Source organism: Polaromonas sp. CG_9.11 (genome assembly GCF_015752225.1).
In the GTDB taxonomy this organism is placed as follows: Bacteria; Pseudomonadota; Gammaproteobacteria; order Burkholderiales; family Burkholderiaceae_C; genus Polaromonas.
Genome location: NZ_JADOVE010000001.1, coordinates 281,466 through 338,372, shown reverse-complemented (window position 1 = coordinate 338,372; position 56,907 = coordinate 281,466). Strand labels below are relative to the sequence as shown.

Below are 56,907 nucleotides of genomic sequence, written 5' to 3'. Positions count from 1 at the left end.
ATGATGCGCGCCAGTCGCCCTGCCACGGCGCCGATCATGCCGGACACCGCAGTCAACAGAAAAACCGGGGCGACTGCCAGTTGTATGCCATGGGTCACGGTCGCAAGGTCGGTTGCAAAATTCATCCGGGCTCCGCTGCATGAGATGATAAGGCCGCTATTTTGTCATGCGAAAGCGCCAGACCCAGGCGGCTGCAACGCAAGGAACATCCCGAAATCACCTGACTGAAACTTTCCGGAGCAGCGCCGAAGGCTGACAGCGGGCCGTTGGCCCGAATGTCAGGAATGCAGCGGCTGGCCTTCCGCGACATGTGCAGTCATGGGGAAAAAGCCGTTCGCCAGGGGCGGCAGGGCCGACTGAAAGATTTCCATCGGCGACTTCATTCCCAGGTCTTTTTCGCGCGCCAGAACGTGGGTCGCGCTTCTGATCATTTCCACTTGCGTCTGCATCGTGCAGGCGGCAATTTGCAGCCAGTATCTGCCGACGCCTTGCAGGGTGAACCGCCTGACTACGGACTGGAGGGCCGCGAGTTCGGCAGGCTGGGAGGAGGCAAAAATTTTTTGGGCTCTTTCTTCGTGAAAAACCGAAGCTTCATGCGCTGCATCCTGCTGGATTTTTCGCAGGGCTTCGCTGCCGCGGCACAGGGCCGTGGTGCCCTCCACAGCCCTGTGCCAACGGGCGGCTGCACAGTTCTGAAAGAAAATTCGGCGGCTCGCTTGGGGCACCACGCTTGGCGGTGCTGTCTTTGAATTTCGTATTCATTGCAGTTCCCTTTTTAAAGAATGATCTGAACGGCCGGTCATCAGGGGATTACCACGCGCTCAAGTTTTGAAGGCTTGTGCGCCTGGCCTGCATGGAAAGGTTTGTAAAAAAATTAACAAGGATTGACCAGAGAATTTGCATGGCACACTGGCTGGCTGAATTTTTTCCATGTCTTACCCCTCTTCCAAGGATCACCATGCTGCCGAACAAAGAAGGACATCACGTCCCCCAAGCCACCTTCAAGACCCGCAAGAACGACAAATGGGTTGACATCACCAGCGACGACTTGTTCGACGGCAAGACGGTCGTGGTGTTCTCGCTGCCCGGTGCCTACACGCCGACCTGCTCGTCCACCCATCTGCCGCGCTACAACGAACTGGCCAACACCTTCAAGGCGCATGGCGTCGATGACGTGGTGTGCATTTCGGTCAACGACGCCTTCGTGATGAACGAATGGGGCCAGGCGCAGGAAGCGGAAAACCTCACGTTGATTCCCGATGGCAATGGCGAATTCACCGAAGGCATGGGCCTGCTGGTGGACAAGAGCAGCTTGGGGTTCGGCAAGCGTTCATGGCGCTATTCGATGCTGGTCAAAAACGGCAGCGTCGAAAAAATGTTCATCGAGCCGGAAAAGGAAGGCGACCCGTTTGAAGTGTCCGATGCCGACACCATGCTCAATTACCTTGCCCCGGGTGCCAAGGCGCCCGAGCCGATCACCGTGTTCACCAAGCCCGGCTGCCCGTTTTGCGCCAAGGCCAAGTCGCTGTTGCGGGAAGCGGGCCTGCGCTTTGAAGAAATTTCGCTGGGCCATGGCATCACCTCGCGCAGCCTGTACGCCGTTTCCGGCGCAGGAACCGCGCCCCAGGTGTTTTGCGGCGGTCAGAAAATTGGCGGCTCTGAAGACCTGGAAGCCTGGCTGGCCAAGCGCGAACAGTAAACCGGACGCTCTGACAAACCCGACATTCAGGCAAACTTTCGCTGCGCATCAAGCGCCAGGCCGGCGCCGATGCTGCCGAACAGGTCGCCTTCGACGCACCGGGCCTGCGGCGTCAGCGCCAGCACCCGCTCGCGCAGCAGGGGAACGCCACTGGAACCGCCGGTGAAAAACACGGTGTCGATGCCAGCGGCGGTGATGCCCGCATCGACCAGCAGCCGGGCAACAGTTTGCTCGACAGCGTTCACCAGCCCGTCAATCGCCTCGTCCAGTTCTGGGCGGTGCAGGGTCACGGTGTCACCCGCTGAAATTCGTCCGATGTCGATCTGCGCTGCATCGGCATTTGACAGCGTAATCTTGGCGTCTTCAACCTGAAGCGCCAGCCAGTGGCCGGCGCGTTCCCTGACCAGGCTTTGCAGCCGTTCCATTTTGGGCCGGTCCGCCGCATCGCGGTGCAATTCGGTGATTTGCGCCCAGGATTTTTTGGTGTAGGCCAGGTTGATGGTGTGCCAGGTCGCCAGGTTGAAATAATGGCTTGACGGCATTTCGCGCCCGCTTTTCAGCAGGCTGCCCAGCCCCAGCATCGGCATCATGCTGGCCAGGCTCAGGGCCTTGTCAAAATCGGTGCCGCCAATGTGCACGCCGCTGGTTGCCAGAATGTCGCCCCGCCGCTCGACACACTTCGCACGCTCGGGCCCCACACGAATCAGGGTGAAGTCGGAGGTGCCGCCACCAATGTCCACCACCAGCACCAGTTCCTCGCGCGAGATCTGTGATTCATAGTCATACGCGGCCGCGATCGGCTCGTACTGAAAGGAAATGTCGCGCAGACCTGCCTGGCGGGCAATGTCTTCCAGCGTATCCTGCGCGCGTTGGTCGGCCGCCGCATCGTCATCGACAAAAAACACCGGTCGTCCCAGCACCGCGCGGGAGAAGGGCTGCCCCGCTGCCAGTTCGGCCCGGCGCTTGAGTTCGCCGATGAACTGCGCCAGCAGCGCCCGGAACGGCACGGCGCGGCCCGCCACCTCGGTGTGTTCGTCCATCATCGACGTGCCAAGCAGGCTTTTCAGCGACCGCATCATCCGGCCTTCATGGCCTTCCAGGTAATCGGCCAGCGCCGCGCGGCCGTAACTGACATGCGCGTCTTCGGCATGGAAAAAGATCACCGACGGCAGCGTCAGCTTGCCATCCTCCAGCGCCAGCAAGGCGCGCTGGCCCGGTCGGCTCCAGCCAGCGGTGGAGTTGGACGTGCCAAAGTCAATGCCGCAGGCGGCTGCGGGCGCCGTCGGCTCCGGCATGGCGCTCATCGCCCGGCCGGCTTGCTGAAGCCGCCTTCTGCCCAGGCTACTGCGCTGGCGCGGTTCAGCTTGAACGACGGCGCCACGCGCACTTCAGCCAGCAACGCACCGGTTTCATCGTGTGCGCTCAAGACCGCGTGCGGATGGTCTTCATCGGGAACGATGTCAAGCGACACCGTGAGGCGTCCGGCATTCGCCGTCACCGTGATGCGCTGGTGCAACGAGGCATGCAGTTGCTGCTCATGCCGGCGCACAAACTCCGAAGCAGTCTTGACCAGGGTGTTGAAGGCATTGATGTCCAGCGGCTTGGGGTTCTTCTTGTCACGCCCCATGGTCCAGGGGCCGATCAGCGCCGGCTCGGGCTCGCCGTCCTTGACCATGGCCACGGCCCAGCCGTCGTCGTCTTCGTTCTTGATGACCCTGGCGGTCCAGCCATCGCCGCTCCACAGGCGAGGCTCCTGGATCTTGGCTGGGTCGGTTGAAGAAGATTCGTCGTCGGAACCAGGCAGGGTTGGTTGGGAATCAATCAAGGCGCTTCACTCAGGTCAAAAATCATGCCACAAAAGGGCATCTACAAAAGGGATTCGGGAGGGGATAGGGATTTTACTGTCGGCCTGAAAGCCAATGCACATCACGACCGAACTCAAGGCGCCAAAATGATTTTAGCTACTGAATTTATAGCTACTTCGACATACCAGGCGTGCATGAAGGGCACATTTACGCTAAAACATTGTTTCATCGAAAAGAAACGCGCCAAGCGGATCAATTGCCAATCTCGAACTGCGCATCCCCCATGTAGCGGTTTGGTCCCAGAGCGGCGTTCAATGCAGCGGCTTCGGCGGCCTGCCACTGGGTAAATATTTCCAGCTCTTCGGGCGACAGGATGTCTTGCGACGGGTGCTCGCCGTAGGTCGCCACCATCCGGCGATACGCGGCATGCACCGGCGCCACCAGGCTGGCATCGCCCAACGACTCGTCCAGGGCCTTGCGAAAACGCAGCTCAGCCGCCTGCAGCTGCTGCGGGCTGGCGTCTTCGAAGGCATAGAGTTTGAGGGTGTAGCTCATTTTTCTTCCTTCCGAAAATGTTTCACGGCCGCATCCGGGCCTTGCACGATGGCCATGCGCCGGCGCAAACGGGCCGCCTCTGGCGCATCGCCGCTTTGTTCTGCTCGCTGGAGCTGGACCCCTAGCCAGGCCAGCAGCGGACGCCGCCAGCCCTGGGCGGAGGCCGTGTCAATCGCCAGAGCAATCACGGACGGACTGGCGCGGCCAGTCTGCAGCAACACGCTAGCTGCCAGAAGTTGCGACAGCGGATCTGCAATGCCCGCAAGCGCGCCGGCATCACCCGCCGCTGCGGCGCGCTGGGCTGGCGGCAGCAAGGCGATATTTCCGGCCTGTACTTGTCCCCGCAGATAGTCGGCATAGGCGCGCTGGGCAGGTGTGGCATCGTCCCGGAGCGGCTCAAACCCTGCGCAAGTCTCAAACACCAGGCTGGCCACCCGGCTGGCGCAACGCAGAAGTTCGGCAGTGGCCAGCAGGTCGGGCCGGCCTGTGCGCGACAACTGGCTGCGCGTACGCGCCAGTTCAGCGGCTTCCACGCGGCTGTTGCCTTCCATGTAAGCCGCGACCGAACGCTCCATGGAACCCTTGGCTTCGACTTGCCAGTCCGGCGGCCTGGGTCCGCTGCTGCAAGCTGCCAAGACCAAAACGGTGCTGAATGCAAATGCGAACTTCATCGACGCAGGGAAATTTTTCACGGCAGTTTCATTTCTGCATCCCGGGCAAACGGCCATTTGCGGTTGATCTCGCTGACCAGGCCTTCGACTTTGCGCAGGCTGGCTTCAACGTCGCCGCGCAAGGCGCCCAGGTCGTTCGTGGCGTCCCTGGCATTTGACGTGATGGCCTGGGCATTGACCAAAATGGCATCGACCTTTTGAAGGCTGGTGCGCGCCTCGCCCAGCATGGCATTGAGCTGGACGACGGTGGCGCGGGTTTCGGGCAGCACGCCCTTGTCGCCAAATACCTGGGTATCGGTCTTGATAGCGATGCCGTCAAGCCGGGCCAGCAAGGTGTTGGTGCGGTCCAGCGTGGCGGAAAACTTTTTGGCCTCGGCCTCGCTGCCGAGCAGTACCGTCAGCGCGCCACCCGGTCCGTTGAGCCGACGGGTCAGGACCTGCAGGCTGGCCAGGCTGGCGCCCACCGAGCCGCTGCTGCCCGTCAGGCTGTTGAGGTTGTCGATCAGTTCCTTGGCAGAAGCAATGACCCTGGGAATTTCCGCGCTGGCATCGCCCTGCAGAACGGTTCGCACCGCATTTTCGGGCAGGGGCGGATCGTTCAGCAGCCCGGTGTAGGCGCGGATGTTGGGACCGCCCACGATACCCTTGACGAGCGTGAAAACGCTGCTGCTGCGCAGCCAGTGGGCGTCCTTTTGGGCCACATCGACCAGGATGCGCGCCTTGCCGTCTTCAGCCAGTTCGATGCGGCGTACCCGGCCGATCGGAAAGCCTGCAAAGGTCATGTCCATGCCGACCACGACGCCTTCGGAATCATCGGCCATTAGCACCAGTCGCTGCGTGCTTTCAAACGCACCGCGTGCATAAAGCACAAACAACGCCGAGCCGCAGACCAGCAGCAGCATGAACAGCAGCAGCATCCTGGCCTTGAATTCCAGGCTGGCCGTGTTTTCAGGCGCGCTGCTGTCCGGCAGGCGCCCGGAGTGCGCCGGTCCATGGCCAACGGAAGGGAGCAGCGGCGGGGATGAATCGGGAGGTGAACTCATAAAAAGTGTGTCTCAGGCTCAGTAATAATTGCCAACCAGCGAAGCCACTTCAACCAGCAGCAAAACGGCAAACATACGAACCAGGCCGCGCATTTCGACACTCGATCGGATGCTGGCGCCGCGCATACCGTACAGGGCCGAAGCCATCGGAATCAGCGAAACGGCCAGGCAAAAAAATACCGTCTTCAGCACAAAGATCAGCGTGACGGCCGGCGTGAACACCTGGCCGAACAGCCGGGTATAGCCAGCCAGTCCTGACACGGTGAATCCGTACACCGCGACATAGGCCACGACCAGCGCCACCACACAACTCAGCGCGGCCAGTGTGATACCAGCAAACATGCCCGCCACGACGCGCGGCAGCACTTCGCGGCGTATCGGCTCCACGCCCTGCCTGCGCATGTTGTCGAGTTCGCCACTGGCCTGCAGGGCGGTGAGTTCGGCGCCATCGGGAATCGTGCAGCGCAGCGCAACGAACAGCGCGGCTGTCAGGGGAATCAACTCCAGCACCAGCACACGAATCACCAGTTGCAGCGCATATTGCGACAGGCCATAACTCAGCGCCGTCACCATCACGATGCGCGTCAGCACCACCGTCACCAGCGCGCACAGCAGCGAAAATCCCAGCAGCACAGGCGCCGTGCTGGTATAGACATGGCGCCCCAGGACCCGCCGGTTTTCACGGCTGTAGCTGGAGGGCGAAAGGGCCAGTACCAGGATCACGGCGCCCAGATGCACCAGCTGCCACCATTCAGTGAACCACTGCCGTGCAGACCAACCCGTCTGGGTCAGGCGGCTGTGCCAGGGGGTGCTTGAAGTCATGCCTGCATGATAACGGGGCGTTTGCTCGGCAAAAACGCGAAACGTTTCCTGGAGGCGTCACCGGCGTGCTGCGGGCCAAAGGCCTTCGCGCCGCCGCCTTATTTGCCTGGCGGTTCAGGCAAAAGCCGGATGAGCTTGCCATTGCTGCTGTCGGTCAGCACATACAGCAGACCATCGGGGCCTTGCCGCACATCGCGGATGCGCTCGCCAACATCGGTCAGCAGCTTGTGCTCGCGAACCACCTTGCCGCCGAAGGGCACCGAGAGTTCAATCCGGTCCAGGTAGGAATACTTCAGCGACCCGACAAACAGGTTGCCCTGCCAGGCCTTGCCATAGCGCTCGCTGGCCAGAAAAGCCATGCCGGACGGTGCAATCGACGGAACCCAGTAATGCAACGGCTGCTCCATTCCGGTCTTGCGGCTCAAGCCTTCACCGATCGGGCCGCCCCCGTAGTTTTCGCCGTAGGTGATGTCCGGCCAGCCGTAGTTGGCGCCCGGCCGGGGCAGGTTGATTTCGTCGCCGCCCTGCGGTCCGTGCTCATGCATCCAGAACGTGCCATCGGGCGCGAGCGTGGCGCCTTGGGCATTGCGATGCCCGTAGCTCCAGATTTCGGGCAATGCGCCCGCCTTGCCAGCAAAGGGATTGTCGGCCGGCACCGAACCATCCTTGTTGATGCGAACGATCTTGCCGTGGTGGTTGTCGAGTTTTTGCGCATCCTCCTTGCGTGAAAACCTCTCGCCCAGCGTCAGGAACAGCTTGCCGTCGGGCCGGCCATGCATGCCAGGCGTTCGGCTTTCGACAATCCGGCAGCCGAAGTGGGCCGAACTGGCAACTTTAGGTTTCTGGCTGAAAAGCACCTTGAGATTTTCCAGCCGCGCGCCGTCAGTGGTCAAGCTGGCGCTGGCCAGGGCCGTGCTGTTGGCTCGGCCGGTGACGGCAGGCTCCGCATAGCAGAAATACAGGGTGCGGTTGCGGGCAAAGTCACTGTCCGTTACCACGTCGAGCAGGCCGCCCTGCCCGGCCGCCGCCATGTCAGGCAGGCCGGCCACGGTTGCCAATGGCTTGCCATCGGCAGCCAGCAAGCGCAGGCGGCCGGCACGTTCGGTGACCAAAAAACGCCCGTCAGGCAGGAATGCGAGAGCCCATGGGTTTTGCAATCCCGATGCAACGATGTCGGTGCGGACTTGCTGCGCCTGCGCCCCAGGCGCCAGCAGGTTTGAGGCTATTGCAATGGCAGCAGGTATCCCCCGCAAGCCCAGGGCTGTAAGCATCTTCTGCTTCCTTGAATTGTTGTGATGACTTTCCGATATTGACGGATGGGAATAGTTCAAGTCATGAAAGCCCTGAAACATGGACCACTTCAGGTATCTTGTCGATCCGGCAGCGCACATTGCCAGACAGCTGTTTTCAAAAATCCAACACTTAAAAAAATCAGAAACGACTTTTTCAATCAAATACAAGAAACTTTAACTGCAAGAAATGAAAATAGGATAGTGATTTTTTATTGACGTAGGATCAATCCGTCAAGTATGCTCGGCGCCATGCGAATATTTCCCCCTGTACTCGTCCTGGCCCTTGCTGCACTTTGCACCCTGAGCGCCCATGCCACCCCTGCCATTTCCAGCGACGAAATCGACAGGCTGCTCGCCGACCGGGGACTTCTGAATAAAATTGACCATGTCCGCCAAAACGTCAGCCAAAAAGCGTCCGAGCTGGTCGTCAACGCCATGGGCTTTCTGGGGGTTCCCTATAAATGGGGAGGAACCGATGCCGACACCGGTTTTGACTGCAGCGGTTTTGTGGTCTCCGTGTACCAGCAAAGCATCGGTTTGCTGCTGCCCCGCAAGGCCGAACAACAGGCGGCAGCCACCCAAAAAATAGACCGGACCGACCTGCAACCCGGCGATCTGGTGTTTTTCAACACCATGCGGCGCGCCTTCAGCCACGTCGGCATCTACGTCGGCAACGGCAAGTTCATTCACGCACCCAGAGCGGGCGCCGAAGTCAGAGTCGAAAGCATGGGCGGCAGTTACTGGCAGAACCGTTTCAATGGCGCACGGCGCGTGATCAGCACGGGGACCGAACCGGTCAACCCGATGCCCGTCGCCGCTTCAGTTGGCGACGCAGCCTCGATTCGCTGAATCGCATGCCAGCGCTCACTGATAGAGCAAGGAAAATTCATTTTTGATAGCCGCCTTGCGCATACACCGTATGCGCAAGGCGGCTTTTTTGTTTGCCTGCGACTGAACTCCGGCGATGGACAAGATCAAGCATCCCGCATCGCTGAACGCTCAGGCGCAGCGGGCGCCTTCGACAAAGATGGCCACCTCATGCGGACCCCGCCACAGGGCACTGGCGCCGGGCAATCAGGCGGATGACTTCGTTCAGGCCAGGCATCTTCTTGGGGATGGGCTTTTTATTGATGATGCAGGCTGTGCGCCACGCGTTGGGCTCAAACACCTGGCAAAGAGTCTGAAACTCTGAAAAGCAGCCTGATTCACCAGCTTTATGCGACCACTAGCTTGACAGCCGCCACACCTGGGCCGTGTCGGCAAGGCTCAGACCATGGTCCAGCGGCAAGACGACCGCCTGCGCCTGGCGCAGCTGCCGGGCCGTCTGCACCGAAGCGATCACTTGAGCGCCTCAGCATCTCTACGGGCAGGATGAGACAGAACTTTCTCTATCAACACAGATGAGAAGAAATTATTTCACCAATGAGCTGTGAATGGCATTACCGGGGCGAGGCGGTCGCTTACAACCACCTGATTGCGGGTCCATGCAGATGGTGACGAGCAATTTTGCAGCGGCCTATGCCTTGCTGGGTCCGGGACGGCTTCGCGCGCTGCCCGTCACCGACAAACAGCGCTCAGCGCAGTTTCCCGACGTTCCCACCGTGGCCGAAAGCGGCCTGCCGGGCTTCGAAAACAACGGCTGGTTTGATGCGCTGGCCCCCGCGGGCGTCGCTGTGGCAGCGGGGTAGCAGAAGCAGTACCAGCTTCACGGCCAGGACGACCTCGACCTTGGCAGCCCTCTGCGCCGTCTTGCCCGGCGTGACAAGGAAAGCGACACTCACGAGAAACCTGTCCAGCGCCAATGTGATGCTGATGGCGATGGGCAGCGGGCACAGCGAGGAGCGGCTCATCTCAAGCCGAGCCGGTCTCAACGTCGCGGTGGGCAGCACTCAATCGACCAACTTTGCCAGCAGCAGCTCGATCATTTTGAGTGCCAGCAACGGCCGCGGCTCCATCTGGTCAGGCGCGTGTGCCGGCAGCGGCAACAAGCCCAAGATTTGTAAAGTCACCATCACCGGCAACACCTTGGTCACTTGAGCCGTGCAGCAGGCAACATGGCCATCACCGGTTTACGGTTGGTAGCCAACGATAACAAATCCACTCTCGACCCGCAGTGGCATTGGGCGTACACCGCAAAGGAGAACCGCCAGGAGCCGGTGCGCGAGCTTTCTTTTCAACAGGAAACACATCATGAAATCGACAGATCTCAGAGGCCACATGGGCAGTCGCGGCCTGGCGCTCATCGCATGCACCCTGGCGCTGCTCATGCCTGCCGCCCATGCGCAGGGCGTGACATCACTGACTTGCAGCCTCACACCATCGGCCGAGGCAGCGGCGGCGCCACCTGCACAACGACCCTCAGCGCGGTAGCCCCTGCGGGCGGCACGGCAGTGGCGCTTACAAGCTCGCTGACCAAGCTTGCCACCCCGGTGCCGAGCGTCACAGTGCCTGCCGGACAAACGGCCGCAAACTTCACGGTCGCCACCAATGCCAGGTACCGGCGCTACAGCGGCCTGGCTTTCGCCGCCACCATCACCGCTTCGGCCAATGGCACGAGCCGAAGCGCCCCGCTCTCGGTTACCGCACAAGCCCGGCCGAACGACGTTGTGCTTAACCCGGAGCCCAGTTTCAGCGGCCTCAAATGTGCTGGCGATCCGGGCGTCCTGTTCGATTGCCAGAAAGGGCCGAATTCCGCCTGTTCATTCAAACAGGAATGCACACTGGGTTGCCTCGGTCGGCCTCAAGAGGGCACCAGCTGGAAGGACGTGTGCGCCGCCGCTGGGCCGTTTCCGATTTCACTCAACCCGAAATCGGTGGTGGGCGGCAAACCGAGCGCAGGGACCTTGCTGCTGAGCGCACCAGCCCCTGCGGGAAGCTTCGCCTTGGCAGCCTCCAGCAGCCTGATCGCAGCGACTGACAACAGGTTGAACATGCCGATCCCCGCGGGCGCAACCAGCCTGGGCTTCAGCGTCCTGACAGCTCCCGTGAATGCGATCCAGTTCGCGAACATGGACGCTCACCTCACGACACCCGAGGCACGCCCAGAAGGCGGGACCTTCTTCGCAAGCCGCCATCAGCGGACCTGGCTCGCCGTGACACCCGGAACGCGTCCGCCCGTGAACCTGACCTCGCTGGCTCTCGACATCCCCAGCTTGCGAGGGGGGCTCTTCACCGGCGCAACAGCCTGCATCGATCAACTCAAACCAGCGCCCGAGGTCGGCGATGTCTCCGTGGCCATTACCAGCAGCCAACCAACGGTGGCAACAATCCTCACACCGTCGTTTTCCCAAGGCAGCAACTGCGCGCTGTTTGGTGTGCAGACCGCCGCCGTGGCGGTAGACACCCTGGTGACCATCACGGCCACGCTGGGCGCGCAAAGCCTGACCGCGCTTTTGACCGTGAAGGCCACGCCGTCGGCGACCTTCATCAACTCATTTTTCCTGGATCCGCTGTCAGTGGTCGGCGCCAACACATCGACCGGAACGGTCGTGCTGAACGGACTTGCTCCAGCGGGCGGCGCGGTGGTTCCCCTGGCGAGCGCCAACACAGCCGTGGTGGACCTGCCCGCAAGCGTGACGGATCCCGCGGGATCCGACCGGTTGAGCTTCGCTGTCGCGACGAATGGGGTCGCCGTCAGCACGTCCATCACCCTCACTGCGGCCTATGGCGTTTCCACCTTCACGTCGCTGAGCGTATTGCCCGGCGGGGGGCCGACGGTGACCTTGTCCTCGCACACCCTGAGCCCGGCCAGTGTGGCCAACGGCGGCGCCTCGACTGGGACGGTCACTTTGAGGGGCGTGGTGCCGGCCAACTCGGCGGGAGTGGTCGTGACGCTGTCAAGCCCGCTGTCCTCCCTCGCGAGCGTGCCTTGGAGTGTGAGCGTGCCAGCGGGTGCGAGCAGCGCCTCCTACACCGCGATCGCTGGAACTGTCAGCGCGACGTCGTCGTCGGCAATCATCGCCAATTTCACGGTATCCACCAGCACGGTCGCGGCAGCGACTGTGGCCAGTGTTAGCGCAACGTATGCCGGGGTGTCGCGCACCACCACCCTGACCGTGAACTCCCCCGCCTCGGGCGCGGAGCCAGCACCCACGCTTCTGAGTTCTTTTGATGACGCGCGCTTCTCGCCGGGAGCGAGCATCACGTTCGACTGGAGTGATGCGGCCGGCGCAGCGTCCTACACCATCGCGTTCGACGATTCCAGCACCATTGCCGCGCCGCTGATCGCGACACAGACCCCGATCGTGTCGCAAACCACTATCAGTTCACTGCCGGCGCGGCGCATGTGGTGGCGGGTGCGGGCGAACAGCGCGAACGGCAGTGCAGGTGCCTGGTCGGTGGTGCGCAGGTTCGAGTCAAGTAGCGGGGTATCTGCATTGCCGCCCAGCGCAATGGCCCCGTTATCGCCAATGTGCAATGAAAGCGCATTCGAGTTCGTGATGAAAACACCGGCTCCGACCTGACGGAGTCAGGCGAGTCAGGCGAGTCAGGGATTCTTGTGCGAAGGAGCTTGTTCACCATGATGCTCAAAACTGCATCCGCTGGGTGCGCTTTCTTGCAGCCTTTTTTCGCCCTCGCCGTGTCGCTGTCCGCCGTCAGCGTCTTGGCCCGATGGCTGACCTTTGCCAGCATCAAGCCGGGTTGTTAGCACATTGCCACCAGTCGGCACACTTCCCGGTCATGGTCTGATTCGTCATGCACCTTGGGTTCACCACGCCTACGCATATCCCCCACCCACACAGAAAAAGCCCGAACCGATCAGGGCTCGGGCGTTGCAGGGTAGTCAGGATGTTTGCTCTACTTCCGCGCAGGCGGCAAGTCCGTGCAGCTGCCGTGCGCCACTTCCGCCGCCATGCCGATACTTTCGCCCAGCGTGGGGTGCGGGTGAATGGTCTTGCCGATATCGACCGCGTCGGCGCCCATCTCGATGGCCAGCGCAATCTCGCCGATCATGTCGCCGGCATGCGTGCCGACCATGCCGCCGCCCAGGATCTTGCCGTGGCCGTGGGCTTCCGGGCTGTCGTCGAACAGCAGCTTGGTGATGCCCTCGTCGCGGCCATTCGCAATCGCTCGACCCGAGGCCGTCCACGGGAACAGGCCCTTCTTCACCTTGATGCCCTGCGCCCTGGCTTGGTCTTCGGTCAGGCCGACCCATGCCACTTCGGGGTCGGTGTAGGCGACGCTTGGAATCACCCGGGCGTTGAAGGCGGCGCTGGCCAGTTCCTTGTTGCCCTGCAGTTCGCCAGCAATCACTTCTGCCGCCACATGTGCTTCATGCACCGCCTTGTGCGCCAGCATCGGTTGGCCGATGATGTCGCCGATGGCGAAGATGTGCTTTACGTTGGTGCGCATCTGGATGTCCACCGGCACAAAGCCCCGGTCGGTGATGCTGACGCCAGCCTTCTCGGCGCCGATCTTCTTGCCGTTGGGCGTGCGGCCGACAGCCTGAAGCACCAGGTCGTAGGTTTGCGGTGCAGGCGCAGTGCCGCCCGGCTCGGCGCTCTCGAATGTCACCTCGATGCCTTCGGGCGTGGCCTTGGCGCCCACCGTCTTGGTCTTGAGCATGATGTTGTCAAAGCGAGGTGCGTTCATCTTCTGCCAGACCTTGACCAGGTCGCGGTCGGCGCCCTGCATCAGGCCGTCGAGCATTTCCACCACGTCCAGGCGCGCGCCCAGCGTGCTGTACACGGTGCCCATTTCCAGGCCGATGATGCCGCCGCCCAGGACCAGCATGCGCTTGGGCACTTCCTTGAGTTCCAGCGCACCTGTTGAATCCACCACGCGCGGGTCTTCAGGCATGAAGGGCAGGCGCACGGCTTGTGAGCCGGCGGCAATGATGCAGTTCTTGAAGCCAATGGTCTGCTTCTTGCCGGTTTTTTCCTGCGCGGTGCCGCCGGTTTCCTCGACTTCCACGTGGTTGGCACCGACAAAAGCGCCATAGCCGCGCACCACGGTGACCTTGCGCATCTTGGCCATCGCAGCCAGCCCGCCGGTCAGCTTGTTGACGACCTTTTCCTTGTGGCCGCGCAGCTTTTCGATGTTGATACTGGGCGCGCCGAAGTCAACGCCCAGCGCCGCCATGTGGCTGACCTCGTCCATCACCGCAGCCACATGCAGCAGTGCCTTGGACGGAATACAGCCAACGTTCAGGCAGACGCCGCCCAGGGCGGCGTAGCGCTCGACCAGCACGACCTTGAGGCCGAGGTCGGCGGCGCGGAAGGCCGCCGAATAGCCGCCGGGGCCGGCGCCCAGCACCAGCAGGTCGCAGTCCAGGTCAGCCGTGCCGCCGAAGCTGGCAGCGGCTGGCGCTGGCGCTGGGGTTGGTGCTGCTGCTGTTGCAGAAAGCGCTACTTTTTCAGGAGCAGCTGGCCCAGGTGCGGCCTGCGCAGGAGTGTGTTTTGGTGCTTCAACCGGAGCAGCAGCCGCGCCTGTGGCGCCAGCGACTTCCAGCTTCAGCACGACCGAGCCCTGCTTGACCATGTCGCCGAGCTTGACCAGTATTTCCTTGACCACGCCGCCCTGCGACGACGGGATTTCCATGGAGGCCTTGTCGCTTTCCACGGTGATCAGGCTTTGCTCGGGCTTGATGGTGTCGCCGGGTTTGACCAGCACTTCGATGACCGAGACTTCGTCAAAGTCGCCAATGTCGGGCACCTTGATGTCGATGAGGTTTGCAGAGGCACTCATGAGGAGGCTTTCAGTTTGAGGGTGAATACGTCAATCGGTCCGCCGGAATTTTTGTCGAATTCGCAACCGGCGTTCATTCCAGCCAGGGCCACCTCGCGGGCGGTCCTGGCCTTGGCCCAGCTGGCGTGCATCGCGCCGAGCGCAAAGCTGCGGCCAGAGCCCACGCCCCAGAATTCCTTGAACTCGAAGACTTCGCGGTAGCTGTAGAGGCCATAAATGCCGGTGGCGTTGGCAATGAGCACGGTGAACTGGCTGGACTCGTATGGGTCGTTGTCGTCTTCCTTGCTTTGCAGGAAAAAAGATTCCTTGAGCAGGGAATGCAGCTTGAGGAAGGTGTCAAACACCTCCTCGCGGCTGTTCAGCCGGAGTTCCTCGGGCGCCAGTGTGGACATGGCCTTGCGCAGCACGGGAAAGTGCGCCACCGTGCCGGCCATGCCGATGTAGCTGACGCCCTGCGGCGTCTCGACCTTGAAAATCTTGCTGTTGGCTTCAAAGCGGTGGCTCAGGCGGGTGTCGCCAAAGGTCACGAGCGTGTCGGCGGCCATCACCACCTGACCCGCTTTCTTGACCACCACCAGCGTCGTCACAGGAAGACGCGACGGAAATCCGCCAGAACCTGGCCGAAATACGCATTGAAACGCGCCGCCGCCGCGCCGTCGATCACGCGGTGGTCCCAGCTCAGTGACAGCGGCTGCATCAGGCGCGGCTGGAAGGCCTTGCCGTCCCAGACCGGTTCGATGCGACTCTTGCACACGCCCATGATCGCCACTTCGGGCGCGTTGATGATGGGCGTGAAATAGCGCCCGCCAATACCGCCCAGCGACGAGATCGTGAAGCAGGCGCCCTGCATGTCGGCCGGACCGAGCTTGCCGTCGCGCGCTTTCTTCGCCAGCTCGCCCATTTCTTGCGAAATCTGGATGATGCCTTTTTTGTCGGCGTCTTTGATGACCGGCACGACCAGGCCGTTCGGCGTGTCGGCGGCAAAGGCAATATTGAAATACTGCTTGAGCACCAGCTGGTCGCCGTCGAGCGAGGAGTTGAACTGCGGAAACTTCTTGAGCGCGGCCACCGCGGCCTTGATCAGAAAAGCCAGCATGGTGATCTTGACCCCTAGCTTCTCGTTTTCCTTGTTCATCTGCACGCGAAAGGCTTCGAGTTCGGTGATGTCGGCGTCGTCGTGGTTGCAGACGTGCGGAATCATCACCCAGTTGCGGTGCAGGTTGGCGCCGCTGATCTTCTTGATGCGCGACAGGGGCTGGCGCTCGACCGGGCCGAACTTGGTGAAGTCGACCTTCGGCCATGGCAACAGGTCCAGGCCGGCACCGGTGCCGCTACCGCCTGCAACAGCTGACGCGGGCGCCTTGCCTGCCTGCGCCTGGGTGCGGGTGTCGCCCGTCATCACTGACTTGGTGAACGCCTGGACATCGTCCTGCGTGATGCGGCCCTTGGGGCCGGAGCCCTTGAGTTCGGCCAGCGGCACGCCCAGTTCACGGGCAAACTTGCGCACCGAAGGCGAAGCATGCGGCAGGCTGGTGGATGTTGCGGCCATGGGTTCATGCGCGGGCTGGGCCTGGGCGGCGGCTGGTGCTGGCGTTGCAGCGGTCGGCGTTGGTGCAGGATCGCCATAGCCTTTGGCGCTGCCAGCTGCATTGGCCGCGGCCGGGTCGATGCTGCCGCCAGCGGTGGCGGGTGCTGGCTGCGCAGGTGCGGCGGTGGGCGTGGGAGCAGCAGCAGTGGCAGCGCCTTCCAGAATCGCCAGCAGGTCGCCAATGTTGATGGTGTCGCCCAGCTTGACCTTAAGGTCCTTGATCACACCGGCATGACTCGACGGGATTTCCATCGAGGCTTTGTCGGATTCCACGGTGATAAGCGATTGCTCGACCTTGACGGTGTCACCCGTCTTGACCAGCACCTCGATCACGACCACATCCTTGAAGTCGCCAATGTCGGGAACCATGACTTCGACCAGGCCAGCCGCAGCGGCTGGGGGAGCGGCGGCTGGCGCGGCAGGTGCCGGCGCAGCGGGTGCTTCGGTTTTAGGAGCTGCAGCAGCAGGCGCAGCCTGCGCGGGAGCCTGTTTTGGCTCCGATTCCGCAGCGCCTTCGACTTCCAGTGTCAGCACGACCGAGCCTTGCTTCACCTTGTCGTCGAGCTTGATCTTGATCTCCTTCACCACGCCGGCATGACTGGACGGGATTTCCATCGAGGCCTTGTCGGACTCGACCGTGATGAGCGATTGCTCGGCCGTCACGGTGTCGCCGGGCTTGACCAGCAGTTCAATGACGGTGACTTCGTCAAAGTCGCCGATGTCAGGGACTTGTATATCTACCAATGCCATGTTGTTGTCTCCGTTTGCTTGCGTCTTGGGCTGAATTTTTTACGTCAAGCGTAAAGCGGATTGATCTTGTCGGCATTGATACCGTACTTCTGGATCGCTTCGGCCACCTTGGCCACCGGCACCGTGCCCTCTTCGCTGAGCGCCTTCAACGCCGCCACGACGATGTAATGACGGTTGATCTCGAAGTGCTCGCGCAGCTTGCTGCGGAAATCGCTGCGGCCAAAACCGTCGGTGCCCAGCACCTTGTAAGTGCGGCCCTTGGGAATATAGGAGCGAATCTGCTCGGCATAGGCCTTCATGTAGTCGGTGGAAGCGATGACCGGGCCAGCATGGGCTTGTAGCTGGTCCTCGACAAACGAGGTGCGCGGTGTTTCGAGCGGATGCAGCAGGTTCCAGCGCTCGGTGTTCTGGCCATCGCGCGCCATTTCGTTGAAGCTCGGGCAACTCCACACATTGGCCGAAACGCCCCACTCCTTCTCAAGCAGTTCCTGCGCCGCAATCGATTCCCGCAGAATGGTGCCCGAGCCGAGCAGCTGCACACTCGGCGCCAGCTTGGGGCCTTCCTTGCACAAATACATGCCCTTGATGATCTGCTCTTCGGTGCCGGGCTGAAGGCCAGGCATGGCGTAGTTTTCATTGAGCAGCGTGATATAAAAATAGACGTTTTCCTGCCGTTCGACCATACGCTTGAGGCCATGGTGCAGGATGACGCCGACTTCATGCGCATAAGTCGGGTCGTAGCTGATGCAGTTCGGAATCGTGCCGGCCAGGATGTGGCTGTGGCCGTCTTCGTGCTGCAGGCCTTCGCCGTTCAGCGTCGTGCGGCCCGACGTGCCGCCGAGCAAGAATCCGCGTGCCTGCATGTCGCCGGCCGCCCAGGCCAGGTCACCGACGCGCTGGAAGCCGAACATCGAGTAGTACACGTAGAACGGCACCATGATGCGGTTGTTGGTGCTGTACGAGGTGGCGGCAGCAATCCAGCTGCTCATGCCGCCGGCTTCGTTGATGCCTTCCTGCAGGATCTGACCCTTCTTGTCTTCCTTGTAATACATCACCTGCTCTTTGTCGACCGGGGTGTACTGCTGGCCAGCAGGGTTGTAGATACCGATCTGGCGGAACAGGCCCTCCATGCCGAAGGTGCGCGCTTCATCGACCAAAATGGGCACGACACGCGGGCCGAGGGCCTGGTCGCGCAGCAACTGGGTTAGGAAACGCACATAAGCCTGGGTGGTCGAGATTTCGCGGCCTTCGGCGGTGGGTTCCATGACCGACTTGAAGGTTTCGATCGCCGGAACGGTGAAGTTTTCATCGGCTTTGGTGCGGCGATGCGGAAGGTAGCCGCCCAGCGCCTTTCGACGTTCATGCAAATACTGCATTTCAGGCGTGTCATCGGCCGGTTTGAAGAACGGCAGCTCGGCCAGCTGGCTGTCGGGAATCGGAATGTTGAAACGGTCGCGGAAGGCCTTGATGTCCTCGTCGCCCAACTTCTTGGTCTGGTGGACATTGTTCTTGCCCTCGCCAATCTTGCCCATGCCAAAACCCTTGACGGTCTTGATCAGCAGAACGCTTGGCTGACCGGTATGGTTCACGGCTGAATGGAAGGCAGCATAGACCTTTTGAGAATCGTGACCGCCACGGGTGAGCTTCCAGATGTCGTCGTCACTCATCTTGGAGACCATCTCCAGCGTGCGTGGATCGCGGCCGAAGAAATGCTTGCGCACGTAGGCGCCATCGTTGGCCTTGAACGACTGGTAGTCGCCATCGTTGCATTCCATCATGATCTTGCGCAACGCGCCGTCCTTGTCGCGTGCCAGCAACGGGTCCCATCCAGAGCCCCAAATCAGCTTGATGACGTTCCAGCCGGCACCTCGGAATTCGCCTTCGAGTTCCTGGATGATCTTGCCGTTGCCGCGCACCGGGCCGTCGAGCCGCTGCAGGTTGCAGTTGATGACAAACACCAGGTTGTCAAGGTTTTCACGCGCGGCTAAACCGATGGCGCCCAGCGATTCCACTTCGTCCATTTCACCGTCGCCGCAGAACACCCAGACCTTGCGGTTTTCGGTGTTGGCAATGCCGCGCGCATGCAGATACTTGAGGAAACGGGCCTGGTAAATTGCCATCAGCGGACCGAGGCCCATCGACACCGTGGGGAATTGCCAGAAATTGGGCATCAGCTTGGGATGCGGGTAGCTGGACAGGCCCTTGCCATCGACTTCCTGGCGGAAATTGAGCAACTGCTCTTCGCTCAGGCGGCCTTCAAGATAGGCGCGGGCATACACGCCGGGCGACACATGGCCCTGAATGTAGAGACAGTCGCCGCCGTGGTTTTCGCTCTCGGCATGCCAGAAATGGTTGAAACCGGCCCCGAACAGGCTGGCCAGCGAAGCGAACGAACCAATGTGGCCACCCAGGTCGCCGCCATCGGCCGGATGCAGGCGGTTGGCCTTGACGACCATGACCATGGCGTTCCAGCGCATGTAGGCGCGCAGCCGCTGCTCGATGATCAGGTTGCCGGGCGAGCGTTCTTCCTGGTCAGGCTCTATGGTGTTGACATAGCCCGTATTGGCCGAAAAAGGCATGTCGATACTTTTCTGGCGGGCATGTTCAAGCAGTTGCTCAAGCAGGAAGTGGGCACGCTCGGGGCCCTCGCTTTCAATGACGGCGGACAGCGCATCCATCCATTCGCGTGTCTCCTGCGTGTCTTTGTCTTGCAGCGTGTCAAGGGACATGCTTGTTGGGGGAATTCCTGTTTGCTGGTTTTCGTCTGGGGTGGCTGCCATTTTGTCTCCTGAATAAATCTTTTCGCTGGTAACTTTGAACCCATGCGAGGCATTGTTCAGCCTGCCGTGGGCGCGTCTAGGAAATGCTTTTAAACCGAAATTAAGTTTAATTCCTTAGTTTCTCACAATTATTTAAAAATTTCAAATTATGCTTATTAATTTTGCATTATGAAATAATACGAAATAAAAAACCCGGTATGCCTGCCTTACACTGAACTTGTGAATTCGAGCCTGACTCTGCCATGTAGGTTCACTTCCTCTAAGATCATCAGTTTTTCTTATGCCGCAGTTTCCGATTTCCCCCACCGCTGACACAACAACCAGTCCTGCGTCTGTGGCGTTGTGGCGACGCTGGTGGCGCAAACAGTCCCCGTCTCGCCAGGACCGGTTCATTGCGCTGGGACCGCTGTTTTCCGTGGTTCTTTTTCTGGCGGCCGTGATCGCAGCCTTCGGCTACCTGCGCATCGAAGAGATAGACCGCGAACAGCAGGCCGTCACCCGCGATGTCGAATATGCCCAGCAACGTCTTCGGCTGCGGCTGCTGGAACGGCAGGAGCAACTGATGCGAATCGGCCGGGACGTGTCCAACCACGAGATTGATGCCGAGGAATTCCTGATTCAGGCGGAAGCGCTGGTCAACCAGAATCCGGAATTGATGGCGATAAGCTGGATCGACAATCGGCGGAGCATCAAGGCATCGTATGTTTCGCCCAGTGCGAACGCCATCGGGTCGCGCAATGTCGGTGAGCAACTTAAACTGGGTGAAACCGACGGAACCTACGAACTGGCGCGCGACCTGCGCCAGCCGGTTTATTCCAGGCCGCTGATCGTGCAGGACACGCGGCGCTCTAACGCAGCTAGCCTGCAGCTGCAGGTTCCGCTGGACGAACAGGGCAGGTTTGCCGGCGTGATCATGGGGGAGTATTCAGTGGACGGGCTGTTGCGCTTTGGCATTCCGACCGAAATCACGGCCAAGTATGCCGTTGCCTTGGTGGACGACAAGGAGACGGTGCTGGCCGGTAACCTGCCACCGGTCCGCGACGGCGCGGCGCGGCTCCTGCCCTGGACCGAAGGCGCGGCCAAGTACGAGATTCCGGTATCGCCAGTGGGCAATGGCCTCCTGATCCGCGCTGAAGGCTACCGCGCCTCGCAGGGCGTGGTGGGCAGTGGCTTTTTCTGGCTGGTCAGTGCGCTGAGCGCATTGACCGTATGGATGCTGCTGGGCAACTGGCGCCACACCCGACGCCGGGTCCAGGCGCAGGAAGCGCTGCAGACCGAAACCCATTTTCGGCGTGCGATGGAGAACTCGATGCTGACAGGCATGCGCGCGCTTGACCTGCAGGGCCGCATCACTTATGTCAACCCGGCTTTTTGCCAGATGACCGGACTCAACGAAGATGAACTCGTCGGCTGCACCGCACCATTCCCGCACTGGCCCGAATCGGAAATCGGCATCTTGATGGGCCGGCTAGAGGACGAACTGCACGGCAGGACGCCGGCTGGCGGATTTGAAGTCCGCGTCAAGCGCAAGAACGGCAACATCTTTGATGCCCGCATGTATGTGTCGCCGCTGATCGATCCGCGTGGCCAGCAAACCGGCTGGATGACGTCGATGACCGACATCACCGAACCCAAGCGAATCCGCGAGGAACTCACCGCGTCCTACGAACGTTTCACCACGGTCCTTGAGGGTCTGGATGCTGCCGTTTCCGTGGCGCCCATGGGCGGCAGCGAGTTGCTGTTTGCCAACCGGCTGTACCGCTCCTGGTTTAGCGGCCAGGCGTCAAGCCATGTGAACCTGGTGGCGCAGGTCGGAGTACCTACCTTCAAACCGTCGGGCGATGCCCTCGACGCAGTGGATGACATGGCTGGTTTTCCGACCGATGCGCTGACCGATGCCCAAACCGCCAACGCCGAGATCTTCGTTCCCGAACTGGCCAAATGGCTGGAAGTGCGTTCGCGTTATTTGACCTGGGTAGATGGCCGTCTGGCGCAGATGGTGATTGCCACCGACATCACGCCGCGACGCCATGCCGAGGAACAGGCTGCGCAGCAGAACGAACGTGCGCAGAACGCCAGCCGCCTGATCACCATGGGCGAAATGGCGTCGAGCGTGGCCCACGAACTGAATCAGCCGCTGACCGCCATCAACAACTACTGCAACGGCATGGTGTCGCGCATCAAGGCCAACCAGATCAGCAACGACGACCTGCTGGTGGCGCTGGAAAAAACTGCCAAACAGGCCTGGCGCGCCGGGCAGATCATCCAGCGCATCCGCGCCTTCGTCAAACGCAGCGAACCCAACCGCACGTCGGCGGAGGTGGCGACGCTGGTGAGCAATGCCATGGAACTGGCGGAAATCGAACTCCGGCGTCACCATGTTCGGCTCACCCATCACATTGCCGCACGCCTGCCCGACGTAATGGTAGACCGGATTTTGATTGAGCAGGTGCTGATCAACCTGATGAAAAATGCGGCCGAGTCGATTGCCCAGTCGCACCGACCCACAGCCCAGCGTAATGTCGAGTTACAGGTGTTGCCGAAGCAGATCAACGGCCAGGGCGTGGTGGAGTTCTCGGTTCTGGATTCCGGCCAGGGCATCTCGCCGGAGGTCATGGAACGTTTGTTTGAGGCCTTCTATTCGACCAAGGCCGAGGGTATGGGCATTGGCTTGAAACTGTGCCGCAGCATTGTCGAGTCCCACCAGGGCAGGCTGGAAGCGGTCAACCTCTACAATGGAGAAGACGTCGTCGGCTGCCGGTTTACCTTCTGGATTCCGGTAATATCCCTGACATCACCGGCAGCTTCAACCACCGACACCATAACCCCCGAAGTTGCGGGCAGCTCCTAGAAAAACTCCACCATTTCCATTCAAGTTTACGAAGAAAGCAAGGCATGAGTTTGATACCCAAAAAAGGCACGGTCTATGTCGTCGATGACGACGAAGGTGTTCGTGACTCGCTGCAATGGCTGCTTGAAGGCAAGGATTACCGGGTGCGCTGTTTCGACTCGGCCGAAACATTCCTAAGCCGCTACGATGCGCGCGAAGTGGCTTGCCTGATTGTCGACATCCGCATGGGCGGCATGACTGGGCTAGAGTTGCAGGACCGTCTGATGGAACGCAAGTCACCGCTGCCCATCGTCTTCATCACAGGACACGGCGACGTGCCGATGGCGGTGGACACCATGAAAAAGGGCGCGATGGATTTCATCCAGAAACCCTTTCAGGAAGACGCGCTGGTGGACTTGGTCGAACGCATGCTGGCGCAGGCCAAGGATGCCTTCAACGACCATCAACAGTCGGCCAGCCGCGACGCGCTGCTGGCCAAGCTGACGTCACGAGAAGCGCAGGTCCTGGACCGAATTGTCGCCGGCCGCCTGAACAAGCAAATTGCAGACGACCTGGGCATCAGCATCAAGACGGTCGAGGCGCACCGCGCCAACATCATGGAAAAGCTCAATGCCAATACCGTTGCAGACCTGCTGAAAATCGCACTGGGTTCCATCGCGCCCAAGGCTTGAGCCCCACCAGAAACTCCTCTTTTAATAGCACTTTACGCCCGTGGCACTTGCGCTGACGGGCGTTTTTACTTGAAGCTCAATAACATGACCGCCCAACTCATCGATGGCAACGCCCTTTCACGCCAACTCCGAGGCGAAGTCGCCCAGCGCGCCACGCTTCTCCGCGCCCGCGGCATCACGCCGGGACTGGCCGTGGTGCTGGTCGGCGACAGCCCGGCCAGCCAGGTGTATGTGCGCAACAAGGTCAAGGCTTGTGAAGACAACGGCCTGCATTCGGTGCTGGAGCGCTACCCGGCCGATTTGAGTGAAGCCGAACTGCTGGCACGCGTCGAGGCGCTGAACAACGATGCGGCGATTCACGGCATCCTGGTGCAGTTGCCGCTGCCGGCACATATTGACGCGCAAAAGGTCATCGAGGCGATTTCACCGGCCAAAGACGTGGACGGCTTTCATGTCGGCAGCGCCGGTGCGTTGATGGTGGGCCAACCCGGCTTCTGGCCGTGCACACCCTACGGCTGCATGAAGATGCTGGAGAGCATCGGCTACGACCTGCGCGGCAAGCATGCGGTGGTGATTGGCCGCAGCAACATCGTCGGCAAGCCGATGGCGCTGATGCTGCTGCAGAAAAACGCCACCGTCACGGTTTGCCACAGTGCCACGGCCGACCTGAAGGCCATCACGTTGCAGGCCGACGTGATTGTGGCGGCAGTTGGGAAGCGCAACGTGCTGACGGCCGACATGGTCAAACCCGGCGCGGTGGTGATTGACGTGGGCATGAACCGCGTTCCTGAAGGCGAGCCTGGCGAAGGCAAGCTCTGCGGCGATGTGGATTTTGACAGCGTTCGGCAGGTGGCGGGCTACATCACGCCGGTGCCCGGCGGCGTCGGTCCGATGACCATCACCATGCTGCTGGTCAACACCTTGGAAGCGGCAGAACGCTGCTGAAGCTGGCAGCGACCCGCTCACTCAAGCGGTGCCATTCGACGCCGCGCCGAGTGGCTAGCGCTCAGGTCGGCCGCTCAGGCGCCAAAGCGTGGATCCGGCGCACAGCCACTGGCCCAGCAGCATCGCGCTGCCCAGTCCGTGCCAGAGCCGCAGGTTGCCGCCGTCAGCGCGGGCACTGACAATGCGCGGTGCCACGGCAAACTCGACCAGCAAGGCCAGCAACATGCCGGCCACTATGAATTTCATAGCTGCTTGTGCTTTCCCAGCTTGCGCAATACCATCTTTTTGCTTAAAAACCATGAGCATCAACAGGGCGCAGCCGCTGCTGATCCATGTTTGCGCGCCAAACAGTTTGGCGGCCATGGCGCCGGCAGCCGCCGGACTTCCCAGGTGCATGAACAGCATCGGCACGACGACAAAACCCAGCGCCGTCAAGCTGCCCCACCACAGGGCCGCCGCCAGCAGCCCGATTCGCTGACGCGCCGGCGGCTGCATCAAAGGTAGCTGACCGACACGATCTCGTAGCGGCGGATGCCGCCAGGTGCCTGCACTTCGGCGCTGTCGCCCTCATCCTTGCCGATCAAGGCGCGGGCAATCGGCGAGCCGATGTTGACCAGCCCCAGCTTGATATCGGCCTCGTCTTCACCCACGATCTGGTAGGTCACGCTGTCGCCGGTGGCTTCGTCTTCGAGCTTGACGGTCGAGCCAAACACCACGCGGGTTCCCGGCTCGAAGGTGGACGGGTCGATGATCTGGGCAGCCGACAGCTTGCCTTCGACTTCCTGGATGCGGCCTTCGATGAAACCCTGGCGGTCCTTGGCGACTTCGTATTCGGCGTTTTCGCTCAGGTCACCCTGTGCCCTGGCTTCGGAAATCGCGTTGATGACCCACGGGCGCTGAACCGTTTTGAGGTTGTGCAATTCGGCTTTCAGCTTTTCCGCGCCGCGCTTGGTGATGGGTAAAGTGGTCATGTTTGGGTCCTGCAAAATGCGAAACCGCCACCAGTCACCTGGCGGCGGTATGTTGAATCGTCTTGACGTTTTAGTTTAATGCATGTTCGGCTAGGTCAAGCGGGTGTTTCACCTGATCGTCAAGCCGCCTGCGCGCCCAGCTGGGCGTGCAGTTCCTGGATCGAATAAATGCTCAGGTTGTCCAGGTACTTCATGCCCTCCACTGCCGCTTCTGCGCCGGCAATGGTGGTGAAGGTCGTCACGCGGGCCAGCAACGCCGAGGTGCGGATCTGCCGCGAATCGGCGATCGCATTGCGCCGCTCTTCCACGGTGTTGATGACCAGCGCAATCTCGTTGCTCTTGATCATGTCCACAACGTGTGGCCGGCCTTCCGTCACCTTGTTGACCACGCCGCAGGCAATGCCGGCTGCGTTGATGGCTGCGGCCGTGCCCTTGGTGGCGACCAGTTCGAACTTGAGATCAACCAGTGCGCGCGCCACGTCAACAGCACGCAACTTGTCATTGTTCTTGACAGTCAGGAAAACCTTGCCGGACGTTGGCAGCTTGGTACCGGCGCCGATCTGCGACTTCACAAACGCCTCGCCAAAGGTCTTGCCCACCCCCATGACCTCGCCAGTGGACTTCATTTCAGGGCCAAGAATCGTGTCCACGCCGGGGAACTTGACGAAGGGAAATACCGCTTCTTTCACGCTGAAGTAAGGCGGCGTGACTTCATGAATTACGCCTTGCGATGCCAGCGACTGGCCGACCATGCAGCGCGCCGCCACCTTGGCCAGCTGGATGCCCGTGGCCTTGCTGACAAACGGTACCGTGCGCGAGGCGCGTGGATTCACTTCCAGTACGTAGATGACATCCAGGCCATCGATGTGTTGAATGGCAAATTGCACATTCATGAGGCCGACCACATGGAGTGCTTCTGCCATGGCGGCGGTCTGGCGCTTGATCTCGGTGACTGTCTCCAAGCTTAGCGAATACGGAGGCAGCGAACACGCCGAGTCGCCGCTGTGAACGCCGGCCTGCTCGATGTGCTCCATCACGCCACCGATGAAGGTCTTGCCTTCCGAATCCCGGATGCAGTCGACATCGCATTCAATCGCATCGTTCAGGAAGCGGTCCAGCAGCACCGGCGAGTCATGGCTGACCTTGACGGCTTCGCGCATGTAACGCTCCAGGTCGCGCTGCTCATGGACGATTTCCATGGCCCGGCCGCCCAGCACATAGCTCGGGCGGACCACCAGCGGATAACCCAGCGCAGCGGCTTTTTCAAGCGCTTCAGGCTCGGTGCGGGCCGTGGCGTTGGGCGGCTGGCGCAGCGCCAGCGCATGCAGCAGCTTCTGGAAACGCTCGCGGTCTTCGGCCGCGTCGATCATGTCGGGCGAGGTGCCGATGATGGGAACGCCGTTGGCCTCAAGGTCGAGCGCCAGCTTCAAGGGCGTCTGGCCACCGTACTGGACGATCACGCCAAACGGCTTTTCCTTGTCAACGATTTCCAGCACGTCTTCCAGCGTCAGCGGCTCAAAGTACAGGCGGTCACTGGTGTCGTAGTCGGTCGAAACCGTCTCGGGATTGCAGTTGACCATGATGGTCTCGTAACCATCTTCACGCATCGCCATGGCAGCGTGAACGCAGCAATAGTCAAACTCGATGCCCTGGCCGATACGGTTCGGACCGCCGCCCAGCACCATGATCTTCTTCTTGTCGGAGGGCGCCGCTTCGCATTCGCTGCCCTCGGCCTCGTAGGTCGAGTACAGGTAGGCGGTATTGGTTTCGAACTCGGCCGCGCAGGTGTCGACACGCTTGTAGACCGGGCGCACGCCCAGAGCGATACGCTTTTCACGGATCGCCGTGTCGGTGGTCTTGAGCTGACGCGCCAGTCGGCGGTCGGAAAAGCCTTTTTGCTTCAGCGCGCGCAGCGTGGCGGCATCAATCTGGTCCAACGAGGTGGATTCCAGTTCCAGTTCGATCTTGACGATCTGCTCGATCTGCACCAGGAACCAGCGGTCGATTTTTGTCAGTTCAAACACTTCATCGACCGTCAAGCCCATGGCGAACGCATCGCCCACGTACCAGATGCGGTCCGGGCCCGGCGCGCCGAGTTCCTTTTCCAGCACTTCGCGGTCCTGGGTTTTTTCGTTCATGCCGTCAACGCCGACTTCCAGCCCGCGCAAGGCTTTCTGAAACGACTCCTGGAAGGTGCGGCCCATCGCCATGACTTCGCCAACCGACTTCATCTGCGTCGTCAGGCGCGAATCGGCAGTTGGGAATTTTTCAAACGCAAAACGTGGAATCTTGGTGACCACGTAATCAATGCTGGGCTCGAAGCTGGCTGGCGTTGCGCCGCCGGTGATCTCGTTGCGCAGTTCATCAAGCGTGTACCCTACGGCCAGCTTGGCGGCGACCTTGGCTATCGGGAAACCCGTGGCTTTGGAAGCCAGCGCCGACGATCGCGACACGCGCGGATTCATCTCGATCACCACCATGCGGCCATCGTCCGGATTGATGGAGAACTGCACGTTGGAGCCCCCGGTATCGACGCCGATTTCGCGCAGCACGGCCAGAGAAGCATTGCGCAGAATCTGGTATTCCTTGTCGGAGAGCGTCTGGGCCGGTGCCACGGTGATCGAGTCGCCGGTGTGCACGCCCATCGGGTCCAGGTTTTCAATCGAGCAGACAATAATGCAGTTGTCGGCGGTGTCGCGCACCACTTCCATCTCGTACTCTTTCCAGCCGAGCAGCGATTCCTCGATCAGCAGCTCGCTGGTCGGCGAGGCTTCTATACCACGCTTGCAGATTTCCTCGAACTCTTCCGGGTTGTAGGCAATGCCGCCGCCCGTGCCGCCCAGCGTGAAGCTGGGGCGGATCACGGTGGGGAAACCCAGCGTTTTCTGAACGGTCCAGGCTTCTTCAAGGGTGTGCGCAATACCCGAGCGCGCCGAACCCAAGCCGATCTTGGTCATCGCGTCCTTGAACTTCAGCCGGTCTTCGGCCTTGTCGATGGCTTCGGGCTTGGCGCCGATCAGCTCGACATCATATTTTTCCAGCACGCCGTTGCGCCACAAATCGAGCGCGCAATTGAGCGCAGTCTGGCCCCCCATGGTCGGCAGGATGGCATCAGGCCGTTCCTTGGCGATGATTTTTTCCACCGTCTGCCAGGTGATCGGCTCGATGTAGGTCACGTCGGCGGTGGCCGGGTCGGTCATGATCGTGGCCGGGTTGCTGTTGATCAGGATGACCTTGTAGCCCTCCTCCCGCAGCGCCTTGCAGGCCTGAACGCCGGAATAGTCGAACTCGCAGGCCTGGCCAATGATGATCGGGCCGGCGCCGATGATGAGGACCGATTTGATGTCTGTGCGCTTAGGCATTCTTCTTCTCCTGGCTTTGCGCCATCAGTGCCGTGAAGCGGTCGAACAAGTATGAAATATCGTGGGGTCCGGGCGACGCCTCAGGATGGCCCTGGAAACAGAACGCCGGCTTGTCGGTGCGGGCCAATCCCTGCAGCGTGCCGTCAAACAGGCTGATGTGCGTCGGCCGCAAATTGGCGGGAAGCGTGGTTTCATCGACCGCAAAACCGTGGTTCTGGCTGGTGATGCTGACGCGGCCGGTGTCCAGGTCTTTGACCGGATGGTTGGCGCCGTGATGGCCGAACTTCATCTTGAAAGTCTTGGCACCGCCGGCCAGCGCCATGATCTGGTGGCCCAGGCAGATGCCAAATGTCGGGATGCCGGTTTCAATCAGTTCGCGGACCGCTTCAATCGCGTAGTCGCAGGCCTGCGGATCACCGGGGCCATTGGCCAGAAAAATGCCGTCGGGTTGAAGCTTGAGCACGTCAACCGCCGAGGTCTGCGCCGGCACGACCGTGATGCGCGCACCTCGTTCGGCCACCATGCGCAGAATGTTTTTCTTCACGCCGAAGTCAAACGCCACCACATGAAAGCGGGGCGTGATCTGCACGCCGTAACCTGACCCGAGTTTCCACTCGGTCTGGGTCCATTCATAGGTGTGCTTGACCGACACCACTTTGGCCAGGTCCAGCCCGTCCATGCTGGGCGCAGCCTTGGCCGTTGCAACCGCCTTGTCGATGGCCGGCTGGCTCACCGCCTCGCCAGGCGCGAGCGCCAGGATGCAGCCATTCTGGGCGCCGTGGATACGCAGATGACGCGTCAACTGGCGGGTATCGATCCCTGCAATGGCGACGATGTTTTCCCGGGCCAGGTACTCCGCCAGGGTCATGGACGCACGAAAGTTTGACGCGATCAGCGGTAAATCCTTGACGATCAGGCCTGCGGCATGCACCTTACTGGCCTCAACGTCCTCGGCATTGATGCCGTAGTTGCCGATATGCGGATAAGTGAGGGTGACGATCTGCTGGCAATAGCTCGGGTCCGTGAGGATTTCCTGATAGCCGGTCATGGCGGTGTTGAACACCACCTCGCCGATCGTGGAGCCGGCAGCTCCAATCGAATTGCCAATAAAGACCGTGCCGTCTGCGAGCGCCAGAATGGCGGGAGGGGTATTTCCCTGTAGAGACAAAAGCACTGGGTTCTCCGGTTGTGTACGGTTCGCCCAAACGTCCACAAAAAGGTCTTGTCAGACGCTTGCGGGCTGCTTTTGTGAAGGGTTTTGCTTGGTTTGCGCTTGGGCGAAGCTGTGATTTGAAAAGCCCACGATTATAGCGCCCCCACGCTCCCCACTTCGTGTGGTTCGCTGCCCCCCGAGGGGGCCGCTGCGCCTGCGGCCCGGCAAAGCCGGTTCCGCGGCCCTTGCTGGCTTTGGGAAGCCTTGCGCCTCTTGCCGTGCATTGCCTCGCACCTGGTACTTGGCGTTTCGCGTTTAGAGCTATGCAGTTTTTGCTGCGCCTTCAGAGTTTCGTGCGTTTAAAGTCGCTTATTGGGCTAGATCAGCGCGTGGCAAGCGACAGTGAACTGGCGTACAGGCAGATCGCGGCGGCGGCGGCGACGTTCAGGGATTCTTCGCCGCCGGGTTGGTCGATGCGCACCTTCAGGCTGGCGCGGGCCATGAGGTCATCGCTGACGCCCTGCCCTTCGTGGCCCATCGCCCAGGCGCACGGCATGGGCAATTTCTGCTGATGGACGAAGCTGCCGTGGTGTGAACTCGTCACCACAATCGGCACCGCGAGTTCCGCCAATACCTCGGGGTCAACGCCTTCTACCAGGCGCAAGGCAAAGTGCGCACCCATGCCGGCGCGCAGCACTTTGGGCGACCACAGCGCGGCCGTTCCCTTGAGCGCGATGATCTGGCTGAAGCCGAAAGCTGCCGCACTGCGCAGGATGGAGCCCACATTGCCGGCATCCTGCACACGGTCCAGAATGACCGATGCTGCGCCGGACTGGAGTTCGGGCACGGCTGGCAGTTCGAGCACAAAGCCCATGCGCGCCGGCGATTCGAGTCCGCTGATCTCGGGCAGCAGCGCATCGGCCATCACTATGTTTTTCATAGCTACTGACGCCCAATCAGCATGCGCAAGAGGCCAAAAAGACTCTGAAAATACGGCCAGTGCAGGTTTCAGGCCGCGTGCCAGTGCAGCACGGCACAGGTGGTCGCCTTCCAGCCAGACGCGGCCCTGCTTGCGGTAAGCGGTGTTGTCGTGCGACAGCCGGTGCAGGTCCTTGACCAGGAGGTTGTCGCGTGACGAAACATGCGTGACGGGAACGGAAAAGCCGCTGCTCATCGCAACACCCCGGCCACGGGCGCAAACGAACGCCGGTGCTGGGGGCAGGCGCCGTGCTGGCGCAAGGCGGCCAGGTGTTCGGCCGTGCCATAGCCCTTGTGGCCGGCAAAACCGTACTGCGGGTACTGCAGGTGATAGTCGCCGCACCAGCGGTCGCGGTAGACCTTGGCCAGAATCGACGCCGCCGAAATGGCCGGCACCAGTGCATCGCCCTTGACAATCGCCTCGGCCAGGATCAGCAACCGGGGCAGCTGATTGCCATCAACCAGTACTTTTGAAGGCTTGAGCCGGAGGCTTTCCACCGCCCGCTTCATCGCCAGCAAGGTCGCCTGCAGAATATTCAGGCGGTCAATTTCTTCCACGGTCGCCATGGCAATCGAGCAGCACAGCGCCTTGGCCTGGATTTCGTCATAAAGCTTCTCGCGCCGCAGAGCCGTGAGTTTTTTTGAATCGGCCAGGCCCGCAATGGGATTGAATGGGTCCAGAATGACGGCGGCCGCAACGACCGGCCCGGCCAGCGGCCCGCGCCCGGCTTCATCGACTCCGGCCATCAAGCCAGGCGTGTCCCACGAAAGGACAGTCTGCTCAGGTTTCAAGGATTTTCTGGATTGCATCGGTGGCCAATTGGGAAGTGTCTCGCTGCAGTTCTGCATGCAGTTGGGTGAATCGCTGTTCGACGGCCCTTATTTTTTCAGGGGCCGAGGATTTTGCATCAATCCATTCACGCAACGCGTGCGCCAGTGCCACGGGCGATGCCTGGTCCTGCAGCAGTTCAGGCACGACAAAATCGCGGCACAAAATATTCGGCAGGCCGACCCAGGGCTGCAGTTGCTTGCGCTGCATGATCTGCCACGACAGCCAGTTCATGTTGTAGGCAATCACCATGGGACGCTTGAACAACGCCGCTTCCAGCGTCGCAGTGCCGCTGGCAATCAGCGTGACATCGCAGGCAGCCAGTACGGTGTGCGACTGGCCTGCGACGATCTGCATATGGGCGCGGACGCCAGCCTGATCCGCCAGCTGCTCGATCAGGTCTTTCAGCGCGGGAATCGCCGGCACTATGAATTGAATAGCGGGATGTGACTGCTTGATCAGCGCTGCAGCCTGAAAAAATCGAAAAGCCAAGTACTCGATTTCCGATTTCCGGCTGCCCGGCAAAATGGCGACGACCGTGTCTTCGTTGCACAAGCCCAGCGCGTGCCGGGCCGCCTGGCGGTCCGGCTGCATCGGAATCGCGGCCGCCAGCGGATGGCCAACATAGGTCGCGGCAATTCCGTGGGCTGCCAGCAGGGCCGGCTCAAACGGAAAGATGCACAGCACATGGTCCACGCTGCGCCTGATTTTTTCCACCCGGTCAGCCCGCCAGGCCCAGATGGAGGGACAGATGAACTGCACCGTCCTGATACCCTCGGCCTTCAGCGCCGCCTCCAGCCCGAGGTTGAAATCAGGGGCATCGATGCCGATGAAAACATCGGGACGCGGCCCTGGGCCCGTCAACAAGCGCTTTTTCAGTTGCTCGCGGATGCCAGAAATTTCACGGTAGTGGCGCAGCACCTCGACATAGCCGCGCACGGCCAGTTTTTCGCTCGGCCACCAGGCCTGGAATCCCCGACAGGCCATTTGCCCACCACCGATGCCGCCAGACGTCAGGGCCGGCCAGCGCGACTTGAGGCCGTCAAGTAGCAAGCCTGCCAGCAGGTCACCCGAGGTTTCACCTGCGACCATGGCAATGTTGGGAGCCGAGGGTGCGCTTGAATCATAAGAAGACCCCTCCTCGCTCCGGGGGCGCGGAGGTCGTGACACGGCCAACATTGCGGCCCTAGCGAACGATTCCGCGCTGCGGCGTGGCTTGCTCTAAAAACGAGAGCATCATCTGCACGTCTGGCTTGGATTCTGTATGCTTTTTAGTTAATTCAGCGATCTGCAGCTTGGCCTGTTCCAGCGTCAGGCCGTCACGGTACAGCGCCTTGTGCATGGCCTTGACGGCTGAAATACGGTCGGCCGAAAAACCCCGGCGGCGCAAGCCTTCAAAGTTCATCGAGCGCGCTTTGGCGGGCTGGCCCTGGCACATGACAAAGGGCGGCAAATCAGCCAGCACCACCGAAGAAACGGCAGTAAAACTGTGGGCGCCCAGCCGCACGAACTGGTGCACTCCGGTGAAGCCGCCCAGGATCACCCAGTCGTCAATATGTACATGGCCGCCCAGCGTGGTGTTGTTGGCAAAAATCGTGTGGTTGCCCACTACACAGTCGTGCGCCACATGCACGTAAGCCATGATCCAGTTGTCGTTGCCCATGCGGGTCACGCCCAGGTCACCGGGCGAGCCGATGTTGAAGGTGCAGAACTCGCGAATCGTGTTGCGGTCACCAATCACCAGCTGGCACGGCTCCCCTGCGTATTTCTTGTCCTGCGGCACGCCGCCCAGCGCATTGAACTGGAAAATGCGGTTGTCAATGCCAATGCTGGTGTGGCCTTCGATCACGCAATGCGCGCCGACCGTCGTGCCCGCGCCTATGCTGACATGGGGGCCGATCACCGTGTAAGGCCCGACGATCACCGAACTGTCGAGCTGGGCCTGGGGGTCAACCAGGGCCGTCGCATGGATGCCCGAAGGCGCGGCTGGCAGCGTCATGACCGCCTCCTCAGGCCACCGTGCGCATGGTGCACATCAGTTCGGCCTCGCAGGCAATGTTTCCGTCGACGCGGGTCACGCCCTTGAACTTGAAAATACCGGCCTTCATACGCAGCAGGCTCACATCCATGATCATCTGGTCGCCAGCGGTCACGGGACGCTTGAAGCGCGCGCCATCAATGCCGGCAAAGTAATAAACCGTCTTGTCGTCAGGCGTGACGCCCAGCGTGGAGAAAGACAGCAACGCCGCCGCCTGCGCCATCGCCTCGATCATCAGCACGCCAGGCATGACCGGATGCTTGGGGAAATGGCCCATGAAAAAAGGCTCGTTGATGGTGACGTTTTTCAACGCCTTGATGCTTTTCCCGGTTTCGATCTCCAGCACCCGATCGACCAGCAAGATGGGATAACGGTGCGGCAATAACTTGAGAATCTGGTGAATGTCCATCATGATTTTTCTTTTTTGAGGCTGTCCTGCAGTTGCAGCAGGTTTTTTTCTGTTTGTTTGAGCCGTTCACGCAGCGCATGAAGCTGCTTGAGCGTGGCGGCATTTTTTTCCCAGGCGGCATTGTCGTCGATGGGGAACAGGCCGGTGTAATGGCCAGGCTTCAACAGCGATCGGGTCACGGTCGTGGCGGCCGATACATGCACGCCATCGGCCAGCCGCAAATGACCCAGTACGATGGCGCCGCCCCCCACGGTGCAATGCGCGCCAATCGTCGCGCTGCCAGCGACACCGGCGCAGCCCGCCATCGCGCTGTGCTGGCCTACCCGCACGTTATGGCCGATCTGCACCAGGTTGTCGAGCTTGACACCGTCTTCGAGCACGGTGTCCTGAAGGGCGCCCCGGTCAATACAGGTATTGGCGCCGATTTCCACATCATTGCCGATGCGCACCGCGCCCAGCTGCTCGATCTTGACCCACTGGCCTGCATGCGGGGCAAAGCCGAATCCGTCCGCGCCAATCACGGCGCCTGGATGGATGATGCAGCGCTCGCCGATGCTGCAGCCTTCAGCCACGGTTACGCGTGCCGAAAGCCGGCTGCGCGCACCAATGAAGGCGTTCACACCAATGACACATTGAGCGCCGATCCGCGCGCCTTCGCCAATCACCGCACCGCCATCAATGCAGGCGAACGCGCCTATCGACACATTCGGGCCAATGCTGGCGGTCGGATCAATGAAGGCGCTCGAATGGATGGCAGGCGCGGCATCCGGTGCATGCAGCCGTTTCCAGAGTTGGGTAACCAGGGCAAAGTAATGGTAAGGATCGTCCACCACAATGCACGGACCGCGCTTCAGGGCGGCATCGCGCAGGGAAGGCGCGACGATCACGCAGCCCGCCGCTGTTTGCGCAAGCTGGGCAAGGTACTTCGGATGGCTGAGGAAGGTCAGGTCGTTCGGACCCGACGCTTCCAGCGTTGACAGACGGTCAATCAGCAATTCCGGATTGCCTACCAGTTCGGCCGGCACCTGGTCAGCCAGCAGCCGGATGATGTCAGCAAGTTTAAGCGTCATGAGGAATTTGGCCTTTCCCCGCTCATGCGCATGCGGGCCACTGGAAAAATTACTTGGAAGCGTTCAGCGCCTTGATCACCTTGTCGGTGATGTCATGCTTGGGATTGACGTACACCGATTCCTGAAGAATCAAGTCGTATTTTTCGCTTTCCGCCAGGGTTTTGACGACCTTGTTGGCGCGCTCGATGACCAGTTGCAATTCTTCATTCTTGCGGGCACTTAGGTCTTCCTGGAATTCGCGGCGCTTGGTCTGGAAGGTCCGGTCCTGATCAACCAGTTGCCGCTGGCGCACGGTGCGCTGGGTTTCCGCCAGCGTCGGGGCTTCACGCTCGAACTTGTCCGATTGCGTCTTCAGCTGGCTACCAAGGTCAGTCAGTTCCTTTTCACGCTTGCTGAATTCCTGTTCCAGCTTGGTCTGGGCAGCCTTGGCCGAATTGGCCTCGCGGAAAATGCGGTCAAGGTTGACGACGCCCACCTTGAATTCCTGCGCGCTGGCCGAAAAGCCGGCAATTGCCATCACCAGGCCGAGGAGAATTTTGCTGGAAAAATTTTTCATTAAAAAGAGGTACCAATTTGGAATTGCAAACGTTCGATTTTATCGCCGGCCTGTTTACGCAGCGGCACGGCATAGGCTATGCGCAGCGGGCCGACGGGAGAAATCCAGCTGATGCCCAGGCCGGTTGACGCCCTGAGGCCATCGGGGCCGCTGAGTTTATAGCTGTCCTTGAACACGTTGCCGGCGTCAACAAATCCGTACATGCGCAAGGTGCGGTCGTTTCCGGCACCTGGAAACGGTGCGATCAGTTCGGCGTTGAGCGTCAGCTTTTTCGGTGCGCCAACGGACAGGCCGGAGCTGTCGCGAGGGCCCAGCGATCCCTGCTGGAAACCGCGCACCGAGCCCAGGCCGCCCGAATAGTAATTCTTGAACAGTGGATATGGTTGGCCGTTCAGCCCTTTTCCCCATCCCAGTTCGCCGTTCAGGGCCAGTGTGAATTGCTTGTTCAACGGGATGTACTGCTGGACTTGGTAATTAGCCCGCACAAAGCGGATATCACCGGCAATACCCCAGTCGCCATAGACACGCTGGAAACGTCCGGAAGTCGGCACCAAGGCACTGTCACGGCTGTCGCGCGACCATCCCACGGTCAAGGGAATGGAGTTGCTTTTTTCGCCAAACTTATTGATGTAGTCTTGGTAGCTGACCGGCAGGTTGTTGCCAGGAACGATCGTCAGCGACTCGTAGCCGGAGCCAAAGTACACCGTGTCGGTTTCGGTAAACGGAACGCCAAAACGGATGCTCGCGCCGCGCGTCTTCAGTTTGTAGTCGCCACCCTGCCCTGAAAGGGGCTGCGACGTCCGGTCGTAAACGTCGATGGAGCGAGAAATTCCGTCAGCGGTGAAATAGGGGTCGATCGTGCTCAACACCAACTGGCGATTCGATTTGCTGGTGTTGACTTCAATGCCCAGGTAGTTGCCGGAGCCAAAGACGTTTTCCTGCTTGATGCCGAACATCAGCGAAACGCTGTCGGCGCTGGAATAACCGGCGCCGAGTTGCAGGTTGCCGGTGGGCTTTTCAGCAACATTGACGGTGATGTCCACCTGATCAGGCGTGCCGGTCACTTCTTGCGTTTCCACATTCACTTCGGTGAAGAATCCCAGGCGGTCGACGCGGTCACGCGAAAGGCGGATCTTGTCGCCGTCATACCAGGACGATTCGAACTGCCGGAACTCGCGGCGCACAACTTCGTCGCGGGTGCGGTTGTTGCCCGATACATTGATGCGCCGCACGTAGGCGCGGCGGGAAGGCTCGGCCTGAAGCACAAAAGCGACGCGGTTGTTTGTACGGTCGATGTCGGGAACCGCCTCGACCCTGGCAAAAGCAAAGCCAAAGACGCCGAAGTGGTCAGTAAATGCCTTGATGGTTTCAGCCACCGCATCGGCGTTATAGGGCTCGCCTGCCTTGATGGCAACCAGCGACTTGAATTCTTCATCTTTGCCCAGGAAGTTGCCTTCCAGCTTGACGCCGGACACCACAAAACGCTCACCTTCAGTCACATTCAGCGTGATGGCAATGCTCTGCTTGTCGGGAGAAATCGCCACCTGCGTGGTATCAACCTTGAACTCCAGGTAGCCGCGCGACAGGTAATACGAGCGCAGGACTTCAATGTCAGCATTCAGCTTGGCACGCGAATAACGGTCGGACTTGGTGTACCAGCTCAGCCAGCCGCCGGTATCCAGATCGAACAGGCCGAGCAGCGTCGACTCGCTGAACGCCTTGTTGCCGGTGATGTGGATTTCCTTGATTTTTGCCACATCACCTTCGACCACGTTGAACGTCAGGTTGACGCGGTTGCGCTCGATCGGCGTGACGGTGGTGATGACCTCAACGCCGTATAGGCTCTTGTTGATGTACTGGCGCTTGAGTTCCTGCTCGGCCTTGTCAGCCAACGCCTTGTCGAATGGCTGGCCGTCAGCGATACCGGCATCGCGAAGCGCCTTTTTCAACACGTCCTTGTCAAACTCCTTGGTGCCGACAAAGTCCACGTCGGCAATGGTGGGACGCTCTTCGACAATCACCACCAGCACATCGCCATTGACTTCAAGCCGCACATCCTTGAAAAGGCCCAGACCAAACAAGGCGCGAATGGCGCTTGAGCCCTTGTCGTCGTTGTAGGTTTCACCCGCCCGAAAAGGCAACGAAGCAAAAATGGTGCCGGGCTCGACGCGCTGCAGACCTTCGACCCGGATATCCCGAACGGTGAAAGGATCAACGGCCCAAGCCGTGTTGGCGAGAAACAGACTGGCGACGACGGCACAGACAGCACGAACTTGATGACGATTTAATTTCTTTTGCATGAATTGGTAGGAGTTAGCCGACAAGCCGGGCGACATCGTTGAAAAGGGCAATGCTCATCATGCCCAGAAGAATCGCAACGCCACCGCGCTGCAAACGGTCCATCCAGGCGTCTGACACGCCCCGGCCGGTGATCCATTCCCAAAGATAATACATCAGGTGCCCACCGTCCAGAACCGGCAACGGCAGCAGGTTCAGAACACCCAGGCTGACGCTGACCAGGGCCAGAAATACCAGATACGACGTCCATCCCATGGTGGCAGACTTGCCGGCGTAGTCGGCAATGGTGAGCGGGCCGCTCAGATTCTTCAGCGATGCTTCGCCGATGAGCATTTTCCCCATCATCTTGAGCGTCAGCGCAGACACTTCCCAAGTCCGGACAGCGCCTTGCCACAGGCCATCAAGCGGTCCGTAACGTACCGTGACGAATTCGGGCGGTGCGCCGACGTAAGCGCCGATGCGCGCCACTGCAACATTGTTTTCCTGTCGGATTTCAGGCGCGACCTGCAGCGCCACGGACTGCCCTGCCCGCATAACCTGCCAGGGTTGCGGCACAACGGCGCCCTGACTTGCGCCTGGCGATTGGGCATGGGCACGAATCGTTTCGCGCAATTGCTGGCCATCAACGATCGAGATATCGCCAATGCGCTGGACCACATCGCCCGCCTTGAGGCCTGAGTTTTCAGCGGCGCTGGCCACCATGACCTCCCCGATCACCGGTGCGGTCCACGGACCGACAATGCCAATTTTTCGGAACAACTGGGCATCAGCATCAGCTGCATTGAGCTTGCTGAGCGGCAACACAACCGTTCGTGTCGATGCGCTGGCGTCGTCGCCTAGCACCAGCTGCAAATCCCGCCCATCAAGCGCGCCCTGGGTCAGGCGCCAGCGCAGGTCTTCAAACGAACGAACTGTTTGCAGCTCCTCGCCGTCGAAAGCCGCCTTCTGGACAATCTCGCCGCCGCTCAGCCCGGCCCGCTCTGCCAGAGAGCCGGCCACCGGAGTGGCCAGAATCGCCTTGGGTTCTTGCACACCACTCCAGTTCACCACCGCATACAGCAGCACGGCCAGTAGCAGGTTGGCCAGCGGCCCGGCCGCCACGACCGCGGCGCGGGACTTGAGCGGCTGGGTATTGAACGCCAGATGGCGCTCGGCCGGATCGACCGGCGCTTCCCGTTCGTCGAGCATCTTCACATAGCCGCCGAGCGGCAGCATGCCGATGGAAAAATCAGTGTCCTTGCCCTTGAGGCGCCAGGTGAATATTGGCTTGCCAAAGCCGATAGAAAACTTCAACACCTTGATGCCGCAGGCCACGGCTACCCGATAGTGACCGTATTCGTGCACGGCAATCAGGATTCCAAGCGTCACCAGAAAGGAAATCAGCGTCAGCATGTCAGGACTCCAGTCGTTCGGCAATATGACCCGCAACCCGGCGCGACTGGGCGTCGAGCGCCAGCAGGCCTTCAATATCGTGGATATCAGAGACGCAAACCGCTTCAAGCGTTGCATGGTTGACCTGATGAATCTGGTCAAAGCGGATTCGCCTGTCCAAAAATGCAGCCACTGCTATTTCATTGGCAGCATTCAGGACGGCGGCGCTACCGACGGGCGCCTTGAGCACCTCCCAGGCCAGCGTCAGGCCCGGAAAGCGCGCAGCGTCGGGGACTTCAAACGTCATGTTCGCCAGGTTGGTGAAGTCCAGCGTCTTGGCCCCGGAAGTGATGCGCTCGGGCCAGGCCAGGCCATAGGCAATCGGCACCCGCATGTCGGGCGTTCCCAATTGCGCCACCACCGAGCTGTCGTGGTACTGGACCATGGAATGGATGATGCTTTGCGGATGGATCACCACTTCGATTTGCGTCGGTGCCATGCCAAACAGGTATTTGGCCTCGATGACTTCGAGCGCCTTGTTCATCATGGTGGCTGAATCGACCGAAATTTTGCGTCCCATCACCCAGTTCGGGTGCGCGCACGCCTGTTCGGGGGTGACATGGCGCAAGCTGGCAGGCGCGTGGGTGCGAAATGGGCCGCCTGACGCGGTCAGGATGATTTTTTCAACCCGGCGCGGCCAGCTTGCCACATCATCGGGCAGCGACTGGAAGATGGCCGAATGCTCGCTGTCAATCGGCAACAGCCTGGCCCCCCCGGCTTCAACGGCCCGCATGAACACGTCGCCACCGACCACCAGTGCCTCCTTGTTGGCCAGCAGCAGGCGTTTTCCGGCCCGTGCCGCAGCCATGCAGGACGGCAACCCGGCAGCGCCCACAATCGCCGCCATCACGGCATCGACCTGATCGTGCGATGCTATCGTTTCAAGAGCATCCTGCGCACACAGGACTTGCGCAGACAGCCCATTTGACTTGATTTTTTCAGCCAGCAAGCGGGCATGCGGCTCGCTGACCATCACGGCGTACTGCGGTTTGAACTGCGCGCACTGGGCAAGCATGAGATCGACCTGTGTGGCGGCACTCAACGCAAACACCTCGAAACGGTCAGGGTGCCGTGCAATCACCTCCAGCGTGCTGACGCCAATGGAGCCGGTAGAACCCAGGACGGTAATGCGCTGCTTTTCGAAAGTCATGGATGAGAGGGTCCAGCCGCAAAGGGTTACAGGGTGATCAGCATCATGGCCAGCGGCAAGGTGGGCAACAGTGCATCGACACGGTCGAGCACGCCGCCATGGCCGGGCAGCAGACCGCTGGAATCCTTGACACCGGCGCTGCGTTTGATCAGCGACTCGACCAGGTCGCCCACCACGCTCATGGCCGCCAGAAAAATAACAGCCAGCAGCATCAAGGCGATGCCGTGACGCTGGGCCAGTTGGCTGTAGAGCGTATTGCCGCCCCAGAAAACCCAGGCCAGCGAAAGCGCAACCACACCGGCCATGCCGCCCCAGACCCCTTCCCAGCTTTTGCCGGGACTGATGGACGGCGCCAGTTTGCCCTTGCTGAAGCGACCACCCAATGCACGGCCGGCGAAGTAAGCAAAGATGTCAGCTGCCCATACCAGCACCAGCACTGACAACAGGAACTCAATGCCCATGACACGCGCCTGGGCAATCGCCAGCCACGCCAGCCACAGCGCGACCAGTCCGCCGCAAAGACGCAACGCCTTTGGAATTCTGGACCAGCCGGCAACGCCGACACGCAAAAGCCAAGCACCTGCCACTACCCAGGCAGCACCTGAAGCAGCCCAAAGAAGAGGCAGCGGCCGATCAAGCAAACCGCCGTACCATGACAAGCCGCAGGCCAGGACGCACAACGTTGCCAACGCGAATGAGCCGTCCTGCCCGAAGGCATTGAGCCGGCCCCACTCCCAGGCTCCTGCGGCAATCATCAGCAAGGCCAGGACGCAAAAAGGCACCGGTGTCCTGTAGAAAAGAGCAGGAAGCAAAATCGCCAGCAGAACGATAGCAGTGATGACACGCTGTTTAAGCATCAGGCAGCGTTTTCAGTGGAAAGCTTGTGCGGCGTGCCCAACTGGGCCGAGGTCTTGCCGAAGCGGCGTTCGCGTGCGCTGTAGGAGGCAATCGCTTCGTCGAGCGCCGCATCGTCGAATTCAGGCCAGAGGCGATCTGAAAAATACAGTTCTGAATAAGCAGCCTGCCAAAGCATGAAATTGCTGATGCGCAGTTCCCCGCCGGTGCGGATCAGGAGATCGGGATCCGATACATGCGCTAGCGCCATTGCCCTGTCCAGGGACTGCTCGGTGATGGCTTCGCCCCGGCTGGCCAGTGTCTGCGCCGCTTGGGCAATGTCCCAGCGTCCGCCATAGTTGAAACACACATTGAAGATCAGTCGATGGTTTCCCGCTGTATTGAATTCGGCCTTCAGCAGGCCAGCTTGGACTTTTTCGGAAAGCCGTTGGCGATCTCCGATGAAGTGAAGCTGGACACCGTTGGCGTTCAGGCGTGGCACTTGCTTGGCCAGCGCGAGCACTAGCAAATCCATCAATCCAGATACTTCGTCCGACGGCCGGTTCCAGTTTTCGGAGGAAAAAGCAAACACCGTCAGCACGTGGACACCACGCTCAAGGCAAGACTTCACGCAGTCACTGAGCGCATCAACGCCCTGCTTGTGACCTGCAATGCGTGGCAAAAAGCGTTTCTTGGCCCATCGGCCATTGCCATCCATGACGATAGCAATATGGTGTGGAACGATCAGGGCGGAAGTGGCCATGGGCTGTTTCGGGCCAGATGAGGCGAGGTCAAACCGCCATCAGGTCATGTTCCTTGCTGGCAACCATCTTGTCGACCTCAACAATGAAACGGTCAGTGGATTTCTGGACTTCATCCTGGGAACGGCGTTCGTCGTCCTCGGAGGCCAACTTGTCCTTGACCAGTTTCTTGACGCCGTCATTGGCATCGCGGCGAAGGTTGCGGATGGCCACTTTGGCATGCTCGCCCTCGGCACGCACGACTTTGGTGAGTTCCTTGCGGCGCTCTTCGGTCATGGCTGGCATCGGAACGCGGATCAGGTCGCCCTGCGACGCCGGATTCAGGCCCAGATCGGAATCGCGGATGGCTTTTTCGATCTTGGCGCCCATTGCTTTTTCCCATGGCGAAACGCTGATGGTCCGGGCATCGAGCAGCGCCACATTGGCCACTTGGCTAATGGGCACCATCGAGCCGTAATAGTCCACATGCACAGTATCCAGCAGACCGGGGTTGGCACGGCCGGTGCGAATTTTGGTCAGGTTGTGCTGGAAGGACTCCAGGGATTGCTGCATTTTTTGCGTTGCCTGCTGCTTGATCTCAACAATGCTCATTATCGAATCTCCTGATAACTGAATTCAAAAAAATGCAAAACCGCTCTCATGCGCCAGACAAGTTCAGACGTGGACCAGGGTACCCTCATCCTCGTCCATGACCACGCGCTTGAGCGCACCATGCTTGAAAATGCTGAAAATCTTGATCGGCAGTTTTTGGTCGCGGCACAACGCGAACGCCGTGGCATCCATCACTTCAAGATTTTTTCCGATGACTTCATCAAAACTGATGTTGGTGTAACGAGTTGCCGTAGGATCCTTTTTCGGATCTGCGGAATAAACACCGTCAACCTTGGTCGCCTTGAGCACAATTTGGGCACCGATTTCAGCACCGCGTAAGGCAGCGGCCGTGTCGGTGGTGAAAAACGGATTTCCCGTGCCAGCCGCAAAAACCACTACCTTGCCCTCTTCCAAATATTGCAGAGCCTTGGGCCGGACATAAGGCTCGACCACCCGCTCGATGGCAATGGCAGACATCACCCGGGCAATCAGGCCGGCCTTGTCCATGGTATCGCCAAGCGCCAGGGCATTCATGACCGTGGCCAGCATGCCCATGTAGTCGGCCGTAGCGCGGTCCATGCCAACTGATCCACCAGCCACGCCGCGAAAGATATTACCGCCACCGATGACCACAGCCACCTGGACGCCCATGCGCGTGACCTCGGCAATTTCCTCCACCATGCGAACGATGGTTGCGCGGTTGATGCCGAAGGCGTCATCGCCCATCAGAGCCTCACCTGACAGTTTTAACAAGATGCGCTTGTAGGCTGGCATGCAGAGGCTTTCGTGATGGAATGAGTAGGAGAAAAAGGACCTTCCGGATGGACGCAAAGGCTCAGGCGCCTTTGGCGGCGGCCACTTGGGCAGCAACTTCGGCAGCGAAGTCGTCAACCTTCTTTTCAATGCCTTCACCGACGACATACAAGGTGAAGGATTTGACAGTGGTCGCCTTTTCTTTGAGCATCTGCTCGACAGTCTGCTTGTCGTTCTTGACGAACGTCTGGTTGTTCAGACTGACTTCCTTCAGGTATTTCTGAACGCCGCCCTCGATACGCTTGGCGACGATCTCAGCGGACTGGATTGGCTTGCCAGCGGCCTGCGCGACCGACGCGTCTTCCGCAGCCTTGGCAGCAGCGACCGAACGCTCCCTGGCGACCAGATCGGCCGGCACATCGGCGCTGGACAAAGCCACGGGCTTCATGGCGGCCACATGCATGGCCACGTCCTTTGCAGCGGCTTCGTCGCCTTCAAACTCGACCACCACACCAATGCGCGTGCCGTGCAGGTAGGCAGCGGACTTGCCATCGGCAAAGCGCTTGAAGCGGCGAACCGTCATGTTTTCACCGATCTTGCCGATCAGTCCGGTGCGCACATCTTCCACGGTAGGACCGAAGCCGTCCATGGACAACGGCATTGCCGCCAGGGTTGCCAAATCGGCAGGGTTATTCTTGACAATGCCTTCGGCGACCGCTTCAGCAAAAGCCAGGAAACTGTCGTTCTTGGTCACAAAGTCAGTTTCGCAGTTGATTTCCACCAGCGCGGCATTGTCGCCTTCGCGGGCCATGGCCACCACGCCTTCAGCGGTGATGCGGGATGCCGCCTTACCAGCCTTGCTGCCGAGCTTGACACGCAGCAGTTCTTCAGCTTTTTCGAAGTCGCCTTCAGCCTCGGTCAGCGCCTTTTTGCACTCCATCATCGGCGCGTCGGTCTTGGCGCGCAGTTCAGCCACCATCTTTGCAGTAATTGCCATTGCCATTTTTAATTCTCCGTAATTTCGTTTCGACCTGGAAGTGCGCTTAGAACAGCGTCCTTGGTCTCGTTAGCTTGCAAAAAAGGGGCTACGCGAGCCCCTTTTAAGCGCTTGGCCCGAGGCCATTGCACTTTAGGAGGCTGCGTTTTCCACTTCGACGAACTCGTCCGAGCCTTCGTCAGACACAGCGCGGACAACGTTGTCCATGGCGCTGGCGCGGCCTTCGATAACGGCGTCGGCAATTCCGCGGGCATACAATGCCACAGCCTTTGATGAGTCATCATTGCCAGGAATCACATAGTCGATGCCCAGAGGGGAATGATTGGTATCGACCACGCCGATCAGTGGAATGCCTAGTTTCTTGGCCTCGAGGATGGCAATCTTGTGGAAACCAACGTCGATCACGAAGATGGCGTCTGGCAGAGCGGTCATGTCCTGAATGCCGCCGATGTCTTTTTCAAGCTTTTCGATTTCGCGCTTGAACGTCAGCTGTTCTTTCTTGCTGATGGTGTCCAGGCCGGCTTCCTGCTGGGCCTTCATTTCCTTGAGGCGCTTGATCGAGGTCTTGACCGTCTTGAAGTTGGTCAACATGCCGCCCAGCCAGCGCTGGTCAACGTAAGGAATGCCGGCGCGCTGTGCTTCTGCAGCAACGGTTTCGCGGGCAGTACGCTTGGTGCCAACCATCAGGATGGTGCCATTGTTGGCGGTCAGTTGCTTGGCGAATTTCATCGCCTCCTGGAACATCGGCAGCGATTTTTCCAGATTGATGATGTGGATGCGGTTGCGATGGCCAAAAATGAATGGGGCCATTTTTGGATCCCAGAAGCGGGTTTGGTGACCGAAGTGGACGCCGGCTTCCAGCATTTCGCGCATGTTCGTTGACATAATTCATAACTCCAAAGGTTGTTTCTAAAACCAGCGCTTATCGCCGGAAGAATTTCCGGACAACACCTTGTGTGGCTGGTTTGCGATTTACCTTGCAAACGACCTTGTTGTCATTTGCAAAGGCTGCTGAGTATAACATTCCCTCCCCATGAACCTGAACACCTCCCCATCTCCGACCGACCTTCATGCCGCGCAGCAATCCGTCCAGGATGGGCAGAACAGCACCGAGGAAATCCTTACGCAGGCAGCGGCCATCGCCTTGGGCGACGCCTGCCGCCATGCCTTCATGCCCAACCAGGCAGATGGCACACCCAACGCATCATCACCTGACGCCATCAGCGATCCGGCTCTGCTACTGGCCGGCATTCCGGTTTCGATAAAGGATCTTTTTGATGTGGCTGGCCAAGTCACGATGGCCGGATCGACTGTGCTTGCCGCATCGCCGCCCGCCCAGGCCGATGCGATTGCCGTTGCACGTTTGCGCGCGGCGGGCGCGGTGTTGGTCGGCCGCACCAACATGGTCGAGTTTGCTTTTTCAGGAGTAGGCATCAATCCTCATTACGGCACGCCGGTGAATCCAGCCGATGTCGACATCGAGCGCATCCCGGGTGGCTCGTCATCAGGTGCGGCCGTCTCGGTCGCCACTGGGGCGGCTTTGGTGGGACTGGGCTCTGACACTGGAGGCTCGCTGCGGATTCCTGCAGCGCTGTGCGGCATCGTTGGCTTCAAAAGCACCGCGCGCCTTGTGCCGGTGGCCGGCGCCGTGCCGCTTTCGAGTAGCCTTGACACGGTAGGCGCGCTGACCCGCTCGGTGCGCGATGCGGTGGCGGTGCATGAAATCCTGTCGGCACGAACCGTCCAACTGACCGGCAAACCACTGTCATCGTACCGGCTGGCGGTCGTCCGCAACCTGATGCAGGACGGGCTGAGCAGCACGGTGGCCACATCATTCGAGAAAAGTTTGCAGCGATTGCGCCAGGCGGGCGCTCGGATTGAAGAGATACCGCTGGAGGAACTCGAAGAACTGGCCACCATCAATGCTACGGGCGGCCTGTCAGCAGCCCAGAGCCACGCCTGGCACCGCAGGCGACTCATCGACCACGAGGCGCAATACGACCCGCGCGTGGCGCTTCGCATCCTGCGCGGCGCCCGAATGAGCGCTGCGGACTACATCGACCTGCTGGCTGCTCGGCAGGACTGGATTGCACGCATGGAAGTGCGGCTGAACAGTTTTGACGCCGTGCTTTCGCCCACCGTGCCCATCGTCGCCCCGTCGATTGCCAGCGTGCTGCACAACGACGATGAATTCTTCCGCATCAATTCACTATTGCTGCGTAACACCTCGGTAGTCAATATGCTCGACGGCTGTGCCATTTCCATTCCTTGCCACACGCCGGGCCAGTTACCGGTGGGACTGATGCTGTGGCATGCAGCACTGCATGACGATGCAGTGCTGGACTTGGCGCTGCAGGTCGAGACAGCACTAGCGCATCACACATAACAATAGCAACGTTCACTTGCTGGTATGGCGGTAACAGCCTTTTTTATCAAAATATGAATCGCCTCCCAACGACATGGTGGATGGCTTGCCCCCCGTCATGCGCCGGCGCATGAGGGCAGCAGTTGTCGGTTCCGGCATCACCGCGGCATATGAATTGGCCATGGATGGGCATGAAGTCACGGTTTTTGAGCGCCGAAGCGCGGCCTCAAAGGAAGCCAGCATGACTGAACCGGTATCTTCGGCTCGGTTACGTCACGCCCAAAGCCGCACCGGGAATACCGGGCAAGGTGCTACGGGACCTGTTCAGCCACCATGCGCTGGTCTGGATCGCTAAGCGGCGCCAGCGCACGCGCTTTAGCGTACCTGTGGTTTGAAGGCTGGCTGAAATTGACCTGAAAGGATTTGATGGCAGCCACCTGATAAAAAACCCCGTTGTCATTGCGGACTTGTCCTACACGCTCTGTAACAGAGCCGTTGCGGCTCGGGCAGGAGAAAGCTTTACAGTGATTCCAGTCCCGGCATGTTGCACCGGGCAAATCATTCTGATTGGAGAACTCCTATGGGCATGTTCAGTTTTATCAAAGAGGCCGGCGAGAAGTTGTTTGGTCGCGGCGAAGCCAAAGCGGCCCAAGAAGCCGCAGCCGCAACACCCACGCCCGAAAATGTTGCCGCTCTGAGCAAGACTGCCGGCGATGCGATTGCTGCCTACATTAACAATCAGGGCCTGAAGGTCGAGGGCCTGCAGGTAAGTTTTGACGCGCCCAGCAGTACGGTGACGGTGGCCGGCGTGGCGCCCGACCAGGCGACGAAGGAAAAGGTGCTGCTGTGCTGCGGCAACGTGGAAAAGGTGGCTGCGGTCAAGGACATGATGACTGTCGCCAGCAGTTCGCCCGAATCGAAGATGTATGTGGTCGTCAGCGGTGACAACCTGTCCAAGATCAGTAAGCAGTTCTACGGCTCTCCCAACAAATACACACAGATATTCGAGGCAAACAAGCCCATGCTGAGCGATCCGGACAAAATCTATCCGGGACAGGTTCTGAGGATTCCACCTGATGCCTGACTCCCTGTAGCGCCTGCACACCAGGCGGTGCACTGATCAGCCCGGTTCGCCGGGCTTTTTTGCGCTTTTTGTCAGGACAAACGCTTTGCTGGAAAGCCCGAAATAACGGCAAACCTTCACAATGGCGGAATGCAAAAAATAGCCAGTCTCACAAGTCATCCGCTTTACGATGTTGCCGGTACACGCCTGATCGAGCAGCAGATGGCCGAGGAGCTCGCCCCGCACACGCTCATGCAGCGCGCCGGATTTTCGGTTGCGCGTCTCGCATTGGCATTGGCACCGCATGCACGCTGCATCTGGATCGCGTGCGGGCCCGGCAACAACGGCGGCGATGGTTTCGAAGCAGCGCTGCACCTCCACCAATGGGGCAAGTCCGTGGTCTTGACTTGGACCGGTTTGCCGTCTGGCAAGACTGAACTCCCGCTGGATGCCCAGGCGTCGCGCCAGCGGGCCCTGACGGCGGGTGTGGTCGTGGCCAGCAAGCCGCCCCCAGACTTTGATCTGTGCATCGATGCGCTGCTCGGCATCGGCGCCGTACTCGACCCGGCGCGGCTTGGGAGCGCCCTGATGCAGGAATGGCTGGATGTCATGGAATGCAGTCCGGCGCTGCGGCTGTCGGTCGATGTTCCGACCGGGCTGAATGCTGACACCGGCGCGCCAAGCTTCAAGACAACTACTAAATACATAGCAAATAATGCTTATGCAGCATGCGCAAACCGTCTTTTTACCTTGAGTTTATTGACATTGAAGCCAGGCTTGTTCACCGCCAGCGGACGGGACTGCGCAGGCGAGGTATGGTTTGACCATCTCGGGGCCAGCCTCGCGCACCCTGCCGACCAGGCATTCACCACCGAACCTTGCGTCTGGTTGCTAGGGGCAGACCGCACCTGCCAGACCTCGCGCGCTCAGGCAGCGCATGCCAGCCACAAAGGCAGCTTTGGCGATGTCGCGGTGATCGGAGGCGAATCGAGCGTCTCCACGCACATGACCGGGGCGGCATTGCTGGCCGCCAGTGCGGCCCTGCATGCAGGCGCCGGCCGCGTGTTCGTGGCTTTGCTTGGCAATGCGCCCGGTTTGCACGTTGACACGGAACAGCCTGAATTCATGTTCCGCTCGCCAGACGCGCTGGACATGGCAAATCAGGTCATCGTGTGCGGCTGTGGCGGCGGCCAATCGGTGGCCTCCATCCTTCCAAAGGTGCTGTCAACGGCCAAGAGGCTGGTACTGGACGCCGATGCACTCAATGTAATAGCCGCCGACCCGCAACTACAGATCCAGCTCAAGGCCCGACATGGCCGCGGCTACAGCACGGTGCTCACGCCCCACCCGCTTGAAGCGGCTCGCCTGATCAGCAGCAGCGCTGCGGCGGTGCAGGCCAACCGGCTGAACACAGCAGTTCAACTCGCCGAACGGTTCAGCTGTGTGGTGGTGCTCAAAGGCTCTGGAACGATCGTTACCGGACCGGCCCAGCTCGCCTGGATCAACCCGACCGGCAATGCGCTGCTGTCAACTGCCGGCACTGGCGATGTACTGGCAGGATTGATGGGCGCTTATCTGGCGAGGGGCCAAAGCAGTCTGGAGGCGGCTCACAACGCTGTGTTCGAGCATGGCCGGAGGGCTGATACCTGGGCCGCAAGCAGGCCAGGCATGGCCTTGACCGCGTCAAGGCTTGCCCGATGGCAGGCCGTCTAAATCAGGACCATCATGCCAATCTGGAGCACGACCAGCAGGACCAGGGCCGACAGGTCAACACCGCCAATGGTGGGAATCACCCGCCGGAACGGAGCCAGCAGCGGCTCGGTCAGCCGGGCAAGCAGCCCATACACCCAGGAGCCCGGCTGAACCCAGGACAAGATGGCATAGCCCAGGACCAGCATGAAGATGGTCTGCAGCGCAACCCGAAGCAGCATCTTGACGGCAATCAGGGGCAGCATCAGAAAAACTCCCGGCGTCCAATCCAACCCGTCTTCGCCAACATTACCCAAGACGCCAAACAGCAAGCCCACCAGCGCCGCATAGGCCAGCGCCATCAACGTCGCTGCCAGCACACTGGCCCAGTCCACGCGGGACTTGGTCCAAACCTTGGGCAGGGAACGGCGCAACGGCTTGATCAACCAGTCCGTCAAGGCCATCACGAAGCTGCCAGGCTGGCCAGTCATGCTGACGCGCAGCCAATTCATCCAGGCGCGCAGGAGCGACGCAGCAATCAGCACAAAAAAGACTGTTTCCAGCAGGAACGCGAGAATTCGGATCAGCATAGGTGTCCACCGGCTTGGTACATACAAGATTTCATACTGCCCTATCGACGGGGCTTGTTGCCATGTTTCGGTACCGCGCCGGCGGCTGGTTTTTTTGCCGCGGACTTGCGCGCTCGGGGCGGCGAAGGCAATGCACTGTCAGACGGAGCCTGGCGGCTCTTGTTGCCCAAGTCACGCTCGCTACGCCCGCCGTGCCGTGATCCGGGGCCGCGATCCTGCATGGGCAATTCGCCCGCAGCGCCGCCGGCCTTGTCTTTCATGGCCCGGCTCACCAGCCCTGCCTTGTCCTCACCCTCGTGCACCAGGCGGAAATCGATTTTCCGGCCATCCAGATCGACGCGGCTGACTTGCACGCGCAGCCGGGTGCCCAATGCATAGCGCATGCCGCTGCGCTCGCCGCGTAATTCCTGCCGGGCTTCGTCAAAGCGGTAGTATTCGCCGCCCAGTTCGGTGATGTGCACCAGACCTTCGACATACATGGCGTCGAGCGTCACAAAAACCCCGAAACTGGTTGCCGCCGTGACCACGCCGCCAAACTCCTCGCCCAGATGCTCGCGCATGTACTTGCACTTGAGCCACGCTTCCACGTCGCGGCTGGCTTCGTCAGCCCGGCGTTCATTGCCACTGCAATGCAGTCCAGCTGCCTGCCAGGCCAATTGGTCCACACTGGCTTTTTTCGGCTTTTCAGTCGGTTCCTTGACGCGGGCTGCCAGCCGCTTGGAAAGTTTGGCTTGCGCTTCGCCCGGTGTCGGTAACACCGGCAACTGGTATTTCGTCTTTTTAAGGATCGCCTTGATCACACGGTGCACCAGCAGGTCAGGATACCGGCGGATCGGACTGGTGAAGTGCGTGTAGGCCTCGTAGGCCAGACCAAAGTGGCCCGCGTTCATCGGCGTGTAAATCGCCTGCTGCATGGAACGCAGAAGCATGGAGTGAACCTGCTGCGCATCCGGCCGGTCCTTGGTCGCCTTGGCGATTTGCTGGAACTCGCCAGGCGCCGGGTCGTCGCTGACTGCCATGCCGATGCCGACCGCCTTGAGATAGTTGCGCAACAGCTCAATCTTCTCGGGTGTCGGGCTTTCATGGACACGAAACAGCGCCGTGTGCTTGCTTTGCGCGATAAAGTCGGCAGAGCAGACATTGGCCGCCAGCATCGACTCTTCAATCATCCGGTGTGCCACATTGCGGGTACGCGGAATAATTTTCTCGATCCGACCGACCTCATCACAGACGATCTGTGTTTCCGTCGTTTCAAAATCAACCGCGCCGCGCATGCCACGTTCCTTGAGCAAGGCTTGGTACACCTCGTGCAGATGCAAAAGGTGCGGCACGATTTCCTTGCGGTGCTGCGCTTCCGGTCCACGGGTATTGCTCAGAATGGCCGCCACTTCGTTGTAGGTCAGGCGCGCCTGGCTGAGCATCACTGCCGGGTAGAACTGGTAAGCGTGAACCTCGCCTTTGGCATTGACAAGCATGTCGCAGACCATGCATAGCCGCTCGACATGCGGGTTGAGCGAGCACAGGCCGTTGGACAGCTTTTCAGGCAGCATGGGAATCACGCGGCGCGGAAAATAGACGCTGGTGGCACGGTCATAGGCGTCAATGTCAATTGCGCTTCCGGTCTCGACGTAATGGCTGACATCTGCAATCGCCACCAGCAGGCGCCAGCCCTTGCTGCGCCCCACCTTCACGGGCTCACAGTACACCGCATCGTCGAAGTCGCGCGCGTCCTCGCCATCGATCGTCACCAGGGTGATGTCGGTCAGGTCAACCCGATGCTGTTTGTCGATAGGACGGACCGCATCGGGTAAGACACGCGCGAGCGCCAGCGCGTTGTCGCTGAAGATATGCGGCACGCCGTATTTACGCACGGCTATTTCGATTTCCATTCCCGGGTCGTCGATTTCACCCAGCACTTCCGTCACACGTCCCACCGGCTGGCCGAACAGGGCCGGCGGCTCGGTCAGTTGCACGACCACGATCTGGCCGGTCTTGGCAGTGCCGGTGGCGCCCTTGGGAATCAGCACATCCTGACCGTAACGCTTGTCTTCGGGCGCCACCAGCCAGACGCCGCTTTCCTGAAGCAGGCGGCCGATGATCGGATTCGGCGAGCGCTCGATGATTTCGGTGACTCGGCCCTCGGGCCGGTTCTTTCGGTCATGCCGCACGATGCGCGCCTTGACGCGGTCGTTGTGCAGCACGGCACGCATTTCATTCGGCGGCAGGTAGATATCTGCCTCGCCGTCGCTTCGCTGGACGAACCCATGACCATCGCGGTGGCCGGACACAATGCCCTCGAATTCAGCGAGGAGTCCGGCGGTCGCACCGGAATTGGAAAGATTTGTTTTGATAAGAAGTCTCTTTCATGGAATCGCGCTGGAGAGGACTGTCCCGCTAAAGCGCGTGAAGAATGTAAATTGGCCAGTTCCGTTTGATGTTGTATCAGTTTAGAACCAGATACTAGCCGCGATTTGTGAAAAGCCTATGTTCACGTTCAATGGAACGGTTGATCTGATTCAGGAATGAAAAACTGAGTCTGTTTTCGTGACGCCATTTCGTCACCGATCAACATTTTCAAATCTTGGAAATTTTTTAGGCACATGCCCGATATGCCACAGATGTAATGTTAAACTGCTTGCTGTGCCCGGGTGGCGGAATTGGTAGACGCGCACGGTTCAGGTCCGTGTATCGCAAGATGTGGAGATTCGAGTTCTCTCCCGGGCACCAAAATTACCTAAAATAAAAAAGCTACTGCTGACACAGTGGCTTTTTTTTCGCCTGCACGATGTTGAGGCTTGCAGCACATTCCCTGTGAAGTCAAGGAATGGTAAGAAACACAGAGGCCGAAAAGCCTCAGACAGGAACACCAATCAAGTCGTGCCCCTGTACACCCACGATGCGGGCACGCGTGAATTCGCCAACCTTCATGGTCTTGCTGATTTTTTCCGGTGGCAGCAACTTGACCACGCCGTCAATCTCGGGCGCATCCGCATAGGACCGCCCTGTTCCGCCCTTGCGTCCCAACGCAGGCGCATGATCAACCAACACCTGCATGGTTGCGCCAATGCGCTGATGGAGTTTCTGGCTTGACACAGCTTCGGCCACGGCCATGAAGCGCGCACGGCGCTCTTCGCGCACCTGGAGCGGCAGCATTCCCGGAATTTTGTTGGCGGCGGCACCTTGAACGGGGCTGTAGGCAAAACATCCGGCGCGATCAATTTTTGCCTCACGCATAAAGTCAAGCAGATGTTCGAATTCGGATTCGGTTTCGCCGGGAAAGCCGGCAATGAAAGTGCTGCGAATCACGATTTCTGGGCAAATCTCGCGCCAGCGCAAAATTCTCTCCAGGTTCTTTTCTCCGCTGGCCGGACGTTTCATGCGCTTCAGCACATCGGGATGACTGTGCTGCAAAGGTACATCCAGATAAGGAAGCACCTTGCCAGTCGCCATTAATGGAAGAATCTCGTCCACGCTGGGGTACGGATAAACGTAATGCAAGCGAACCCAAGCACCAAAAGGCGCGGCAATTTCGCCAAACGCCTGGACCAGTTCAAGCATACGTGTCTTGACCGGCCTGCCATCCCAGAAACCAGTTCGGTACTTCACATCGACACCGTAGGCAGACGTATCTTGGCTAATCACCAGCAACTCCTTGACGCCTCCTGCAAACAATGCCTGCGCTTCATTGAGGACATCGCCAACAGGCCGCGATACCAAGTCACCACGCATTGAAGGAATGATGCAGAAGGTACAGCGATGGTTGCAACCTTCACTGATCTTGAGGTAAGCGTAATGCCGGGGCGTGAGCTTGATGCCGGCGATTCCAAAGGCATTGGGCACCAGGTCCACGAAGGGATCATGGGGCTTGGGCAGGTTCAGATGCACTGCATCCATCACTTCCTGTGTCGCATGCGGGCCAGTAACCGCCAATACGCTGGGGTGCATCTGGCGCACCAGATTGCCCCCACCATCGCCTGTCTTGGCGCCAAGGCAGCCTGTCACGATAACTTTGCCGTTTTCGGCCAGCGCTTCGCCTATCGTGTCCAGACTTTCTCTGACCGCATCATCTATGAATCCGCAGGTATTGACGATGACCAGGTCGGCGCCCTCGAAGGTTTTGGAGGTCTGGTAGCCCTCGGCACTGAGCCGAGTCAAAATAAGCTCGGAATCGGTCAGGGCTTTGGGACAGCCCAAGCTGACGAAACCTACGCGCGGTGCGGGCTTGACAGGGGCAACAGGGGAAAGGGGAGATTGGGAAAGTACTTCGCTCATGGCTGTATTGTCTCAGAGCAGAAGAAAAAGCGATAAAGTCATGAATATCGCTTTCAAACCGATCAACAAAGCAGTTGCTTGCTAGCGCTTCAACCCCAGTGCGGCAAGCATTTGTTCGCTCTGCTTTTGCATCTGCTCCTGCATTTGCGTAAAGACATTTTTGGATTGCTCAACATAGGCACCCATCATGCCCTGCATCATGGGCGACTTCGCATTCACGAACTGCGCCCACATCTCCGGGCTCAATCCTTTGGACTGCTCTGCCATCTTCACCTGCAGGTCCATAAAACTTTGGACATTTTTTTCAAGATATGCCCCCATGAAGCTCTGCATCGCATCGCCGTAGAAACGAATGATGTTGGACAGTACGGCTTCTGTAAACATGGGCGCGCCGCCGGCCTCTTCCTCAAGAATGATTTGAAGCAAAATGCTGCGCGTGAGATCTTCGTTGGTTTTGGCATCCCGTACGACAAAATGCGTACTACTCATGACCAACCGGCGTACCTCGGCAAGCGTGATGTAGGCCGATGTCTCTGTATCATAGAGACGCCGGTTAGGATACTTTTTGATGATACGTGCTAGTTCGACGGGGTCGACAGCCGTTTTTTTGCTTTCGGTGCCAGAACTAGGAACAACAGAAGCTTCTCCTTTTGAAGAAGGTAAAGCGGTTAGCGAAGTAACGGATTTTTTGTTATGCAATGATGACTCCAGGAAATAACGACTGCCTGCCATGTTGGGCGGGGTTCGGTACATTCTAGGAATGTCTTGATCTACGCAATTGTTTATGAATTGTCTTTTGCAAATGTTTTTCTCGATGGAGACAAAACATACAAAGGAAAACCAATTCATAAAAATTGGTAGGCGCGATTGGACTCGAACCAACGACCCCCACCATGTCAAGGTGGTGCTCTAACCAGCTGAGCTACGCGCCTAAATATCTATTCGAAGCTCGTATTCTAGCAGTGCAAAACACGGGTATTGAAAGCGGCATAAAAATAAGTTCAATCAATTCACCGTCTTCGGGCTGTACGTACACCGGGTACATTGCCGACGATCCCGAGCACCTGGTGAAGCCGACCTGACTGAGGCACCTCGACCGTGAAGGTCATCCAGGCAGTTCCGCCGCGATTGTCCTTGACCGACTGGGTCTGCACGCCGATGACGTTCATTTTTTCTTTGGCGAACACTTCAGAAATATCGCGCAGCAGGCCTTGCCGGTCGGCCGCTTCCACGGCGACATCCACCGGGTAAACCGCTTTATCCGGAGCCTTGGCCGAATCCCATTCGACTTCAATTACCCGGTCAGGACTGCCACTGGCCATATTACGGAAATTGCTGCAGTCGCTTCGGTGGATGCTCACGCCCTTTCCCTTGGCAACAAACCCGAGGATGACATCCGGGGGCGCAGGCTTGCAGCATTTGGCCAGTTGGACCAGTAACGAATCCATCCCCACCACCAGCACACTGCCTTGGCCGCCTTTTCCGGCACTGCCGGACTTGTCGCTCTGCCGTGGCTTCTTGGCCAGGACAAACTCGTCTGGCGACAGGACGGGTTCTGCAGGCCTGAGCATGGTTTCAATGGTTCGCAGGGAAAACTCGTCCTTGCCCACCACCTCGAACAGATCGTCGGCTGTTTTGAAACCCAGCTGGAGCGCCAGATCCTGAAGCTTCATGGCTGTCTTGCCTTCACGTTGCAGGAGCTTTTCAACGGCTTCCCGGCCCTTGGCTACTGTCTGCTCTGCAGCCAGCGCGTTGAACCAGGCCCGCACCTTCGATTTGGCACGGTTGCTCAGCAGGAAGCCCAGTTCGGGATTGAGCCAGTCGCGGGATGGCCCGCCCTCCTTGGTCGTAATGACTTCAACCGTCTGACCGTTTTGCAGCGGCGTATTGAGCGGCACCATCGCGCCGTCGATGCGCGCACCACGGCAGCGATGGCCCAGGCTGGTATGGACGCTGTAGGCAAAGTCGACCGTCGTGGCGCCTTGGGGTAATTCCACGATGGCGGCATCGGGCGTCAACACATAGATACGATCTTCGAACAGGCCTTGGTTGGCATCGCGGGCGCGCTGCGCGGCTGGCGCGGAAAGTTCCCGCTCCCAGGCCAGCAACTGCCGCAGGACCGCGATCTTGGCGTCGTACTCTCCGCTGGCCGAAACGCCGGCGTAACCTTTGGTACCCGCCTCCTTGTAGGCCCAGTGCGCCGCCACGCCATGTTCGGCATGGTCGTGCATGGCCTGCGTGCGGATCTGGATTTCGACTGCACGCCCGTTTTTCTCACGGACCACCGTATGAAGCGACTGGTAACCATTGGCCTTGGGTTTGGCAATGTAGTCGTCAAACTCCCCGTCTATGGGCTCGAAACATGAATGCACAAAACCCAGGGCGGCATAGCAGCCCTTCACGTCGGCGGCAATCACGCGCATCGCCCGAATGTCGAACACTTGGTCGAAATCGAGCGATTTGCCGCGCATTTTCTTGACGATGCTGTAGATGTGCTTGGGCCGACCTTGCACCAGGGCGGCAATGCCGTTGCAGTTCAAGTCCCGTTCGAGTTGGATACGCAGGGCTTCCATGAAAACTTCGCGCTC

General features: G+C 59.9%; 51 protein-coding genes, 2 tRNA genes and 1 pseudogene (2 of these 54 running past the window's edge). 14 read left to right on the top strand and 40 right to left on the bottom strand.

Annotated features, from left to right (window positions below; all coding sequences use genetic code 11):
- Positions 1-125, bottom strand: the start of a protein-coding gene (locus IWX85_RS01640; RefSeq protein ID WP_196868511.1) for a DUF2721 domain-containing protein. It extends 340 nt beyond the left edge of the window; the window shows 125 of its 465 coding nt (coding positions 1-125); the start codon lies at positions 123-125; its stop codon lies off the left edge, out of view.
- Positions 126-278: 153 nt separating this feature from the next.
- On the bottom strand, positions 279-662 hold the full coding sequence (locus IWX85_RS20860) for a phasin family protein (RefSeq protein ID WP_196868510.1): 384 nt from the start codon (positions 660-662) through the stop codon (positions 279-281).
- 296 nt (positions 663-958) lie between these two features.
- On the opposite strand from IWX85_RS20860, the gene IWX85_RS01630 reads away from it, so the two are divergent.
- On the top strand, positions 959-1,699 hold the full coding sequence (locus IWX85_RS01630; RefSeq protein ID WP_196868509.1) for a glutathione peroxidase: 741 nt from the start codon (positions 959-961) through the stop codon (positions 1,697-1,699).
- 26 nt (positions 1,700-1,725) lie between these two features.
- Here the strand turns inward: IWX85_RS01630 and IWX85_RS01625 are convergent, their stop codons facing one another.
- From IWX85_RS01625 to IWX85_RS01595, 7 genes are all read right to left on the bottom strand, one after another.
- A complete protein-coding gene (locus IWX85_RS01625; RefSeq protein ID WP_196868508.1) occupies positions 1,726-3,003 on the bottom strand; it encodes an Hsp70 family protein in 1,278 nt (425 codons plus the stop codon).
- Entirely contained in the window at positions 3,000-3,521 is a 522-nt protein-coding gene (locus IWX85_RS01620; protein ID WP_370584166.1) for a hypothetical protein, read from the bottom strand. The genes IWX85_RS01625 and IWX85_RS01620 overlap by 4 nt, the downstream gene beginning before the upstream one ends.
- A gap of 235 nt (positions 3,522-3,756) precedes the next feature.
- Complete coding sequence (locus tag IWX85_RS01615) at positions 3,757-4,059, bottom strand: hypothetical protein (protein WP_036810897.1); 303 nt, start codon at positions 4,057-4,059, stop codon at positions 3,757-3,759.
- Positions 4,056-4,730: a hypothetical protein gene (locus IWX85_RS01610; RefSeq protein ID WP_196868539.1), complete on the bottom strand. Its 675-nt coding sequence runs from the start codon at positions 4,728-4,730 to the stop codon at positions 4,056-4,058. The genes IWX85_RS01615 and IWX85_RS01610 overlap by 4 nt, the downstream gene beginning before the upstream one ends.
- A gap of 17 nt (positions 4,731-4,747) precedes the next feature.
- Positions 4,748-5,773: an MlaD family protein gene (locus IWX85_RS01605; protein ID WP_196868507.1), complete on the bottom strand. Its 1,026-nt coding sequence runs from the start codon at positions 5,771-5,773 to the stop codon at positions 4,748-4,750.
- Positions 5,774-5,791: 18 nt separating this feature from the next.
- The gene (locus IWX85_RS01600) at positions 5,792-6,595 is read right to left on the bottom strand and encodes an ABC transporter permease (RefSeq protein ID WP_196868506.1); all 804 of its coding nucleotides are present in this window, start codon (positions 6,593-6,595) and stop codon (positions 5,792-5,794) included.
- Positions 6,596-6,693: 98 nt separating this feature from the next.
- Positions 6,694-7,866: a PQQ-dependent sugar dehydrogenase gene (locus IWX85_RS01595; protein ID WP_196868505.1), complete on the bottom strand. Its 1,173-nt coding sequence runs from the start codon at positions 7,864-7,866 to the stop codon at positions 6,694-6,696.
- Between the two features lie 270 nt (positions 7,867-8,136).
- Here IWX85_RS01595 and IWX85_RS01590 point away from each other — a divergent pair, with 270 nt between their 5' ends.
- Positions 8,137-8,736, top strand: a complete 600-nt coding sequence (locus IWX85_RS01590) for a C40 family peptidase (RefSeq protein WP_051984553.1) — start codon at positions 8,137-8,139, stop codon at positions 8,734-8,736.
- Positions 8,737-8,923: 187 nt separating this feature from the next.
- Here the strand turns inward: IWX85_RS01590 and IWX85_RS20855 are convergent, their stop codons facing one another.
- Positions 8,924-9,055: an IS4 family transposase gene (locus tag IWX85_RS20855; RefSeq protein ID WP_196868504.1), complete on the bottom strand. Its 132-nt coding sequence runs from the start codon at positions 9,053-9,055 to the stop codon at positions 8,924-8,926.
- Between the two features lie 316 nt (positions 9,056-9,371).
- Here IWX85_RS20855 and IWX85_RS01580 point away from each other — a divergent pair, with 316 nt between their 5' ends.
- The 3 genes from IWX85_RS01580 to IWX85_RS01570 are packed head-to-tail and all read left to right on the top strand — an operon-like array spanning position 9,372 to position 12,350.
- Entirely contained in the window at positions 9,372-9,575 is a 204-nt protein-coding gene (locus IWX85_RS01580) for a tripartite tricarboxylate transporter substrate-binding protein (protein WP_036810885.1), read from the top strand.
- 40 nt (positions 9,576-9,615) lie between these two features.
- Positions 9,616-9,924 (top strand): hypothetical protein, encoded by a 309-nt coding sequence (locus tag IWX85_RS01575; RefSeq protein ID WP_196868503.1) that lies wholly within the window; start codon positions 9,616-9,618, stop codon positions 9,922-9,924.
- 17 nt (positions 9,925-9,941) lie between these two features.
- Positions 9,942-12,350, top strand: coding sequence for a hypothetical protein (locus IWX85_RS01570; RefSeq protein ID WP_196868502.1), 2,409 nt, complete (start codon positions 9,942-9,944; stop codon positions 12,348-12,350).
- Between the two features lie 334 nt (positions 12,351-12,684).
- On the opposite strand, the gene lpdA is transcribed toward IWX85_RS01570, so the two are convergent.
- The 4 genes from lpdA to aceE are packed head-to-tail and all read right to left on the bottom strand — an operon-like array spanning position 12,685 to position 19,641.
- Positions 12,685-14,574 (bottom strand): dihydrolipoyl dehydrogenase, encoded by a 1,890-nt coding sequence (gene lpdA, locus IWX85_RS01565; protein ID WP_196868501.1) that lies wholly within the window; start codon positions 14,572-14,574, stop codon positions 12,685-12,687.
- Complete coding sequence (locus IWX85_RS01560; protein ID WP_036810872.1) at positions 14,571-15,161, bottom strand: MFS transporter; 591 nt, start codon at positions 15,159-15,161, stop codon at positions 14,571-14,573. The genes lpdA and IWX85_RS01560 overlap by 4 nt, the downstream gene beginning before the upstream one ends.
- Positions 15,158-16,912, bottom strand: coding sequence for a dihydrolipoyllysine-residue acetyltransferase (gene aceF, locus IWX85_RS01555; RefSeq protein ID WP_196868500.1), 1,755 nt, complete (start codon positions 16,910-16,912; stop codon positions 15,158-15,160). Before aceF ends, IWX85_RS01560 begins: the two co-directional genes overlap by 4 nt.
- Positions 16,913-16,956: 44 nt before the next feature.
- Positions 16,957-19,641, bottom strand: a complete 2,685-nt coding sequence (gene aceE, locus IWX85_RS01550; protein WP_036810865.1) for a pyruvate dehydrogenase (acetyl-transferring), homodimeric type — start codon at positions 19,639-19,641, stop codon at positions 16,957-16,959.
- A gap of 331 nt (positions 19,642-19,972) precedes the next feature.
- On the opposite strand from aceE, the gene IWX85_RS01545 reads away from it, so the two are divergent.
- The 3 genes from IWX85_RS01545 to folD all read left to right on the top strand — a co-directional run bounded on the left by IWX85_RS01545 (position 19,973) and on the right by folD (position 24,159).
- Positions 19,973-22,543, top strand: a complete 2,571-nt coding sequence (locus tag IWX85_RS01545; RefSeq protein WP_196868499.1) for a PAS domain-containing sensor histidine kinase — start codon at positions 19,973-19,975, stop codon at positions 22,541-22,543.
- Positions 22,544-22,587: 44 nt separating this feature from the next.
- Positions 22,588-23,214, top strand: coding sequence for a response regulator transcription factor (locus tag IWX85_RS01540; protein WP_036810859.1), 627 nt, complete (start codon positions 22,588-22,590; stop codon positions 23,212-23,214).
- A gap of 84 nt (positions 23,215-23,298) precedes the next feature.
- The gene (gene folD / locus IWX85_RS01535; protein WP_036813798.1) at positions 23,299-24,159 is read left to right on the top strand and encodes a bifunctional methylenetetrahydrofolate dehydrogenase/methenyltetrahydrofolate cyclohydrolase FolD; all 861 of its coding nucleotides are present in this window, start codon (positions 23,299-23,301) and stop codon (positions 24,157-24,159) included.
- Between the two features lie 54 nt (positions 24,160-24,213).
- On the opposite strand, the gene IWX85_RS01530 is transcribed toward folD, so the two are convergent.
- The 20 genes from IWX85_RS01530 to rpsB form a co-directional block, all read right to left on the bottom strand.
- Positions 24,214-24,654, bottom strand: a complete 441-nt coding sequence (locus tag IWX85_RS01530) for a DUF4149 domain-containing protein (protein ID WP_196868498.1) — start codon at positions 24,652-24,654, stop codon at positions 24,214-24,216.
- A complete protein-coding gene (greA, locus tag IWX85_RS01525; RefSeq protein WP_036810853.1) occupies positions 24,654-25,130 on the bottom strand; it encodes a transcription elongation factor GreA in 477 nt (158 codons plus the stop codon). Before greA ends, IWX85_RS01530 begins: the two co-directional genes overlap by 1 nt.
- Before the next feature lie 119 nt (positions 25,131-25,249).
- Positions 25,250-28,492: a carbamoyl-phosphate synthase large subunit gene (gene carB, locus IWX85_RS01520; protein WP_196868497.1), complete on the bottom strand. Its 3,243-nt coding sequence runs from the start codon at positions 28,490-28,492 to the stop codon at positions 25,250-25,252.
- Positions 28,485-29,666, bottom strand: coding sequence for a glutamine-hydrolyzing carbamoyl-phosphate synthase small subunit (carA, locus tag IWX85_RS01515; RefSeq protein ID WP_196868496.1), 1,182 nt, complete (start codon positions 29,664-29,666; stop codon positions 28,485-28,487). Before carA ends, carB begins: the two co-directional genes overlap by 8 nt.
- 361 nt (positions 29,667-30,027) lie before the next feature.
- Positions 30,028-30,819, bottom strand: coding sequence for an RNA methyltransferase (locus IWX85_RS01510; protein ID WP_196868495.1), 792 nt, complete (start codon positions 30,817-30,819; stop codon positions 30,028-30,030).
- Positions 30,816-31,433: a ribonuclease HII gene (gene rnhB / locus IWX85_RS01505; protein WP_196868494.1), complete on the bottom strand. Its 618-nt coding sequence runs from the start codon at positions 31,431-31,433 to the stop codon at positions 30,816-30,818. The genes IWX85_RS01510 and rnhB overlap by 4 nt, the downstream gene beginning before the upstream one ends.
- Positions 31,405-32,544 carry a lipid-A-disaccharide synthase gene (lpxB, locus tag IWX85_RS01500; RefSeq protein WP_196868493.1) on the bottom strand — a complete coding sequence of 380 codons (1,140 nt, stop codon included), beginning with the start codon at positions 32,542-32,544 and terminating at the stop codon, positions 31,405-31,407. Before lpxB ends, rnhB begins: the two co-directional genes overlap by 29 nt.
- A 94-nt stretch (positions 32,545-32,638) precedes the next feature.
- Entirely contained in the window at positions 32,639-33,451 is an 813-nt protein-coding gene (lpxA, locus tag IWX85_RS01495; RefSeq protein WP_196868492.1) for an acyl-ACP--UDP-N-acetylglucosamine O-acyltransferase, read from the bottom strand.
- 10 nt (positions 33,452-33,461) lie between these two features.
- Positions 33,462-33,902 carry a 3-hydroxyacyl-ACP dehydratase FabZ gene (gene fabZ / locus IWX85_RS01490; protein ID WP_036810831.1) on the bottom strand — a complete coding sequence of 147 codons (441 nt, stop codon included), beginning with the start codon at positions 33,900-33,902 and terminating at the stop codon, positions 33,462-33,464.
- Entirely contained in the window at positions 33,899-34,969 is a 1,071-nt protein-coding gene (gene lpxD, locus IWX85_RS01485) for a UDP-3-O-(3-hydroxymyristoyl)glucosamine N-acyltransferase (RefSeq protein ID WP_196868491.1), read from the bottom strand. The genes fabZ and lpxD overlap by 4 nt, the downstream gene beginning before the upstream one ends.
- A gap of 49 nt (positions 34,970-35,018) precedes the next feature.
- The gene (locus IWX85_RS01480; RefSeq protein ID WP_036810825.1) at positions 35,019-35,525 is read right to left on the bottom strand and encodes an OmpH family outer membrane protein; all 507 of its coding nucleotides are present in this window, start codon (positions 35,523-35,525) and stop codon (positions 35,019-35,021) included.
- The gene (bamA, locus tag IWX85_RS01475; RefSeq protein WP_036813795.1) at positions 35,525-37,825 is read right to left on the bottom strand and encodes an outer membrane protein assembly factor BamA; all 2,301 of its coding nucleotides are present in this window, start codon (positions 37,823-37,825) and stop codon (positions 35,525-35,527) included. Before bamA ends, IWX85_RS01480 begins: the two co-directional genes overlap by 1 nt.
- Before the next feature lie 13 nt (positions 37,826-37,838).
- Positions 37,839-39,215: an RIP metalloprotease RseP gene (rseP, locus tag IWX85_RS01470; protein WP_196868490.1), complete on the bottom strand. Its 1,377-nt coding sequence runs from the start codon at positions 39,213-39,215 to the stop codon at positions 37,839-37,841.
- 1 nt (position 39,216) lies between these two features.
- Positions 39,217-40,404: a 1-deoxy-D-xylulose-5-phosphate reductoisomerase gene (gene ispC / locus IWX85_RS01465; RefSeq protein ID WP_196868489.1), complete on the bottom strand. Its 1,188-nt coding sequence runs from the start codon at positions 40,402-40,404 to the stop codon at positions 39,217-39,219.
- Positions 40,405-40,430: 26 nt separating this feature from the next.
- Positions 40,431-41,261, bottom strand: coding sequence for a phosphatidate cytidylyltransferase (locus IWX85_RS01460; RefSeq protein ID WP_196868488.1), 831 nt, complete (start codon positions 41,259-41,261; stop codon positions 40,431-40,433).
- The gene (gene uppS / locus IWX85_RS01455) at positions 41,261-42,001 is read right to left on the bottom strand and encodes a polyprenyl diphosphate synthase (protein WP_196868487.1); all 741 of its coding nucleotides are present in this window, start codon (positions 41,999-42,001) and stop codon (positions 41,261-41,263) included. The genes IWX85_RS01460 and uppS overlap by 1 nt, the downstream gene beginning before the upstream one ends.
- Before the next feature lie 28 nt (positions 42,002-42,029).
- Positions 42,030-42,590, bottom strand: coding sequence for a ribosome recycling factor (gene frr, locus IWX85_RS01450; protein ID WP_036810815.1), 561 nt, complete (start codon positions 42,588-42,590; stop codon positions 42,030-42,032).
- 63 nt (positions 42,591-42,653) lie between these two features.
- Positions 42,654-43,364: a UMP kinase gene (pyrH, locus tag IWX85_RS01445; protein ID WP_036810813.1), complete on the bottom strand. Its 711-nt coding sequence runs from the start codon at positions 43,362-43,364 to the stop codon at positions 42,654-42,656.
- A 61-nt stretch (positions 43,365-43,425) separates the two neighbouring features.
- On the bottom strand, positions 43,426-44,340 hold the full coding sequence (gene tsf / locus IWX85_RS01440) for a translation elongation factor Ts (RefSeq protein WP_196868538.1): 915 nt from the start codon (positions 44,338-44,340) through the stop codon (positions 43,426-43,428).
- Positions 44,341-44,472: 132 nt separating this feature from the next.
- Positions 44,473-45,225, bottom strand: a complete 753-nt coding sequence (rpsB, locus tag IWX85_RS01435; RefSeq protein WP_036810810.1) for a 30S ribosomal protein S2 — start codon at positions 45,223-45,225, stop codon at positions 44,473-44,475.
- A 148-nt stretch (positions 45,226-45,373) separates the two neighbouring features.
- Between rpsB and IWX85_RS01430 the strand changes: the two genes are divergently transcribed.
- The 4 genes and pseudogenes from IWX85_RS01430 to IWX85_RS01420 all read left to right on the top strand — a co-directional run bounded on the left by IWX85_RS01430 (position 45,374) and on the right by IWX85_RS01420 (position 49,481).
- Positions 45,374-46,726, top strand: coding sequence for an amidase (locus IWX85_RS01430; protein ID WP_196868486.1), 1,353 nt, complete (start codon positions 45,374-45,376; stop codon positions 46,724-46,726).
- Between the two features lie 109 nt (positions 46,727-46,835).
- A pseudogene (locus tag IWX85_RS20850) lies at positions 46,836-46,946 on the top strand (NAD(P)-binding protein); the annotation flags it as partial.
- A gap of 339 nt (positions 46,947-47,285) precedes the next feature.
- A complete protein-coding gene (gene lysM / locus IWX85_RS01425) occupies positions 47,286-47,789 on the top strand; it encodes a peptidoglycan-binding protein LysM (protein WP_196868485.1) in 504 nt (167 codons plus the stop codon).
- A 129-nt stretch (positions 47,790-47,918) separates the two neighbouring features.
- Positions 47,919-49,481 carry an NAD(P)H-hydrate dehydratase gene (locus IWX85_RS01420; protein WP_196868484.1) on the top strand — a complete coding sequence of 521 codons (1,563 nt, stop codon included), beginning with the start codon at positions 47,919-47,921 and terminating at the stop codon, positions 49,479-49,481.
- On the opposite strand, the gene IWX85_RS01415 is transcribed toward IWX85_RS01420, so the two are convergent.
- Together IWX85_RS01415 and rnr are read right to left on the bottom strand one after the other, a co-directional pair.
- Entirely contained in the window at positions 49,478-50,047 is a 570-nt protein-coding gene (locus tag IWX85_RS01415) for a YggT family protein (RefSeq protein ID WP_036810799.1), read from the bottom strand. The genes IWX85_RS01420 and IWX85_RS01415 overlap by 4 nt on opposite strands.
- A 41-nt stretch (positions 50,048-50,088) precedes the next feature.
- A complete protein-coding gene (gene rnr / locus IWX85_RS01410) occupies positions 50,089-52,335 on the bottom strand; it encodes a ribonuclease R (RefSeq protein ID WP_370584156.1) in 2,247 nt (748 codons plus the stop codon).
- On the opposite strand from rnr, the gene IWX85_RS20235 reads away from it, so the two are divergent.
- Both IWX85_RS20235 and IWX85_RS01405 read left to right on the top strand, forming a co-directional pair.
- Positions 52,312-52,482 (top strand): hypothetical protein, encoded by a 171-nt coding sequence (locus tag IWX85_RS20235; protein WP_231379444.1) that lies wholly within the window; start codon positions 52,312-52,314, stop codon positions 52,480-52,482. The two genes, rnr and IWX85_RS20235, sit on opposite strands and share 24 nt — an antisense overlap.
- A 207-nt stretch (positions 52,483-52,689) precedes the next feature.
- A tRNA-Leu gene (locus IWX85_RS01405) sits at positions 52,690-52,774 on the top strand.
- A 126-nt stretch (positions 52,775-52,900) separates the two neighbouring features.
- Here the strand turns inward: IWX85_RS01405 and rimO are convergent.
- The 4 genes from rimO to IWX85_RS01385 form a co-directional block, all read right to left on the bottom strand.
- Complete coding sequence (gene rimO / locus IWX85_RS01400; protein WP_196868483.1) at positions 52,901-54,319, bottom strand: 30S ribosomal protein S12 methylthiotransferase RimO; 1,419 nt, start codon at positions 54,317-54,319, stop codon at positions 52,901-52,903.
- 81 nt (positions 54,320-54,400) lie between these two features.
- The gene (gene phaR, locus IWX85_RS01395) at positions 54,401-54,892 is read right to left on the bottom strand and encodes a polyhydroxyalkanoate synthesis repressor PhaR (RefSeq protein WP_051984552.1); all 492 of its coding nucleotides are present in this window, start codon (positions 54,890-54,892) and stop codon (positions 54,401-54,403) included.
- Positions 54,893-55,174: 282 nt separating this feature from the next.
- A tRNA-Val gene (locus tag IWX85_RS01390) sits at positions 55,175-55,251 on the bottom strand.
- A 78-nt stretch (positions 55,252-55,329) separates the two neighbouring features.
- Positions 55,330-56,907, bottom strand: the 3' portion of a protein-coding gene (locus IWX85_RS01385; protein ID WP_196868482.1) for a bifunctional (p)ppGpp synthetase/guanosine-3',5'-bis(diphosphate) 3'-pyrophosphohydrolase. Its footprint extends 693 nt past the window's final position; 1,578 of the gene's 2,271 nt are visible here — the last part of the coding sequence; the start codon falls outside the window, past its right edge; it ends in the stop codon at positions 55,330-55,332.

Bases quoted from the DNA above. Each gene is read 5' to 3' on its own strand.
- folD (WP_036813798.1), top strand. From the start codon at position 23,299: ATGACCGCCCAACTCATCGATGGCAACGCCCTTTCACGCCAACTCCGA.
- fabZ (WP_036810831.1), bottom strand. From the start codon at position 33,902: ATGATGGACATTCACCAGATTCTCAAGTTATTGCCGCACCGTTATCCC.
- IWX85_RS01540 (WP_036810859.1), top strand. From the start codon at position 22,588: ATGAGTTTGATACCCAAAAAAGGCACGGTCTATGTCGTCGATGACGAC.
- IWX85_RS01420 (WP_196868484.1), top strand. From the start codon at position 47,919: ATGCAAAAAATAGCCAGTCTCACAAGTCATCCGCTTTACGATGTTGCC.
- IWX85_RS01610 (WP_196868539.1), bottom strand. From the start codon at position 4,730: ATGAAGTTCGCATTTGCATTCAGCACCGTTTTGGTCTTGGCAGCTTGC.
- pyrH (WP_036810813.1), bottom strand. From the start codon at position 43,364: ATGCCAGCCTACAAGCGCATCTTGTTAAAACTGTCAGGTGAGGCTCTG.
- aceE (WP_036810865.1), bottom strand. From the start codon at position 19,641: ATGTCCCTTGACACGCTGCAAGACAAAGACACGCAGGAGACACGCGAA.
- lpxD (WP_196868491.1), bottom strand. From the start codon at position 34,969: ATGACGCTTAAACTTGCTGACATCATCCGGCTGCTGGCTGACCAGGTG.
- uppS (WP_196868487.1), bottom strand. From the start codon at position 42,001: ATGGCCACTTCCGCCCTGATCGTTCCACACCATATTGCTATCGTCATG.
- IWX85_RS01580 (WP_036810885.1), top strand. From the start codon at position 9,372: ATGCAGATGGTGACGAGCAATTTTGCAGCGGCCTATGCCTTGCTGGGT.
- lysM (WP_196868485.1), top strand. From the start codon at position 47,286: ATGGGCATGTTCAGTTTTATCAAAGAGGCCGGCGAGAAGTTGTTTGGT.
- IWX85_RS01590 (WP_051984553.1), top strand. From the start codon at position 8,137: ATGCGAATATTTCCCCCTGTACTCGTCCTGGCCCTTGCTGCACTTTGC.
- IWX85_RS01615 (WP_036810897.1), bottom strand. From the start codon at position 4,059: ATGAGCTACACCCTCAAACTCTATGCCTTCGAAGACGCCAGCCCGCAG.
- IWX85_RS01595 (WP_196868505.1), bottom strand. From the start codon at position 7,866: ATGCTTACAGCCCTGGGCTTGCGGGGGATACCTGCTGCCATTGCAATA.
- IWX85_RS01600 (WP_196868506.1), bottom strand. From the start codon at position 6,595: ATGACTTCAAGCACCCCCTGGCACAGCCGCCTGACCCAGACGGGTTGG.
- aceF (WP_196868500.1), bottom strand. From the start codon at position 16,912: ATGGCATTGGTAGATATACAAGTCCCTGACATCGGCGACTTTGACGAA.
- IWX85_RS01605 (WP_196868507.1), bottom strand. From the start codon at position 5,773: ATGAGTTCACCTCCCGATTCATCCCCGCCGCTGCTCCCTTCCGTTGGC.
- IWX85_RS01460 (WP_196868488.1), bottom strand. From the start codon at position 41,261: ATGCTTAAACAGCGTGTCATCACTGCTATCGTTCTGCTGGCGATTTTG.
- lpxA (WP_196868492.1), bottom strand. From the start codon at position 33,451: ATGACGCTGCCAGCCGCGCCTTCGGGCATCCATGCGACGGCCCTGGTT.
- frr (WP_036810815.1), bottom strand. From the start codon at position 42,590: ATGAGCATTGTTGAGATCAAGCAGCAGGCAACGCAAAAAATGCAGCAA.
- carB (WP_196868497.1), bottom strand. From the start codon at position 28,492: ATGCCTAAGCGCACAGACATCAAATCGGTCCTCATCATCGGCGCCGGC.
- bamA (WP_036813795.1), bottom strand. From the start codon at position 37,825: ATGCAAAAGAAATTAAATCGTCATCAAGTTCGTGCTGTCTGTGCCGTC.
- IWX85_RS01630 (WP_196868509.1), top strand. From the start codon at position 959: ATGCTGCCGAACAAAGAAGGACATCACGTCCCCCAAGCCACCTTCAAG.
- IWX85_RS01480 (WP_036810825.1), bottom strand. From the start codon at position 35,525: ATGAAAAATTTTTCCAGCAAAATTCTCCTCGGCCTGGTGATGGCAATT.
- IWX85_RS01415 (WP_036810799.1), bottom strand. From the start codon at position 50,047: ATGCTGATCCGAATTCTCGCGTTCCTGCTGGAAACAGTCTTTTTTGTG.
- rimO (WP_196868483.1), bottom strand. From the start codon at position 54,319: ATGAGCGAAGTACTTTCCCAATCTCCCCTTTCCCCTGTTGCCCCTGTC.
- tsf (WP_196868538.1), bottom strand. From the start codon at position 44,340: ATGGCAATTACTGCAAAGATGGTGGCTGAACTGCGCGCCAAGACCGAC.
- rnhB (WP_196868494.1), bottom strand. From the start codon at position 31,433: ATGCAATCCAGAAAATCCTTGAAACCTGAGCAGACTGTCCTTTCGTGG.
- ispC (WP_196868489.1), bottom strand. From the start codon at position 40,404: ATGACTTTCGAAAAGCAGCGCATTACCGTCCTGGGTTCTACCGGCTCC.
- IWX85_RS01545 (WP_196868499.1), top strand. From the start codon at position 19,973: ATGCCGCAGTTTCCGATTTCCCCCACCGCTGACACAACAACCAGTCCT.
- IWX85_RS01510 (WP_196868495.1), bottom strand. From the start codon at position 30,819: ATGAGCAGCGGCTTTTCCGTTCCCGTCACGCATGTTTCGTCACGCGAC.
- IWX85_RS01570 (WP_196868502.1), top strand. From the start codon at position 9,942: ATGGCCATCACCGGTTTACGGTTGGTAGCCAACGATAACAAATCCACT.
- rseP (WP_196868490.1), bottom strand. From the start codon at position 39,215: ATGCTGACGCTGATTTCCTTTCTGGTGACGCTTGGAATCCTGATTGCC.
- IWX85_RS01530 (WP_196868498.1), bottom strand. From the start codon at position 24,654: ATGCAGCCGCCGGCGCGTCAGCGAATCGGGCTGCTGGCGGCGGCCCTG.
- lpdA (WP_196868501.1), bottom strand. From the start codon at position 14,574: ATGAGTGCCTCTGCAAACCTCATCGACATCAAGGTGCCCGACATTGGC.
- IWX85_RS01625 (WP_196868508.1), bottom strand. From the start codon at position 3,003: ATGAGCGCCATGCCGGAGCCGACGGCGCCCGCAGCCGCCTGCGGCATT.
- greA (WP_036810853.1), bottom strand. From the start codon at position 25,130: ATGACCACTTTACCCATCACCAAGCGCGGCGCGGAAAAGCTGAAAGCC.
- rpsB (WP_036810810.1), bottom strand. From the start codon at position 45,225: ATGTCAACGAACATGCGCGAAATGCTGGAAGCCGGCGTCCACTTCGGT.
- IWX85_RS20235 (WP_231379444.1), top strand. From the start codon at position 52,312: ATGACCATCGCGGTGGCCGGACACAATGCCCTCGAATTCAGCGAGGAG.
- IWX85_RS01430 (WP_196868486.1), top strand. From the start codon at position 45,374: ATGAACCTGAACACCTCCCCATCTCCGACCGACCTTCATGCCGCGCAG.
- lpxB (WP_196868493.1), bottom strand. From the start codon at position 32,544: ATGGTCGCAGGTGAAACCTCGGGTGACCTGCTGGCAGGCTTGCTACTT.